We start from the raw sequence: 56,636 nt of genomic DNA, 5'->3' as shown, positions 1-56,636 counted from the left end.
AAGTCAGCGTCCTTGGGCGTGAGATTCAGTCCGGGCTCCACCCAGTGCATGTCCACATCCGGCTCATGGAAGGCCTCGATGCGGCTGCTCAGGGCCTGGTCGCTGAGAATGATGACGGGGCAGGAGTACTTGCGGGCCAGCTTCCCGGCTTCGAGCGCGATGTAGAAGCAGTCCTCCACATCCTGCGGGGCGAGCACGATGCGCGGGCAATCGCCATGGCTGCCGTAGATGGCCTGCATGAGGTCGCTCTGCTCCACGCTGGTGGGCAAACCGGTGGAGGGGCCGCCGCGCTGCACGTTGATCACGATGAGCGGCAGTTCCGCCATGCTCGCATAGCTGAGCGCTTCCATCTTCAGGGAGAGGCCGGGGCCAGAGCTGCCCGTGACGGCAAGGTGTCCCGCGAAGGCGGCGCCGATCGTGAGGCTCACGGCGGCGAGCTCATCTTCCGCCTGCACATAGATGCCGCCATACTTCGGCAGTTCCGTGCGCAGCGTCTCCATGATGGTGGACCATGGTGTGATGGGATAGGCTGCACCATAGCGCACCCCGGCGGCCAGAAGGCCGAGGGTCAGCATCTGGTTGCCGTCCGTGCTGATGCGGTGGCCGGCTTCGGCTTCACCGTGTTCGAAGAAGAACTTGTCGAGGTCGCCCACCTGGTAGGCGTAGCCCGCGTCGAAGGCGAGCATCGCATTGCGCAGCACCTGCTCATCCTTCTTGCCGAACTGGCGGGCGATGATGCCCACGAGCTTCTCGCGGTCCAGATTGAAGACCGCGCAGATGAGGCCCATCACGAACATGTTCTTGCCACGGTCACGCGGGGAGCCGCCCACGGCTTCCACGGTGGCGGAGGTGAAGGGGATGCCGATGTGCTTGATGCCACGCTCGTGCTTCAGGTTCACCACCGCATCACGCTCCATCGAGGTCGGCGTGCTGTCGTACAAGCAGATGCCGCCATCGCGCAGGGAGCTGATGTGGCCGTCATAGCTGTGCTGGTAAAAGGCGACCAGTACATCTGCCTCATCACCCGAGGTCAGCACCTGGCCGGAGCCAATGTGCACCTGGAAGATGGATGGTCCCCCGCTGATGGTGGAGGGGATCGTCATGTAGGTCATCACCTCCTGGGCGGTGCGCCCCGCGAGGCGGGCCAGGAAACCGCCGATGGACTGGATGCCATCTTGCGAGTTACCGGCAAACCGGATGACTGCGTTGCGAAGTGTTCGAGACGGGGTGGAGGAACCGGCGGATTCGATGGTGGTAGAAGACATGGAGGAAGGCGGTGCGACGCGCCATGAAATTCAAGATTAATAGAATCAGCCAGTCCAAGGCAAGGATATATGAAACCCCTCCCCTGTACCCGGCGGACTGCATAACGACGTGTGGCAGAAGGGCATCTTTCGAAAATCTCGCCTTCAGATGAGCCGCTTGAGAGGGTGTCAATCACGGTCAAAAGGGTTGCATTGCCCCCGCCGCTCGGGCTGAATAGGGCCGCCATGAGTACCTTCCCCCAGTCTCAGGTCCATCGCCTCCGGCGCTTGCTTGCATTCTGCCTGCTGGTCCTCCTGTCCACGTTTGGAACGAGTTGCACCGTCACGGAGCAGCGGACCATTGGGAGGCAGGCGGATGCCTGGCGGCAGAATGCCTTCCGCTATGGCCAGCAGAAGGTGCAGGACATGCGGGAGTTCCGCTCCCGACTGGCCAGTGTCTTCCGGGCGGACGGCTCGTTTTGGGAGGCGGATGAGATGCGCGGGAGGCCCTCCATCAAGATCGATTTAGGCGACCAGATGGTCTATTTCTACAAGGGCGGCGAGCTTGCCGGTGCGTCACCCATTTCTTCCGGTAGAGAGGGTTATGATACCCGTCCGGGTCGCTACAGCATCATTGAGAAGGACATCGACCACAAGTCCTCCATCTACGGGGACTATGAGGACATGTATGGCCGGGTGGTGATGAAGAACGTCGACAACCGCAAGCATCGTCGCCCTCCTGGCACACGATTCGAAGGGGCGAAGATGAACTACTTCATGCGCATCTACGGCGGCGTGGGCATGCACGAGGGCTACCTGCCGGGATATGCCGCCTCCCATGGGTGTATCCGTCTGCCTGGGCACATGGCCAGGAAATTCTACAACGCGACACCGATGGGAACGCCGGTGTCGATTGTGCCCTGAGCGAAATTCGGAGCCTAGGGAGCCGGTTCACGCCAGGCTCCACGCATCAGGCTCTCAAGTTCCGCAACTTTGGCTGCGTTGTCTTTGGCCAGGTTGGTCTCTTCGCCGACGTCACTGTCCAGATTGTAGAGTTCCACTTCAAGCGGGCGCGGTTTCCCCTGATTCTTCTTCCCCGGAGCATCGGCATTGGGACGGGTCGCACCGGTGTTGAGATGGATGAGTTTCCAGGGCCACTGCAGCACGGCGCGCTTGCCACCTTGCTCGTCGAAGTTCCAGTACAGAAACGCATGTTGCTTCTGCGCGTCATTCTTGCCGAGCAACGTGGGGGCGAAGGAGATGCCGTCCGTTGGTGCTTCTACATTGGCACCGCTGAGTTCCGCGACGGTCGGCAGCAGGTCCTGGAATCCGCTTACGTGCTCGCTTACGCCTCCGGCTTTCACCTTTCCGGGCCAGCGCACCAGGAGAGGAACACGAATACCGCCATCCGTGAGATCGCGCTTGATGCCCCTGAAGTCACCATTGCTGTTGAAGAAGTCCGACTTGTGGCCGCCTTCCTGATGGGGGCCATTGTCACTGGAGAACATGACGACGGTGTTCTCATCCAGTCCCTGTGCCTTGAGCTTGGCAAGGATTGCGCCGACCTCATTGTCGAGAAACCGGATGAACTGGGCAAAGCCCTTTTCCGCGTCAGGCCAGTCCTTGCCGGCGAATTCACCATAGCCTGGTCCTTCCATGCCATGGCCGAGAGGTGAGTTTTTTCCCGCTTCATTGTTGGTGTGGGGAATGTTGAGCGCATAGAAGAGGAAGAAGGGTTTTTCTTTCTCTTTGGCGCGTTCATCGAGGTAGCGCTGCACATCGTCGGAGAAGAGCTGGGGTGCCCATTCCTTCCTGCCATCTGGAGTGGCGACTCCGGTGCCAACGAGCTGGCTGTCCTTGTAGTCGGCGGCGTTCTTTCCGCTGTCGGGGATGGTTTTGTTCTGTAGCGGGACGAGCTGACCATTCCGCATCAGCGCCTCCGTGTAGAAATTGTGAGCATGGCTGGTGCCCACATAGCCGAAGAAGTAATCGAAGCCCTTCGCCTTGGGGTCATCGAGCGGAAGTGGTTTGCCCAGGCCAAATTTGCCGATGCACGCCGTGTGATAGCCTGCCTGTTGCAGGACCTTGGGTACGGTGACATCCGTGTCCGGAATGAAACCGGGTCCATTGCCCCGCACGCGGCAGTGGCCGGTGTGCAGGCCGGTCATGAGCACGCAGCGCGAAGGCGCACATACGGTGCTGCCGGCGTAATGGCGGGTGAATTTGATCCCCTCGGATGCCAGCCGATCAATGTTCGGTGTGGTCAATGTCTTCTGGCCGTAACAGCCCAAGTCGCCGCGGCCAAGGTCATCTGCGAGGATGTAGATGATGTTGGGAGGGGCTGCTGCAACGCGCGTGGTGAACAGCGGTGAGAGCGCAAAGGCGAAGACGATGAGGAGGATGCGGGCGCACATGACTCATCCTTCACGAAGGAAGAGTGTGCCATGTTTCATCGTTCGCCCGGTGGATGCCCGCAGCAGCGCAAAATTCCTCCTGCACCGGTTTTGCTTGCCTTTGGACCAAATTTTGGGGAGAAACGGCGGCGTATGCTTATCTGGAAAGGTCACGGAATTCTTATCCCGGTCGCGGCAGGCATCGGCCTTCTCGGCGGTTGGCTGGTACTGAGTGTTGTCACCGCCCTTGTCGGCATCAAGAGTCCAACACTGCCCATCATCCTCGGGTTCTGGACTTCGGCCATATGCGTCTGGCTGTATGCGATCACGCTGGGCAAGCCTGTGCAGCAGACCGTGGTGAATCCCAGCACGGGAGAGCAGTATCTCCAGACATTCCACCGTCACACGCTCTTCTTCATACCCGCCAAGTATTGGGTGATTGTGAGCGTGCTGCTGGCCCTCGCGGTATCCGTCCTTCTTCCCTTCGTCAAAGTACCAGACCGGGAAGCGACTGCGGGGCCGGGCAAGAAGGAATTCGACAACGCGAATCTTCTCCTGACTTCCAATCGCAATGGCGCCGCCCATGGGAACACGCCTGCGGCGAAGGAACTGGCTGGAAAATTCTCTGCCAAGCTCAAGGACTATCGCGACGCCGGCGTAGAGCAGCAGAAGAAGCGGTCGTCATTCTCGCTCACCAATGGCGAGTTCCTGACCTACTGCCATCTCCGGGAAGGGGACTGTGTCTTTCTGGTACAGGTGCCTGACTTGAGGAAGTTCGACAGCGAGGCCAAGAAGTTCATTTGCACGGCGGCATGGCACACGGCGAACACTGTGCTCGCGGAATTGCCAAAACTGCCCAAGCAGCTCGCCGTGGGAGTGAGGGGCACCTTGCTGTATGAGGAATTCATCACCGGCACTGCGGTGGGAGCTTCTGATAATCCAGAAAAGGGAATCGAGAAGCGCCATGATGGCATGGACAAGGAAGCCGTATTCGCATTCTTCGCCCCACAGCAGGACGCGAAGAACTCCGGTGCTGTCGCGGCAGAGGAGAAACCCAAGTCCCCGGCGGCCAGTGAGGAGGCGTCAACCAGTCCCAAGGTAGAATCACCTCCGTCAGCTTCGGCCCCAGGCACGGCAGCGACGACTCCGTCTGCTGCTCCCGCGGTTGCGCCGCCCATGGCTTCACCTTCTCCGGCAGCGGTGGCATCAGCACCCACTCCGGCGCCTGCTGCCGCACCGCTTCCCACGGAGGTGCGCGAGTGGAAGAGTGCCGACGGGAGACCGATGAAGGCTGCGCTGCTTCGCTTCACCGACGCCACGGGCGCCACGGCACATTTCCGTCGTGAGGACGGCCAGGAGTTCCAAGTGCCTGTGGATAAATTCTCGGCCGAAGATCAGGCAGAGCTCAAGCGGCTGTATCAGGCAGCGGGTGGTGGGTCCTAGGCGGATGGAGGTCTCACCGCCTGGCAGGTTTCTGCCTGGCCTGGATGGCCGTAGTCTGGGTCTCAATCCATTGGAAGGCGGCGGCGAGTCCTTTTTGAAGATACAAGCGGCCGATTTCTGCTTCCACCCGGGTGGGCTGGCCGATGCTGTTGAGGAAGGAGTTTCTCACCAGACTGATGCGGCGCGCATCATTGCGCGCCGCTTCTTCCTTGAGGATGCGTTCCCGTACGTACAGCTCCAGCACGGCATCACCGATCCAGGCCTCCTGACGGAGGCCTTCCACTTCCCGCTTGCTGAGACCACGCGCGAGGTTTTCGCGACTCATGAAGTCACAAGAGCATAGTTGCGCTCAGCGCGCTCCCAGTTCACGACGCTCCACCACGCAGTGAGATAGTCCTGACGCTTGTTCTGGTACTTCAGGTAGTAGGCGTGCTCCCATACATCCACACCGAAGAGAGGGCGGCCACACTCTGCGTCGGGAACGATGCCCTTCATCATGGGATTGTCCTGATTGGCCGTGGAGGTGACCACCAGCTTCTTGTCGCTGTTGTAAACCAGCCAGGCCCAGCCGGAGCCGAAACGCTTCATCGCGGCTTCGTTCATCGCCTTCTTCAATCCATCCAATCCGCCGAAGGTGCTCTGGATTGCTTCTGCAAATTTGCCCGTGGGCTCTTTGGGTCCCTTGCCCTCGGGGCGCATCCAGCGCCAGAAGAGCGTGTGATTCACGTGACCGCCGCCGTTGTTGCGCACCACGGTCTGAAGTGAGGTGGGCAGGCTTGGAATGTCCTGGATGAGAGAGACAGCGTTGGCTACTTTCAGCTTCGCTTCGTCCAGCGCCTTGGTCAGGTTGGTGATGTAGGCGACGTGATGCTTGCTGTAGTGAATCTCCATGGTCTTCGCATCGATGTGCGGCTCGAGGGCGGCGTACTCAAATGCGAGGGGTTCCTGGGTGAGAGGCACTCCGTTGGGGATGATGTGGGCTTCTTCTTTCCCCTTTTCCTTGTCCGCAGCGAAGACTGTTCCCGCTGCAGCGGCCCCACTGGCTGCGATGAAATGGCGTCGGTTCATGGGTATGTATTTATGATGGAATTCAGGTCAGCATAGGTCGGTTTGCGCAATGGATGCAAGGATCAAAAGGCCCGTGCCAAGCTGCTCATGCACAAGCGTAATTCACGCAGGCAATTCGACTCTTATGGGTGATGCGGATGCAGTTAACGGCGTGCAAAAAGCACTAGTTTGAACTAAGGGATTTCACCTTTGGTTTCTGAAACTTTGAACTGCTGTCCTGCTTGGAAAAACGCCTATAGGCCTCAAAGCCAGTAAGCTCGCGGCCGAGCCAGGTGAAGTTCGCCTCGTCAGCGCCCGCTTCGGTATACCAGATGTTGCCGTTCAGGGTGTTGTCCCTGGCCTCTGCAATGCATTGGAGAAGCATGGCCTCTTCACCGGCCCAGAAGACATTTCCCTTCACCACGTTGTGGCTGGCCCACTGGATCCATAGCTCGCCGTTGCGATCATCATGGGTGTCGTTGTGATAACAGACATTCCCTTCGATGAGACAGTCTTCCACGCGCCCGGCTTTTCCTTCATACCCGCCGAAGACAATGCCTGTCTTTTGGTTTTTCCAAACGCGATTGTTGCGCACCACGATGCGTCGCGCGATCGTGCCCTTGTTCTCTGCGCCGACTTCGATTCCGAGATTGCATTCCGTGATGTCATTCTCTTCCACGATGATGTCGCTGCCGCCATCGACGTAGATGCCTGCCGCATAGCCATCGCCATAACTGGCACGGATACGAGATACCTTGTTGCCCTTGCACAGACCATTGCGAGTGACCTTGGTGCGATCGCTGTTGATCCAATCTTCTCCGCCGATCATGCAGATGCCGATGTTGTTCACATCACGCACCACATTGTTCAGAATCTGAAAGCCATCGATGTTGCCATTCAAAGTCAACGCTTCGCTTTCGGCAGGGTCGCAGCCATAGACTTCGCAGCCTTGAATCAACAGCTGGGAGATGGCGGTGGTGGGATTCGTGCCATACACCGTAATGCCCATGGCATCTTTTCCGCGGATCTCATGGATGCGGCAGTTCTTGATTTCGATCTGGGAGCACGCGCCCTCGACGCGAATGCCGGAACCGTCATCCACCTTGAGGTTGTCGCGAATCTCGAAGCCAATCAACCGCACATGGCTGGCATCTTTGATGTGGAAGATGTTTTGTCCCTTGATGCCTTTGCCGCTGACGATGACAGCGCCCTCCGCCTGCAGGGCAATGGGCCCGTGCTCGGCAGTGCCGCCTTTGCTGATGGTCACCTTTTCGAGGTAGGTGCCGGCGGCGATGAGGGCGGTATCACCTGGTTGAAGAGAATCGGCCGCGTGTTGAATGGTGCGCCAGGGTTCGGCCTTGGAGCCGCCGGCGGTATCTGCACCCTTGGTGGAGACGTGATAGGTTGCGGCTTCACCGGCAGGGGCGAGAGCTACAAACACTGAGCAGAGTGAGAACACCTGCGCCCAACGGTGGAATGCGGAGGTGCGTGGCGTGTTCATGGCGTGATGTGGCTCCTTACTCCACGCAGCAGGGGCATTTCTGCACCCAGTGGCCGGACTGGATTTCTTCCAGTTTCAATTTCATGCCCACGCTTTCCTTCCAGCGTGGATGCTTCATGCGATGGCCGAAGGCGCAACCTTCGGGCGGATTGATGGGCGAGGGGACATCTCCACTCAGCAGGCGGCGCGGGTGGCGCTTGGCGGGATCCGGCTCGGGAATGGCATCGAGGAGGGCCTTGGTGTAGGCGTGGCGCGGATTGTGGTAGAGTGTTTCGGCGGAGGCGAGCTCCACCACCTTGCCGAGATACATCACGGCCACGCGATCACTCATGTGTTTCACCACGCTGAGGCCGTGGGCGATGAACAGGTAGCTGAGTCCAAGATCGCGCTGGAGGTCGAGCATCAGGTTCAGCACCTGGCTCTGCACGCTCACATCGAGAGCCGAGACGGGTTCATCACAAACGACCAGTTTCGGCTTCAATGCGATGGCGCGGGCGATGCCGATGCGCTGGCGTTGGCCGCCGGAGAACTCGAAGGGGAAACGATCGGCGTGCGCGGCCTGCAGGCCTACTTTTTCCAGAAGACCGATGACCCACTCGCGGCGTTCGTCACGTGTGCCGAGTTTCTGCACGATGAAGGGCTCCTCAAGAATATCGCGAACCGTATGACGCGGGTTGAGGGACTCCGCGGGATCCTGGAAGATCATCTGCATGTTCCGCCGCACGGGGCGCAGCTCGCGCATGCTGGAGCGGGTGATATCCTGACCGTCAAAGACGATGCTCCCCTCGGTGGGATGGAGCAGGCGCACGATGGCCTTCCCCAAGGTAGTCTTGCCACAACCGCTTTCACCCACGAGGCCGAGCGTCTCGCCCTTGCCTACTTCAAGACTGACTCCGTCCACGGCCTTGCATTGAGCGACGGCACTCCGGAGTATGCCGCCACGCACCGGGAAATGCATCCGGAGGTTTTCAATCTTGAGCAGACTTTTTTCGAGGTTCAGCGAGCTCATGAGACGCAGACGGGACAATGCTCCACCCAGTGCCCGGGGGAGAGCTCGGTGTAGGAGGGACGCACGGTGAGTTGTTCGGGGGTGTGTTCCTTGCCGGAGCGCTCCGCAAAGCGGCAACCGGGTTTCAGTGTGTTGATGGCAGGGACGCTTCCCGGGATGGCGCGGAGCTTGGTTTTTGGTACGTCATCCAGGCGCGGAATCGATGCCAGCAGTCCGCGCGTGTAGGCGTGGCGTGGATTGGCAAAGAGCTCGTGCACTGGGGCGCGCTCCACGATGCGGCCTGCGTACATCACAACCACTTCATCACACACCTCTGCGATGACTCCCATGTCATGCGTGATGAGCACCACGCTCATGCCCATCTCCTTCTGGAGGTCTGAGATGAGCTCCAGGATCTGCGCCTGCACCGTCACGTCCAGCGCCGTGGTGGGCTCGTCTGCGATGAGCAGCTTCGGTTTATGAATCAGGGCCATGGCGATCATCACGCGCTGACGCATGCCGCCGCTGAGCTGGTGGGGATATTCACCAAGGCGCACGTCCGGCGAAGGGATGCGGACCTTCTTCATCAGCTCCAGCGAACGTTCCAGCACTTCGCGCTTGCTGCATTCCGTGTGCAGCAGAATGGATTCCGCCAGTTGCCGCCCCACGGTCTGCACCGGGTTCAGCGCGGTCATGGGCTCCTGGAAGATCATGCTGATCTCCTTGCCGCGCAGTTTTCGCATTTCTTCCAGAGGCAGCTTGGGGAGGTCCCGCCCTTCGTAGAAGATGTCTCCGTCAAGGATTTTGCCATGGGGCTGTGGCAGCAATCTCGTGATGGAAAATGCGGTCACGCTCTTGCCGCAGCCGGATTCTCCCACGATGCCGAGCGTCTTGCCGCGGGGCACTTCAAAGCGGATACCGTCCACGGCTGTCACTCGCCCTGCATCCGTGTCGAATGCGGTGACCAGATCCCTGACCGTAAGTATTGGGTCCTCGTGTGCCATGGTCAGTTCTTCCGATACTTGTCAAAGGTGCGCATGATCTCGCCATAGCTGTGACCTTCACGCATGGCCTTTTTGGTTTCCTCCTTCATGCCTTCGTCAATCCAGAAGACAAAGGAGTCGAGCGGCATCTGGCTGGCTTTCACGTTGCCATCCTTGGGGAAACGCAGCCAGCGCCAGCATGAGTAGCGGTAGAAGGGGGACTCCCATGCGGGAATGGCACAGGCGCGGTCCTCGATCAGTTTTTCCAAGTGCCAGGAGATGCGCTGCACTTCTTCCTCAGTCTGTGCTTCGCGCTGCTGCATGATCAAGGGATCCAGCGCGGGGTCCGCGGTCATGGTCACATTGTTGGTGTCCGGCACGATCTTCTTCGTGCCGTCAGGCTGCACCTTCCAGGCATTGTCGCTGTGGTAGTATTCCCAGAAGCGGGGGTAGGGAGGTTGCGCAGCCCAGCCGGCAAAGGCCATCTCGTGATTCTTCTGGTCCATTTTCTTGAAGAGCTGGACCATGTCGAGCCCTTCCACCTTGAGTTCCAGACCAGCCTTCAGGGCATTTTCCTTGAGGCGCAGGGCGATGGGGACAAAGGGGCCAGAGTTTGGGCAGGTGAGGGTGAGGGAGAGTCTCTTCCCTTCACCATTCACCAGCACACCATCAGGGCCACGTTTGGAGAATCCGGCTTTGGTGAAATGCTCCTGTGCCTTGCCCACGTCGAAGGGTCTCGCACGAAGCTCCGGGCTCGTGTACTTCCCGAAGCCGGCGAAGGTGCTCTGCATGCGTACGGCATCCCCGCGGAGGTCCACGTCGATGACCTGCTTGAAGTTCAGTGCGTAATTGATGCCGAGCCGGATGTCCTGGTTGTCCAGCAGGGGCATGCGCTGGTTCAGGTAGATGCCGCGCGAGACACGGGGGAACTCGTTGTAGAAGACGTGGCGCTCGATGTAGCCGTTGTAGATCTCCGGGATCTCGGACTTGTCGTACCAGTAGCGCGGGGTGCTGGAGTAGAAGAAGTCGAGCTTGCCTTGGCGGAACATTTCATACCCCTTGTCCATGTTCGCGATGACCTTGAACTCGATGAAGTCAGGGTTGAACCGGTAGCGGAAGTTCTTCTTGTCCTTCGCCCACCAGTCCTTCACACGGTGGAGTGTGACGCTGCGGCTCTGATTGATGCCGTCTGGTCCGATGTCATATGCGCCGGTGCTGGGCGCCTTCCTCCACTGGTAGCGGGCGGGAAAGTCCGGACCGAACTCGATGTAGAACTTCCGCGACATGGGCTGGAAGTCGCCCACGTACCACATGGGATCCGGCTTGGGGCTCGGGATGGTGAAGGAGAAGGTGCGGTCGTCGTATTTCGTGATGGCGGAGAATTCGCGGGAGAAGTAGTCGTTGTACCACGGGTCCTTGATGTACGGACTCAGCATGATGTAGAACGTCATGAAGAAGTCCTCTACCTCGATGGGGGTGCCATCCGAGAAAGTCACCTTGGGATCCAGCTTGAAGTAGATGGTCTTTTTGTCCTCAGAGATGGCCCACTCGTCTGCCATGCCGGGCACCCATGCGTCCTCATTGGGATGGCGCGTGACGATCCACGCGTAGACGTTGTCGTGATGCTCCGAACGGAAGGAGTTGTTCGCATCAGGCCCGATGATGCGAAACGTGGGCGGGTACGAAGACACGTCCAGGTGCAGGGTGCCGCCTTTTCGTGCCTCCGGATCGCCGAACTCGGGCAGGTCGGCATTGTTCACCCATTTGAGATTGGGTGGAAGATCGGCAGGGGTCTTCCACTGGAAGAAGTCGGGCTTCGACTTCCAGAAGGCTTTCACTTCCTCGGTGTTGTCATAGGGAGGGAAGCGGTCGTCCGCCCGAGCGCACGTGGCGCTGCCCACCATGGTGAGCAGCAGAAGCTGCAGAAATCTGGAATGGAGGCGGAGCATCACTCGTAGGTGGTGAACTTTTTGGGATCGAAGGCTTCGCGAATGGCCTCCCCGACAAACGTCACCAACAGCAGTACGATCACCAGGGCGAAGAACGCCGAGCTCACGATCCAGGGGTAGTTGAAATTCTCCGTGCCCTCGCGCAGAAGACGGCCCCAGCTGGGTTCTTCAGGAGGGAGTCCGAATCCGAGGAAGTCCAGGGCGGCCAGTGAGTAGATGACAGCGGACACTTCAAATGGCGCCAGTGTCACGAGGATGGCGATGCTGTTTGGCAGGATGTGCTTGAAGACCACGCGACCGGTGGAGGCTCCTGTGAGGCGTGCGGCGGAGACGTAATCACGAGCCTTCTCCCTGAAGGCAGCGGTGCGGACGTAGGCGGTGGTGCCCATCCAACTGAAAGCGGCAATCACCGCGACGAGGACGACGAGGGAGGGCGTGATCAAGGAGCTCACGATCACCACCACGAACAGGAAGGGCAGGCTCGACCAGATTTCAATGATGCGCTGTCCGAAGAGATCGTACCAGCCGCCGAAGTAACCCATGGTGCCGCCGAAAAGCACGCCGATGCCGAATACGGCGACGAGGAACAGAACAGAGGCAATGACCACCTGCTGCCATCCACCGAACAAGATGGCGAAGACGTCTCCGCCGGCGGTGTTGGTCCCGAGCCAGTGGTTGTGCAGAAGAGACGGAGCGGAGGGCGGGTAGATGACCGTCTGCAGCGTGGGGGTCCCAGCGGAGGAGAGCGCTGCGGCCTTGCCGTCGGAGTAGTCCGTGTACTCGATCTGTTTGCCAGTCTCGAAGCGAGCCTTTTCCACCTGCTCTCCCTGCAGATTCCAGCCGAGCATCTCACCATGACGAAGGCCTTTGCGGAACACCCACTCCTGCCGCTTTTGAGCTGGCTTCTCCGTGAATGACGAGTAGGCCCGGCCATTGAACAAGCCGCCTGTGGTTGGCGAGTATACCTTGCCGTCCTTTTCGGTCAGCTCTTCCACCACCTGGGGCGAGTCGAGCATGGGTGCGTACGGTACGGGTGGCATGACCACCCAATTGCCTTTTCCTTCCTTGCGGAAAAGCTCCTTCAGTTCCCGGTAGTTCGTTTCGGAGTCGTAGGATTGTCCGAAAGTGGTGCCCGGAATCACATCACGCACGAAGGGGAAGTGGAGGCTGCCCTGATAAGAAACGACCAGTGCGCGATTCCCTACGATCAGATTATCCAGCGCGGCCACGCCTGCGAGGAGCATGAGGATCAGGAACGAGACGTAACCACGCTTCACTGAGCGGAAACGCTTGAACTGTTTCACGGTGAGTGGGCTGAACTGCCACTTCTTCCTGCCGCGGGAGATCAGCCAGATGCCGGTGGCGAAGATGGCGACAAGCAGTGCCCATCCCACCCAGGTGACGCTCAGAAAAGGCACCTTCAATATGGGCACCCGGAACGAGAACCAACGGCACACGGCGCTGATGACCGCATACAAACACAGAAGTATACCCAGGCGGCGTGGCGTCATGATTATTCGAAACGGACTCGTGGGTCGGTGAGGGCCACCAGGAAGTCAGAAAGGATGTTTCCAAGGGTGAGCAGAATCACGCTCACAAACAGAATGCCCATCACCAGGGGGTAATCGCGATCCACGATGCTGTTGTAGCCCAGAAGGCCGAAGCCATTGATCTCGAAGATGAGCTCGATGAGCAGGGAGCCCGCGACAAACACGGAGACGATGTGACCCAAGGTGGTGGCGATGGGAATGAGGGAGTTCCTCAAGGCGTGCTTCAGCACGGCCTGCTTGTAGCTGGCTCCCTTGGCAATTGCCGTGCGGACATAGTCGGCCGCGAGGTTGTCCATCAGGTTGTTTTTCATGAGCATGGTCATGAAGGCGAAGGCTCCCACCATGTAACAGATCAAGGGGAGGATGGCGTGATGGATCACGTCCCACACCTTTTGTCCGAAGGTGAGAGAATCAAAGTTCTCGCTGGTAAATCCTCCCGTGGGGAACCATCCCAGGCGTGCGGCAAGGTATACCACCAGAAGGCTTCCCAAGACGAATCCGGGAATCGCGTATCCCACGAAAATCAGGACGGAAGTGACGTTGTCCAGCACGGTGCGGTGCTTGATGGCCTTCAAAATGCCCAGTGGGATGCAGACCACATACATCATGATGAAGGTGGCCAGTCCGTAGAAGAGGGAGACCGGCATGCGCTTCTTGATCATGTCCCACACCGGGTCGTTGTAGGTGGTGGAGTATCCGAGGTTGCCCTGCAGCAGGCCGTTGAAGTGGTTCCGATAGATCTGCACCTGGGAATAGCTGCCGACGACTTTGCCGGCCTCATCCTTCTGTTCCACTGTTTTGACCCGGGTCGACCAGGACTTCAATGGGTCCACCACGGTGCGCCCATATCGGGAGACTTCATACTCTTCCGGCGAGAGATTCGTCAATTTACCCGTTTGAGAAACGCTCACCTGACTAACGCGATAGGCGTTGTTGGGCTTCCACTGGGACTTGGGCAGCAATTCACGCAAGGTAATGGTCTGATCCTTGGCGTCCTTTTCGAATTTCAGATACTGCTTGTCCGCCTCATAGGGCAGTGCGCCCAGCCAGTTCAGGTAGGCGGGGAAGAAGGGCTTGTCGAAGCCATAGTAAGCGGCGAGCTCTGCCTTCTGCTCTTCACTGAGGGAACCGCCGGGATCCTTCTGGCTCTTCTCGCCTGCGGTCATGGCCCGCATCATGGCCTTTTCAAGCGGACCTCCCGGAGTGACGCGGGTGATGAAGAACACCAGCATCGTCGCCCCGATCAAGGTCGGGAAAATCAGGAGGAATCGGCGGATGAAGTAGTCCCTCATGGGCAGGCTGGCAAAGACTGTGGCAGGGGCAAAGCTTGGATCGGCGGGCGCGGACGCACAAGGGTTTTGGCGACTCCGGCCGGGAAGTCAACCGCCGCTGCACGGACCGGAGGCTCAATCCATCTACGCATGAAGTTGAAATTTACGCTCAAAGAAGCGCATTCTGCGAAGAAAAGATGATTGCTCCGGGGTCCGGTACGCTTTTAGCATCATGCCGCCGCGCTTGTGCTGCGCGCGGCAGATCCCTCGTTGCATGATCCTCTGAACGCTGCCTCCCCCGCATGACATCCACCACCACGAAAACCTGGCTCATCCGCCTCGCGGTTCTGGTGTTCCTCGTTGGGGGCGCGTATGCGTTTCACCTGTGGAGGACGAGCCGGCCGCCGCGCATCGAGCAGGCCACTCGGGAGAAGCGGCTGCTGCTGGGGAATGGCAGTGAAGTCAGCACACTCGACCCACAGCTCGCCACCGGCCAGCCGGAGCACATGATTTTCCACGCCATCTTCGAGGGGTTGGTGGCACCCGGCGTGGATGACCCAGATGCCAATGCGCCCGGCGTGGCCTCCCACTGGGAGACGAAAGATTACATCCACTGGACCTTCCACCTGCGTCCTGAGGCGAAGTGGAGTGATGGCACCCCGCTGACGTCGCATGATTTTGTGTGGTCGTACGAGCGCATGCTGAATCCGGGCCTGATCGCGCAATATGCGTCGATGCTTTTTCCCCTCAAGAATGCCGAGGCCTACAACAAGGGGGAGCTCAAGGATTTCTCCCAAGTAGGCGTGAAGGCGAAGGACGACCACACCCTGGAACTCGAACTGGTGGGGCCGATGTCCTATGTGCTGGGGATGATGAAGCACTATGCGTGGTTCCCCGTGCCGCGGCATGTGATTGAGAAATTCGGCAGCAAGACGGATCGCGACTCGCGATGGACGCGCGCGGGCAATATGGTGGGCAATGGTCCTTTCCGTCTCAAGGAATGGCGCTTCACGCACTCCGTCACCGTAGACAGAAATCCTCACTACTGGGATGCGGCCACGGTGAAGCTGAACGAGCTCGTCTTCCTCCCCATCAAGAGCGACACCACCGAGGAGCGTGCCTTCCGAGACCGACAGCTCCACGTGACCATGACGGTACCGCTGCCGAAAATCCCCGACTATAAGAAGATGGGTGGAGACGTCTTCTTTTCCGACCCGGCGCTGATTGTTTACTTCTATCGTATCAATACCACCCTGCCTGCATTAAAGGACAAACGTGTGCGACGAGCCCTGGCGCTCGCAGTGGATCGGGACAGCCTTATCAAAAACGTACTGCGCGGAGACCAGAAGCCCGCCGTGGGACTCACACCCTATCCGAAGTCCATGGGCTACGATGGACCGCAGGCCCTGAAGTATGACGTGGCGGAGGCAAAGCGATTGCTGGCCGAGGCTGGCTATCCTGACGGAAAGGACTTTCCTCGATTCGATATTCTCATCAATACCAGTGAAGGTCATCGCACCATCGCGGAAGCCATCCAGGAAATGTGGAAGAAGAATCTCGGCATTCCGGTGGGCATTCACAATCAAGACTGGCAGGTGTATCTGGAGTCCCAGCGCACGATGAAGTACAGCGTGTGCCGCGCGGGCTGGGTGGCGGATTATCCCGATCCATTCACCTTCCTCAGCATCTGGAAGACGGGTGACGGCAATAACGAGACTGGTTGGAGCAATGCGACGTATGATGAACTCTTACGGAAATCGACGCTGGAAGGTGACCCGGCCACGCGCATGGGCTACCTTAAAGAAGCCGAGACCATCTTGATGGATGAGCTCCCGGTTGTGCCCATCTACTGGTACGTGCACAGCTATTTGAGGGCTCCCGAGGTGAAGAACTGGAAGCCCAGTGTGATTGAGCATCGCTGCTACAAGGCGGTGGACCTCGAATCACGGTGATACAAGGGAAGAACGACACTCTCACGACCTGCCCATGCTTTACTTCCTCGCCAGCCGCACGCTTCAAGGGATTGTCGTGGTCTTTGCCGTGCTGGTCCTGACATTCTTCCTGCAGAAGGCATCGCCGGCGAGTCCGTTCAACAGTGACAAGAATCTGCCGGAAGAGCAGCGCGCCCGGTTCGAAGCATACTACGGATACAATTTGCCCGTGCATGAGCAGCTTTGGAGGGTCATCAAGTCATATGCCACTTTCGATCCACCGGACTGCATGAAGAAGCCCGGTCGTGGTGTGGGGGAGGTCATCATGCAGGCGTTCCCTGTGTCTCTGGCCATTGCGATTCCCTCACTGTTGATTGCGCTGGCGTTGGGAGTGCCCTTGGGCGCGATAGCTGCGCTGAAGCCACATACCCTGGAGGATCGTACCGCCACATTCCTCGCGACTCTTGGCGTGTGTCTGCCCAGCTTCGTGCTGGGTCCGCTTGTCGCGACCTTCGTGGGGCTGAAGTTGGGATGGTTCAATGTTGCGGGCTGGATGGATCCCTCGGACTGGGTGCTCCCGGCGTGCACGCTTGGGTTCATCTACAGCGGCTATGTGGCACGGCTGACCCGCGGCGGATTGCGTGAGACTCTCGTGCAAGACTTCGTCCGCACGGCGAGAGCAAAAGGTGTCAGCGAGCGAGGCGTGGTGTTCCGGCATGCGCTGAAGCTCGCCTGTCTTCCCGTGATTAACTTCCTCGGCCCGGCAATGGCGGGCCTGGTCTCCGGTTCCTTCGTCATCGAGACGGTATTCCAGATTCCCGGACTGGGGCAGCATTTTGTAAGTTCTGCTTTTGAGGGCGATCACAATCTGGCGATGGGCATCACGCTCTTCTTTGCAATTCTGGTCGTGGTCTTCAACGTCTTCGTGGACCTCATCCAGGCTGCCGTCAATCCCCGCATCGGACTCAAGACATGAGCGACGATTCTGTTTCCGTTCCGCAAAAGTACATCAGCGAGTCTCCGTGGCGCGCCGCATGGCGTCGCTTGCGGCAGAATGTGCTCGCGCTGGGAGGGCTCGTTTTTCTCACATTGTTGGGTCTGGTGTGTGTGTTCGGGCCGTTGCTCTCGCAACACAAGCAATCCGATCAGGACTTGGCGAAGCAGGCGAGCGGTCCCAGCATGGAACACTGGATGGGTACGGATGCCCTTGGACGTGATGTGGCGATCCGTGTGCTGTATGGCGGGCGCGTCTCGCTGCTGGTGGGCATCGTGGCCACGGTGGTGGCGGCCTGCATCGGGGTGACCTATGGGCTCATCTCCGGGCTCGCTGGTGGGAGGGTGGATGCGGTGATGATGCGCATCGTGGATATCCTGTATGCGTTTCCCTTCATCGTGTTTGTCATTCTTTTGAATGCGGTGCTCGGAAAGGATCCGACGATTGAAGCCTGGACGAAGAACATCCTTGATACCCTTGGCACAATTCCCGGGCTTCGAGGTGCGCTGGAGGACATTGGGTTCAATGCGAGCTTCATCATCCTCTTCGCTGCGATTGGTGCTGTGGAATGGCTGACGATGGCGCGCGTGGTGCGTGGCCAGACGCTGGCCTTGCGCAAGCAGGAATTCATCACCGCCGCCCGCGCCTATGGGGCGCGCTCCTCGCGTATTTTGCGGCGGCATCTGCTGCCCAATGTGATTGGCCCGGTCATCATCTATGCCAGCCTGACCGTCCCGGGAGTGATGCTGCTGGAAGGAACGCTGAGCTTCCTGGGGCTTGGCATCCAGCCGCCGGCGCCATCATGGGGGACTCTCATCAATGACGGGGCCTCCCAGATCGAGGATGCACCCTGGCTGATTATTTTCCCGGGTGCCTTCTTCGTGACGACGTTGCTTGCTTTGAACTTCCTTGGTGATGGCTTGCGTGATGCGCTGGATCCGCGGAGTGGGAGGTAGGGAGAGGTGTTGCGGGTGACGCGAGGCGTCCTTGGACTGCGTGCAGCCCTGCTGCCGCTTTCCTCAGCGCAGCCTGCTGCGCGTTTCAATGCGACGGAGTCGCCAAACATCTTTGACACTACGGGTGTTTGTCACCATCGCCACAGCAGGCTGTGGACTCTGGAAAGCGGCAGCAGGCTGCACGCAGTCCAAGGCCTTCGGCTTCTGAGTTTGCTGAGACTACCGCGAGCACAATGTGCTCACTCACCCTCGCCAGAATTTCGCCATTCTCCAAACAGACTGGCCCAAACGATGCGCCATCCTTGGGGCGGATGTTGGTAGAGAATCTCCCGAAGTTGCCTCAAGAGTATCTGATTGTGCATTGTTTCATTCCGTTTAGGCACGCCCGGGTAGACTTCGCCAAGAAAGCGTACGGTTGTGGAGTACACGAAGACGGAACCACCTCCCTCCCACTCTTCTGGAGCACACGTCAGGGCAACGTACACAAGTTCCTTGGCACGCTCGACGTCCACATTGGTCAGGGTGTAGCCACCGTCTGGTCCTGCTTCCATGGCGGCGGTGATAATTTCCCACTGCTTCCTGCTGTCAGTAGCTTGGGAAAATTCCAGCGGAACCAGTGAATCGTCCGACCTTACACCTCGCGACAGGATGATGTGGCCAGCGCTCTCGATTGATGAGAATGCCAAGAGTGCAAAAGCGCCGACCCAAACAATAAACCTCTTGGTTGCTTTCATAGCTTGTATTGCCCCCGACTGATCCATCAACTCACTCACTTGCCCGCGCCAGTACCTCGCTCAGTTCCACACTTGAGCCCCCCCATCTCCGGCTCTCATCCGCAGCCTCCATGAAGCAGTAGATCTCCAGGGTTTCGGACATGGTGACAGGTGATTGTTTTGTCTGGAAGAACTTCACGATCTCGCGAAGCATCGGTGTGTAGTCGCCGGCTTCCTTCTGCTCGAAGATGCCGGTGTCGCCGAATTTGGTGACTTTGTATTCGGCGGGCCAACGGTGCATGGCGTGGAGGGTGCCGACTTTGCCGTCTTCCCACATGCCTGTCACGACGGAGGTGTGAGGCGTGGTGACACGTTGGACGCGTTGGCAGCCGGGGCCGAGCACGGTGAAGAGTGCTTCGGTGGGATGGATGCCGTAGAAGAAGAGGTCGGGATGATTTGGCTCCAATGGTGAGGGACCGAAGGAGATGGCGCTGCGGACCTCGCCAACGTTCGCCTGGGCTACTTCGATGATGCCGGGATACCAGCGCATGGCGGAGGCGCTGAAGCAAGGCGTTTCGGATTCCGCGGCGAGCTCGTAGAGGGAAACGACGTCTTTCAGCGTGGCGGCCACAGGCTTGTCCACGAACACGGGTTTTTTCGCGGCGAATATGGGCTCGACTTGGGAGAGATGCTTCCGTCCATCCAGGCTGCAAAGCAGGATGGCATCGGATTCTGCCACGACCTCGGCGATGCTGCCCAGCATGCGCACGCCATGTTGCTCTTCGAGTTCGCGGGTGAATTCCTTCACGCGATCCACGCTCCACGGCATGTCCGGGCTGAACTCCGGGAAGGCATGCATGACGCGTGCGCCGGGAATGTGCTGCAGGCTGGCAGGGTCATTGAGTCGCCGGGTGAATTCGACACTGTGTGAAGTGTCGAGTCCAATCATCCCCAGGCGCAGTTCTTCAGGCATCCTGCCACCTTACATCGTGGGTGAGCATGGTGTCGCCATCGAAAAGGAAGGTGCCGAGGAATTGCTCCGTGCCGGTGAGCATGCGGTGCAGCCAGTGGATGTCATCCGCCCACATCTTCTCAAATGGGATGGCCTCGATGGGTGTCCAGAGTGGCACGGCTTCTTCCGTTTCCGTGGCGTGGCCAGTGTATTGCTGCGCCTGGAACACGGCCACATGCATGGCCATGCCATCCACGAACTGGAACCAAAGCTCGCCACGCTTCACGGCATCAATCGCCGTGACGTGAAGTTCCTCTTCGGTTTCGCGCACGGCACAGGCCAGTTCTTCCTCACCGGGATCCAGCTTGCCTCCAGGCCCATTCACTTTCCCTTGTCCAAACCCACGCTTCTTTTGAATCAACAACACCTTCCCGTCCTCGACGATGAACATCAACGTGGCACGCACGGTTGGCTGCCACGTGGTCCAGTCGGGTGGGAAATGTGTGGGGGAGGGAGGCAAGGAATGTTGGAATAAGGGAACGATGGAATGTTGGAGAACTGACCAATTCACCCGGCTGCGCCATCATGGGTGGGATGGTAAAGCGTGTCGTCCCATGCACCGCTGTCGCGCTTGCGCTCCAGGCTTTCAATCAATTTTAGCAGCCCATTCTCCGTCTTGAAGGACAGCGCATCCAAATCTTCAAAGCAGGAGCCGGTCAGTTGTCCTGCGGCATGGTAGGTGGAAATACCAGACACTGATTCTCCGAGGGAACCGCGAGCAATTCCGAGAAAATTCAGGTATTCCCGGATCGATTTCCGGGCATAGCCTTCGGCAATATTAGGGTGAACGGAATCTACACTGGCGATTTGCTGGCTGGCTACCTTCTTCAATTCAAAGGGCCAGCCTTTCATTGCAGCGCAGGTCTGCACATACAGCTCACGGGCATCCTGCCAAACCCGCAGCTGCATGAAGCCCCGGTTTTTGTTCTTTCGCTGTGGATCCAGGCTCATCCAATATTCCAGCACTCCATGCTTCCAGTATTCCGGCCCCCATTCACGCGTAGTCTGTCACCGCTTCGCAGGTGCACACGAGATTGCGGTCTCCGTAGGCGTTGTCAATGCGGCCTACCGGTGGCCAGTACTTGTCGGCCTTCACCCATGGGAGGGGAAAGGCGGCCTCGCCACGGGTGTAGGGGCGATCCCAGTCGTCAGCGAGCAGCACGTCTGCGGTGTGCGGGGCGCGCTTCATGACGTTGTTGTTGGCGTCGCTGAGGCCGGTTTCGATGGATTCGATCTCGCCGTGGATTTCGATCATGGCTTCGCAGAAGCGATCGAGCTCCTCGCGGCTTTCGCTTTCCGTGGGCTCGATCATGAGGGTGCCTGCGACGGGCCAGCTCATGGTGGGGGCGTGGTAGCCGAAATCCATGAGGCGCTTTGCCACGTCTTCGACGGTGATGCCCTTGAACTGGCGGAAATCGAGGATGCACTCGTGTGCCACGTAGCCGTTGCGTCCGGAGAAGAGCACCGGGAAATACGGGGCGAGCTTCCTGGCGATGTAGTTCGCGTTCAAGATTGCCACCTTGGTGCTGTCGATCACATCACGTCCCATCATCGCCAGATACATCCAGGAGATGGTACAGATGCTGGCACTGCCCCAGGGAGCGGCGCAGACTGCCCCGTCGCGCTGTCCCGCAGGCAGGATGCCGTGGCCGGGGAGGAAGGGGATGAGATGCTTTGCCACGCCGATGGGCCCCACACCAGGTCCGCCGCCGCCGTGGGGGATGCAGAAGGTCTTGTGCAGATTGAGGTGGCAGACGTCCGCGCCAATGAGTCCGGGGGAGGTGAGTCCCACCTGCGCGTTCATGTTCGCGCCGTCCATGTACACCTGGCCACCGTGGCGGTGGATGAGCTCGCAGATCTCCACGATGCCCTCCTCGAACACGCCGTGCGTGCTGGGGTAGGTGATCATCAATGCGGCGAGACGGCCGGAGTACTCCTGCACCTTCTTGCGCAGGTCATCCATCTCGATGTCCCCACCGCCATCGCAGGAGACGGGCACGACCTTGAAGCCAACCATCACCGCGCTCGCGGGATTGGTGCCGTGAGCCGAGACAGGAATCAGGCACACATCGCGGTGGCCTTCACCCTTCTGCTGAAAGTAACGGCGAATCGCCAGCAGGCCCGCGTATTCACCTTGGGAACCGGCATTCGGCTGGAGCGAGACAGCGGCGAAACCGGTGCACTCAGCGAGCCAGCCTTCGAGACTGGTGAACATTTCACGATAGCCTTCGGTCTGGTCCGCAGGTGCGAAGGGATGCAGCCCATGCACCTCCGGCCAGCTGAGCGGCATCATCTCCGCTGCGGCATTCAGCTTCATGGTGCAGGAGCCGAGCGGGATCATGGAGCGATTCAGCGCGATGTCCTTCGCTTCCAGGCGGCGCAGGTAGCGCATCATCTCCGTCTCGCTGTGATGCGTGTTGAAGACGAGATGGGTGAGGTACTTCGAAAGACGGCCGAACTTCTGCGCGAAGCCATTGCCCACTTCCTGCCCTTCAGGTGCCAGCGTGGAGCTCTGGATGCTGAAGGCTTCGAGCACGCTTTGCAGTTCCTCATCCGTCACGCGCTCATCCAGCGCGATGCCCACGTGCGTGGCGTCCACCTTTCGCAGGTTGATGTTCCGCTTGGCGGCGCGCTTGATCACTGCATCGGCATCTGAGACTTCGATGGTGATGGTGTCGAAGTAGTCCTCTCCGACCAATGTCAGGCCGCCTTCCTTCAGCGCGGCGGCGAGTCGCTGCGTAGCACCGTGCACGCGCCTGGCGATGGCATGCAGCCCTTCCGGGCCATGCCACACGGCGTACATGGAGGCCATGACTGCGAGCAGCACCTGAGCGGTGCAGATATTGCTCGTGGCCTTCTCACGGCGGATGTGCTGCTCACGCGTCTGCAGGGAGAGACGGAAGCCGGGATTGCCTTGGGCGTCTTTCGACACGCCTACGAGACGGCCGGGCATGCGACGCTTCATCGCATCTTTCACCGCCATGAAAGCGGCATGGGGGCCTCCGAAGCCAAGGGGCACGCCGAAGCGCTGGCTGTTCCCCACGCAGATGTCTGCGCCGAATTCTCCCGGTGGCTTCAGCAGCGTAAGTGCGAGCAAATCTGCACACACGATCACCTGTGCATCTGCCTCGTGGGCTTTTGAGGTGAAATCCCCGTAGTCATGAATGATGCCGTCCGCGGCGGGATACTGCAGGACCACGGCAAAGACGCCGTCGTCCTTCTTGAGCTCCACGGTCTTCCAGTCGCCCACTTTCACTTTCACGCCCAGCGGCTCCATGCGTGTGCACAGCACGTCGAGAGTCTGGGGGAACACTTGCTCGTCGACGAATACCACCTTCCCCTTGTCGCCGCAGGCACTCAGCGCCATGGCGCATCCTTCCGCGGCAGCGGTGCCTTCATCCAGCAGCGAGGCATTGGAGATATCCAGACCCGTGAGGTCGCAGATCATCGTCTGGTAGTTCAGCAGGGCCTCCAGGCGGCCCTGGGAAATCTCTGGCTGATAGGGCGTGTAGGCCGTGTACCAGCCGGGATTCTCAAAGATGTTCCGCTGGATGACGGGCGGTGTGAACGTGTCGTGATAGCCGAGGCCGATGAAGGAACGCACGACCTTGTTCTTGCCCATGATGCCGCGCAGTTTGCGCAGCGCCTGCTCCTCGGTAAGCGGGGCGGGCAGATCAAGTGCCTTCCCCAGCCGGATGCCCTCCGGCACCACCTTCTTCATCAGTTCGTCGACAGTATCGCAGCCGATGGCGCGGGCCATTTCCTGGGCTTCGGCAGAGCCGGGTCCGAGATGGCGGTGGGAGAAAGCGGTGGTCTGGGGCATGTTGGGAGTGGCGGAGGAGGGGTGCACCGGTCGTGGCAGTGGCTGCCACGCGGCAGGTCACCTGCCAGCAGGACGTCGCCCAATCCTCCCGTTCTTTTAAAGAGAGATTACGCGATGTGCTGCTGATAGGCCGCAGCGTCCAGGAGGGAATCCGTGCTGGCGGCATTGGCGACCTTCAGCTTGAAAATCCAGCCACCGGCGTAGGGGTCGGCATTCAGCAGCGCGGGGTTGTCCGGGAGGCCGGAATTCACCTCGATGACCTCGCCATCGACCGGAGAATAGATGTCACTGGCGGCCTTCACGGATTCCACCACGGCCACCTGATCACCGGCCTTCACCTGTGCGCCAACCTTGGGCAGCTCCACATACACCACGTCGGAGAGTTCTGCCTGTGCGTGGTCCGTGATGCCCACGGTGCCCGTGGCGGGGTCGATCCACTCGTGCGATTCGCGATAACGAAGGTTGGCTGGGACTTGGCTCATGGTTCAGGTGTGAGTGAGAGTGACGGAGAGAAGGAAGAGGTCAAGATTGTTTTTCCGTGCGATAGAAGGGCTTCTTCACCGTTTCGGCAGGGTAGCGCTTGCCACGGATTTCGATTTCGAGCGCGGTACCGGGCTTGCTCAGGTTTGCTGGCAGGTACGCCATGCCGATGCCCTGGCCCAGGGAGGGAGCGAGCCCGCCGCTGCAGACTTCGCCGACCTGGGTGCCTTCATGCCAGACAGAATAGTGTGGGCGTGGCGGGGGACCGGCAGAGGTCATGCGGAAGCCGGTGAGTTTCGTGCCCAGGCCACGCGCCTTTTGCTCCAGCAGGACGTCCTGGCCGGTGAAGGTTTCCTTGGTGAGATCCACGAAGAACCCCAGACCGGCTTCAAGAGGTGTCTTGTCGGGGGCGAGGTCATTGCCATTGAGCGGGTAGCCCATCTCCAGGCGCAGCGAGTCACGGGCGCCGAGGCCGCAGGGTTGGCCACCGACTTCGCGGGCTGCTGCCACGAGCTTCTCGAACCAGCCACCGAAGGTGACCGCCGGGGCAAAGAACTCAAAGCCCTCCTCCCCGGTGTAGCCAGTGCCGCAGAGGTACAGGATGCCTTCTTCGGTGACGCTCAGGGAAATGGTGTTGCGCTCGGGGTAGGGTGCGTCCGGGCCAAAGACCTTCTTGAAAACTTCACGGCTTTTTGGCCCCTGCACCGCCACGCCGCCGGTCACGGCGCTGATGTTGGCAAACTCGACGTCTTCCCCCCAGTTCAATGAGCGGAGGTGGGCTTCGTCCACGGCGATCATGGAGGCATTCACCACCACGAAGTACTCCCGCTGGCTCAGGCGGTAGACAATGAGGTCATCGATCACGCCGCCTTGGGCATTGAGCATGAGCGAGTACTGGCCGTGGCCGGGCTCCAGGCTGCTCACATTGTTCGTAAAGGCACGGTTCAGGAAGGCCTCTGCGCCAGGGCCTTCAAAGAGGAGCTGGCCCATGTGAGAGATGTCAAAGATGCCCACCCGTTCTCGCACGGCCTTATGTTCCTCCACAATTCCGGTGTATTGCACCGGCATTTCCCAGCCCGCAAAGGGCACCATCCGCGCTCCCAGCGCCACATGAGCTTCGTGGAGCGGGCTTCGTTGCAAGGTCGTAGAATCAGACACAGCCGGGCCATTGTGGAGGGCTGGCGGGGGTTGTCAAACCATGCACGTTCGCGAATGCTGTGGCAGGCGTACTCCATCTGCGCTACACACTCCCTCCCGCATGAATTCTTTTCTCAACTCTCTGGAAAATCGCTTCGGACGCTTTGCCATTCCCGGACTGGTGGCGATTCTGGCGATCATCCAGGTGGGGGTGTGGGTGTTGCTGCGTTTGTCCCCGGATTTCAGGACCACGTTGTTTCTGCATCGCGCCCTGGTGGAGCATGGTGAGGTCTGGCGGCTCATCACCTGGGTCTTCGTCCCGCAGTGGGAAAGCCCCATCTGGCTGTTCTTTGGAGTCATGCTGATGCTGATGTTCAGCTCGGTGCTGGATCATGCCTGGGGGGCCTTCCGGGTGAACCTCTACATCTTCAGCGGCATCCTCTTCATGATACTGGGGCACTGGTTTTTCGGTGCGGTACCGGAGGGGTTGACTCTTTACGCAAGCATCTTCCTTGCGTTCTGCGTCATCGTGCCGGATTTCGAGCTGAATCTTTTCTTCATCCTGCCGGTGAAGGTGAAGTATCTGGGCATGATCACCGGCGGCATGGCGCTTCTGGCTTTCATCGGGACTCCAGAGGCTCGCTCCACGATCTTCTTTTCTCATCTGAATTTCCTCCTCGCCTTTGTTCCGGGTTTCATCCGCTGGATGAAGCAGCGCGGTACGGTCGTCCAGCGGCGCGCACGGTTTGATTCGGCCAAGCCACCGGAGGGCACTTTCTTCCACAAGTGCGCAAACTGCGGCAAGACCGATCTGGATGATCCGAAGCTCGATTTTCGGGTCACGACTGATGGTGAGGAATACTGCACCGTGTGCCGTCCGCGGAAGGATCTGGTAGAGAAGAGCTAGCTCACGCGGATACGCCCTCTGAGGGAGTCTGCATTGTTGCACAATGCAGTTTGCGTTGCGGCGTTCATCTCCCGTTGCAGCACGCCCGGATGTACCCTGACTCGCGATACAGGGGTGATGAGTAACCACAGCCTGGCTCCACTTCCCTATGCTTCCGTAGTCTCGCGTGAAGGCAGGCCGGGCACCTTTCCCACGACCATGAATGAGATGGCTCGCCGGCATTTCTGGAAGGTGGTGATTGTTTGCCTCATCGCCTTGGGAGCGCTGTGGATTGCGCCGAAGATTTCCCGGCAGGAGCCCACTTTGCCTGCGCCCTTGCCGACACCGGCTCCCATGCCTGCTCCTTCGCAACCTGCGGTGAAGGAAGCCATGCGACTTCAGCAACATCCGAATCCAACCGCCGAAACGAAGCAGGCTGCCATCAAACTGAAATCGGTGAAGGGAAAAGCCTCGTTCTATGGTGGGAAATTTCACGGTCGTCCCACGGCGAGTGGAGAACGTTATGACCAGAACTCGCTGACGGCAGCTCATCGCACCCTGCCCATGGGCACACGCGTGAAGGTGAAGAATCTGCGCAACGGTCGCGAGGTCGTGGTACGCATCAACAATCGTGGGCCCTATGTGAAGGGCCGGATCATCGATCTCTCGTCGCGTGCGGCAAAGGATCTTCGCATGACGGGCGCCGGTGTGGTGCCTGTGGAGATGACCGTGCTGCCCAAGGAGCCGGTGCGGAAGCCCACTGGACCGCTGCTGGCGAAGAAGTAGCCGGTATCAACTTGGATTGCCTTCAGGCATCTGCATCGCGGTGAGAGGGCCCTTCTTCTGCAGGGAGATGACCAGCACCGTTGTCTTCAGTTTCTGGGAGTCATCGTAACGGGTGCGCTTCAGTCGGGCGTGCACGGTGTAGCCACCGATGGCTTCGTAGCCCGGTTCGCTGGTGACCTCGATGCTGGCGAGTGGATATCCCTTGAGCTTCTCCAAGTCTGCTTTTCCCAAGGACTCCTCGCGACCGAATGCGTGGATGCGGAACGAGGTATAAGCCTGCTCGCTGAGTTCGCCCTCCACCCGGATGTTCCCGGTTTCCGGCGTGCCATCTGCCGTGATGGCGACGGATTTCCAGGGGTGAATGAATTCTTCGGAGCCCATGACTGGCCCACAGGCCAACGTCAGGAGCAGCAGGGCGAGCAAGGGTGCGTGGCGAGATGGCTTCATGGCTGGAAGCGTGAGGCTATTGCTTCGTGCCCGTGAAGGGAAGGATCGACTTCGTGATGTCGATGAAGGGGCCCAGCTCATACACATTCGTGTAGCCGTATCCATACAGCGTGTTGAAGGTGAAAATGTTCAGGGAGAGCCGCCCGCCTTTCGCCGGGAAGGCGACAGGAGCCTTGTCGAAGTTGTTGTTGCAGTAGATGAGCACGCGGGTGTTTTTGGTGGGGATGACCTTGGCCAGGTCTGCCTCAGTCATGTCGGGAAGACTCAGATTCTTCGCGCCCCTGATGTGAAGCCTGGCATACTTCTCCGCACTGCGGGCGTCGAGGATGAGCGTGTCGGGATCCTGCATCATCTCGATGAACTGCTTCTCGGTGATGCGTCGTTTTTCACGGAGCGCACCCACTTTGTCAGCGTCTTTGAGGAATCCGGGGTAGTCGATCTGCGGGTTCGGGATGGCGGAGGCCTCCTGTGCCGGCGACTTCTTTTCCGCTGCCTGGAATGCAGCAGTGAGGATCAGCAGGATGACTGCGATGGAGCCGATGGTCTTCATGGCGCTACGTTGAGCCATGATTGGTGCGGCTTCTGTCAAGGGTGTGTAAAAACGCGGGGAGAAGAAAGCCTTCCGCTGTCGGGCTGGAAAGCCCAACAGCCACTGTCAGGGCAGAAGCCCTAACCTCCGGGCCTGTGGGGCAGCGCCTCGGTAGAGAGATATTCTGTCGGGTCTGGGACGCCGGCATTGATGAAGGCTTCGCGTCGCTCCACGCAGGTGCCGCAGGTGCCGCAGTGGATGTTGCCACCCTTGTAGCAGCTCCATGTCTTTGCGTAGTCGATGCCAAGTTTCACACCACGCCGGACGATCTCGGCTTTGTCGCAGTCAATGAACGGACGTAGCAGGTGGATGCCCACATACGTGCCACTGCGCATGGCGTCCGCCATCGCTTGCATGAAGGGCTCGCGACAGTCGGGATAGATGGCGTGGTCGCCGCTGTGCGCGGCAATCACAAGCGCCTCCGCACCGTGGCTCTCTGCCAGGCCGCAGGCAATGGAGAGCATGATGCCATTGCGGAAAGGCACCACAGTGCGCTTCATGCTCGCCTCTTCGTAGTGCCCATCCGGGATCTCACCGCCGCTTTGCAACAGGTCGGAGGTGAAGTGACGGTTGATGAAGTCGAGGTGAATCACATCGTGCTTCACCCCAAGCTGCGCCGCATGCCACTCCGCCATGGGGATTTCCTTCGCATTGTGCTTCGACCCGTAGTCGAAACTTACGGCCGCGAGTACGCCCTTTTCCTTCGCGGCCCAGTAGAGTGCCGTGACGGAGTCCATGCCGCCGGAGAGGAGAACGAGGGTGCTCATATTCAGTAAGTAGTAGGTCAGTAAACAGTAACTCAGTAGGACGGTGAGTAATGACGTGGAGGCTCTCAAATACTGAGTACTGATCCACTGAATACTGTTCACTGATTACTCTCAGTGATGATGACATCCACCCTCACACATGGCCTCCTCGTCATCCGGCCAGTCGGGGAACTTGGCTTCGCAGGAGAGGGAGATGCCGCCGCGGGCACCGAAGTCACCGCGGATGTGCATCTGCTTGGGCGCGCAGGCTTTCACGAGGTCGTCGAGGATGCGATTCACGATCACTTCATTGAAGGCGGGGAAATTGCGGTAGGATGCCAGGTAGAATTTGAAGGACTTGGTCTCGATGCAGAGCTTGTCCGGCACATAGACAATCTCGAGATGCGCGGAGTCCGGCTGCCCGGTTACGGGGCAGAGGGAGGAAAACTCAGGGGCGCTGAGATTGATGCGGTAGTTGCGACCGGGGGTGCGGTTGGGGAACACTTCCAGCTTTGCCTCATCCGGTGACGTGGGGAGTCGGTTCTCCGAGTGGCCGAGCAGGGTCAGTGTGGCTGCCTTGGCCTCTGTGGGCTTGCTCTTGTCCTTCTTCTTGTCTTTGCCTTTGTCTTTAGCCATGGGGCATGATGCCGCAGGGATGGGCACTTGCCAAGTGTTGGCTGGCTAGTGCCTCATCGCATTCGCGGGAGACATGCGTGAACCGAGCCAGGCGGGATAGAAACCACCGAGGGCGCCCAGAGCGATGGCGACGAGGAGGGAGACCAGCAACAGGCCGGGTGTGATGTCCGCTTCGATCTTGCCGCGCAGCCAGGGGGTGGCTTGGATGAGTTTGGTGCCGATGACCCCAAGTGCGCAGCCGAGGGTGCCGCCGAAGAATCCAAGGGCCACGGACTCGAGAAGAATCATGCGGCGGATGCGTGAACGTTTCCAACCGATGGCAAGCAGCACGCCAATCTCCTCGATGCGCTCGAAGACACTCATGAGGATGGTGTTCATCACGCCCACGGCTCCCACGATGAGGGCGATGAGCGAGGTGCCGATGCTCATGGCCTTGGCGAGTTGCACGCCCACGCTGTTCTGCGCGAGCGAGCCAGCACTGAAGGCGCTGAAACCCGGCATCAGTTCTTTGATGCGAGATTGCAGGTCAACGACCTGCGTCTCCGTGGTGCCGGGCTGTAGAAAGACCTCGAAGAAGTTCACCTTGCCCTCGCGGTCGGTGAGTTCCTGCATGGCGCGAAGAGGCAGCACAATGGAGCTGTTTTCTGCCATGGCAGGGCTGCTGTAGATGCCGCAGATTTTGTATTCCTTCGTTTCTATCTGTACGGTGTCTCCCACCGTCTTGCGCAGGAGGCCAGCGGCGACTTCACCGACATAAGCAGTGTCCTTGGAGTCCGGTGCCGGGATGGCGCCTTTCACCGTACGCACTTTGTCCCAGGGCGGCGAGCCCGGTTCCCATCCTGCCACAATCATCGTGGGAGCGTCCTCGATGCTGTAGATGTCGCACAGCGTGCCTGTGACCGTACGCACATGTGGGAGCGCGCGCAGAGTCGCGATATGTGTGTCATCAAACGCCGCCGGCATGGCGCCGCGAATCTTTGTCTGCGTGACAATGAGGTCCGTGCCGCGTGAGCGATACACATTCGACCAGCTCAGCTCAAAGCCCCACGCCAGACTCGTCAGTGCTACTACCGCAGCGATGCCGATGGCAATGCCCAGCAGCGTGAGCAGGCTGCGTGAAGGGCGCCGGAGCAGATTCTTGAAGATGAGCGTGAGGAAAGCCATGTGCCGGAGCTAGTCGGCGGGTTTGCGATGCAGGACTTCTTCCACGATCTCGCCATCCAGCATGCGCAGGCTGCGTTGCGCGCGAGCAGCCACCATGGGGTCATGCGTGACCATGAGGATGGTCATGTTCCGCTTCTCATGCACTTCGTCGAGCACTTCGAGAATCATCTGCGCACTCTTGCTGTCGAGGTTGCCGGTGGGTTCGTCCGCGAGGAGGAAGCTCGGTTCATTTGCCAGACTGCGCGCAATGGCCACGCGCTGGCGTTCCCCGCCGGAGAGCTTCGATGGAAGGTGATGCATCCGTGATTTCAGGCCCATGGCTTCCAGCAAGGATTCGGCGCGCGCCCTGCGTTGAGGGCCAGAACGCGTGCTCTCGAACATTGGCATCTGTACATTCTCCAGAGCCGTGAGCGTGGGCAGTAGATGAAAGGACTGGAAAACAAAGCCAATTACCTTGGAGCGAAACCCCTCGGGATCTTTCAGCTTTCGAAGGTCCACGCCATCAATGTTCAGCGTGCCTTCGAATTCGTCGTCGAGAGCGCCAATCAGACGGAGCAGGGTGGACTTGCCCGAGCCACTCGGTCCCATGATGGAGACGAACTCGCCACGGGCAATCGAGAAGCTCACGCCGCGCAAGGCCTGCACGGCGTCTTGATCATAGGAGCGCCGGAGACCCCGCGCCTCGACCATGGGTGATTGCATGAGAAGGGTTCTACCAGAGATACGGGACGACTGAAAGCGACGAAACCGGGAGGCGGGAGTGCCCCCGATCCTTGGGAGACGCGAGCGTCTCCGGATTCGTCAAAAATTTCTGGGCAATCTTCCCGGCGGCTCCCAGCGATGTATCGGATTGCGCTGGTTCAAAGCTCTTTAGAACCTCCCTGCCAGCAGCTCGCGCTGGTAGATGAGTTCCTTGGGCAGGTGATCGTAGAGGTCGAGGTAGAGCTCTTCGCTGGAGAGCAGCTCGGCGCGCAGCTCCTTGTGATCCACACGCATGAGGTGCTCAAAGGTCTCGCGGGAGATGTGTTCGAGGCCTTTCAGATTCAGTTCTGAGTACCGGGGCATCCAGCCGAGTTGCGTCTCATGACCAGCACCACGGCCGCGGCAGCGGTTCACGATCCACTCCAGCACGCGCATGTTTTCGCCAAAGCCGGGCCAGAGGAAATTGCCGTCCTTGTCCTTGCGGAACCAGTTCACGTGAAACACGCGTGGCAGCTCAGGAATGTTCTTCCGCATGTAGAGCCAGTGCTTGAAGTAGTCGCCCATGTTGTACCCACAGAAGGGGAGCATGGCCATGGGATCGCGACGCACCTTGCCAATCGTGCCTGCGGCGGCGGCAGTCATTTCGCTCCCCATGTTCGCGCCGATGAAGACGCCGTGCACCCAGTTGAAGGACTGGAATACGAGGGGCATGGTGGTGGCACGGCGGCCACCAAAGATGAGTGCGTGAATGGGCACGCCTTCCGGCTTCTCCCAATCGGGGTCGATGGTGGGGCACTGGCTGGCCGGAGCGGTGAAGCGTGAATTTGGGTGCGCTGCCTTGCGACCGCAATCCGGCGTCCATTCCTGGCCGGTCCAGTCGATGAGATGCGCCGGCGGATCGCTGAGGCCCTCCCACCACACGTCGTTGTCATCAGTGAGGGCTACATTGGTGAAGATGGCGTTGGCCCGCATGGAGGACATCGCATTTGGATTGCTCTGCCAGGAGGTGCCGGGAGCCACGCCGAAGTAGCCGTACTCGGGATTGATGGCATGAAGGCGTCCCGTAGGACCGGGGCGCAGCCAGGCGATGTCATCACCCACGGTGGTCACCTTCCAGCCTTCGTAGCCTTTCGGGGGCACGAGCATGGCGAAGTTTGTCTTGCCGCAGGCGGAGGGAAAGGCGGCCGCGACATAGGTCTTCTGCCCATCGGGAGATTCCACGGCGCTGATGAGCATGTGCTCCGCCATCCAGCCTTCGTCACGGCCCATCACGCTGGCGATGCGCAGGGCGAGGCACTTCTTGCCCAGCAGCGCATTGCCGCCGTAGCCGCTCCCGTAGCTCATGATGCTGCGCTCTTCCGGGAAATGGACGATGTACTTCTCCGGGTTGCACGGCCACGGGACATCCTTCTCGCCCTGAGCGAGGGGCTTGCCCACGCTGTGCAGGCATGGGACGAAGTCGCTATCCTCCCCCAGAGCCTCCAGCACGGCGGTACCCATGCGCGTCATGATGCGCATGCTGACGGCCGCGTAGGCGGAGTCCGTGAGTTGCACGCCGATGACGCTGAACTTTGACCCGATGGGGCCCATGCAGAAGGGCACGACATACATGGTGCGGCCCTTCATGCTGCCGCGGAAGCGCTCCTTGAGAAGGGCTTTCATTCCAAGGGGGGCCATCCAGTTGTTCGTGGGGCCGGCATCCTTTTGTCGTTGGGAGCAGATGAATGTGCGGTCTTCCACGCGGGCCACGTCACTCTGGTCACTCCAGGCGAGGTAGCTGTTGGGCCGTTTCTCGGGATTGAGGCGTTTGAACGTGCCCGCCTGCACCAGTTCCTCACACAGCGTGTCCCATTCCTCCTGCGTGCCGGTGCACCAGTGGATGCGATCCGGCTGGGTGAGCGCGGCGGTTTCTTCAATCCATTGCTGCAGGCGTGAATGGGAGGTCATGCGGGATGAAAGGGAGGAAGTGAAAAAAAGGGGTGGAGAGTGGCTTTGGGAAGCACACCTTTGGCTATCACAGTGCGTGCCACGTGGCGCCGCGTTTATGGATAAAGTCCGCGCAATTCTTTGGTCTCTGCCACGCGCTGCACGCCAAGGGCCATGGCGGCCACTCGCTGGGGCAGGTTCTTTTGCTTCGCGAGGGTCTGGACTTCACGGAAGCTGGCGGCGAGCATGGACTCGAGCTTTTGCAGGACCTCCTTCTCCGTCCAGGACATGTGCTGCAGCGCCTGCACCCACTCGAAGTAGGAGACAATCACGCCGCCGCTGTTGCACATGATGTCCGGGATCACGAAGATGTCATCGCGTGCCTCAAGGATGGCGTCTGCCTCGGTGGTGGTGGGGCCGTTGGCACCCTCCGCCAGAACCTTGCAGCGGAGCTTGCTGGCGTTTTCTTCCGTGATCACGCGCTCCAGGGCAGCGGGAATGAGGATGTCGCACTCCAAGGTCAGCAGCTCCTCGGCAGGGATCGCCTCCCCTCCGGGAAAGCCTGCCACGCCGCGGTGCTCGATCGCGTACGGCATGAGCTGGCGGGTATCGAGTCCCCTGGCGTTGTACACCGCACCGGTGGCGTCACCCACAGCGATGATTTTCGCCCCGTTCATGGAGAGATTCCGGGCGGCGTAGCTGCCTACATTGCCAAAGCCCTGCAACACCACGGTGGCATCTTTCACCTGCATGCCGAGCTTTTCGATGGCCAGCATGGCGAGGAAGGCCACGCCGTGGCCGGTGGCCTCACGCCGCGCCTTGGACCCATAGAGTCCCAGGGGCTTGCCAGTCACAATTCCTGGCTCGAGTGAGCCCACATGCACGGAGTAGGTGTCCACCATCCAGGCCATCACCTGCTCATTGGTGCCCACGTCGGGCGCCATCACGTCGATTTGAGGGCCGATGAAGGGGATCATCTCCTGGGTGAAGCGGCGGGTGAGTCGCTCCAGCTCCGGCGGACTCATGGCCTGCGGATTGCACGCAATGCCTCCCTTCCCGCCGCCGAAGGGCAATCCCGCGAGGGCGCATTTCCACGTCATCCACGAAGCCAGCGCGGCTACCTCTCCGATGTCGACCGAGGGGTGGTACCTCAGACCACCCTTCACCGGGCCACGGGAAAGGTGGTGCTGTACCCGGTGGGCGAAGAACATCTGGAGAGAGCCATCGTCCATGCGAACGGGCACGGACACGGAGATGAGCCGCTTGGGCCATTTGCAGCGTTCCCGGGTGTCCGGCTTGAGGTTCAGGAATTCGGCGGCGCGGTCGTACTGCGCGGCGGCCTGTTTGAAGACCGGACTGGCCAGGAGCATTTCTTGCATGGCGCGAATGGGGCTGACTTTGGGCGGATTATCCATGCCACTCACCTTCGGGCAAGCGAACGTTGGCAAATCGCACGCCCGGAGTCGTCCCGGCCTGAAATCATGCAAAAAAGCGGGCGTCCCGGTTTCCCAGGACGCCCACCGAAACAATTCCCTCCCCAATACCAAAAAGTCGGGAATTAATTTCTATGCGCATATTATGTCTTCCATCTCACCAGTGATGGAGCCGCATCAGCGGTTACCCTCTGATACGGCAGGAGGTAAGACGATGGAGTTAGAACTTTCTTATATAAGCAACTTTGCTTAGGACGTGAATCGTTCCGGCTTGCCTTTGCCTAGTCCGCGCCGCATCATGGCCCAGCACGTGCTTTTTCGTGCAAATTATGGTCAGTCTCCCCGCAGATACTTGGAAGCGAGTGACAGAAGCCTCACGTTTGATGCACGCGCACGGACAGGGAGAGCTGTCCGGCAGACTTTTTGAGGCGGCAGGCATGCTTTTTGAGGACATCTGCTGCGCCTTCGAAATTTATGGGCGGGATGGATCCCATTTGATCTGGGAGAACATCCCGTTTCCCGAGGCCAAGCGTGTCGCCATCCAGCAGCGTGTGGGGGAGCTGGTGCCGTTTGAGCATCCGGCGTTTCCATACCTGATAGAAGGGAGTCGCGACTGCATGCGCATCAGCGACCTGATCAGCCAGCAGGATCTGCGCAAGACGCATCTGTACAATGAGGTCTTCTGCGAGGCGGAGGTGAAGCACCAAATCGTGATTCCCATCCACGCGAGCAACGGCATTGGTGGAATGACACTGAACCGGGGCGGGCGCGACTATTCGGATGAGGATTTGTTCGTGGCATCGCTGCTGGCGCCGCATGTCGTCACCGCCTACGAGTCGCACTTGTTGCTCAGCGAAGTGGCGCCCAAGAAGGCGAAGAAAGCGACGCTCGACTACGCCAAGCTGCGCGATCTGGGCCTGACGCGCCGTGAGAGCGAAGTCATGTCGTGGATGGTGGAAGGCAAGCGCGACAGCGAGATCGGCACCATTCTCAACATCAGCGTGCGCACGGCGAACGTGCATGTCCGCAACATCCTCACGAAGCTGGGCGTGGAGACACGGACCACGGCAGTGACGCGGGTGATCAATGAGGGACTGCTCTGACCTGCAACCTCAGCAGGGTGCAGGGAACACGTGAGCTTGCACATGGCGGCGTAGCGTGGATGGGTATCCTCCCCTCACGTGTCCTCACCTCGCCGCACCCAGTTCCTTCTCATCTTCGCAACCATCCTGCTGAGCACCATCGGCTTTGGTGTGTGCATTCCGGTGCTGCCGCTGTATGCCCAGGAGTTTCAGGCGAGCAATCTCGAGAATGGGCTGCTCACGGGCATCTTCTCACTGATGGTGGTGATTGGTTCGCCGCTGTGGGGGCGATTGTCTGATCGCATTGGAAGAAGGCCGGTGCTGCTCATCAGCATCCTGGGCTCGGCGGTTGGTTATTTCATCATGGGACAGGGGCATTCGCTGGCCATGCTCTTTGTGGGGCGGATCATCGACGGCGCCTCGGGGGGGAATGTCTCCTGTGCCCAGGCATATATCGCGGACATCACCAGGCCCGAGGAACGTTCGCGAGCCATGGGGATGATTGGCGCAGCCTTTGGTCTCGGGTTTGTGATTGGGCCGGCGCTGGGTGGTTATCTGGCGGCCATTGATTCCAGTGCCCCATTCTATGCGGTGGGGGTGCTTTGCCTGCTCAATGCCTTGTTCGTTTACACGTCCCTGCCGGAAAGTCTGGGGCCGGAGAAGCGTGGCCTGCATCGTGAGAAGCAACCCCTCTCCACGGTGCTGGCGCATGCGGATGCTCCACTCTATCTCACCACGGCCTCGTGCTACCTCGTGAATCTCATTGCATTTGCGATCATGACACAGGTCTTTTCGCTCTTCGCCAACCACCGCTTTGGCATGAATGAGCGGGACGTGGGCCATGTGATGGCGGTGATCGGCCTGGTGGGAGTGCTCATGCAGGGCGTGGTCGTGAGACGATTGCTCCCTCTACTGGGCGAAGTGACGATGGCACGCACGGGCTTTGCGTGCCTGTTAATTGCCTTCGCGTTGTTCCCTCTGGTGGGAAATGACTGGAGGCTCTATGCGCTCAGCTGCGTTGTGGCGATGGGCAATGCGCTCGTGCAACCCACGCTCAATGGCATTGCCTCGCAGAGTGTCTCCGCGGGCTGGCAGGGAAGCGCGATGGGTTTCATGCAATCTGCGGGCAGCATGGGACGCTTTCTCGGCGCCACTATCGGTGGCTGGTTGCTGACCTTTGATGAAGGTATGCCGCACTATGGTCGCACGCCTTTTTGGGTGGCTGCAGCGCTTATGGTGCTTACGCTGGCGATTGGGTTAAGACTGCGTCAGCCGGTATCGAGGGAAGTGCCGGTGACAACAGCCGCGCCGCCCATGGCGTGATCGGCACTGGATGCCGCACCGAAACAAAGAGCCCGACCGGCGGTGCGCTCATGATGCGCTGCCACGGGTCGGGCCTGTTCGGGGGAGAAATGTCCTATCGAAGGGGGAAGCGTGGCACGTTGTGCGCCATTGTTGATTGTTAATTTTTGCCGATCATTTCCAGCACCCGGGAGACCTTCACTCCGAGGCGGATGGCAATGATGTCAGGCGACTTCCCATTGGCATGAAGGCGACGCACTTCCTTGACCAACGGGGACACGGTGGCTGATGAGGGGCTTTTGGTTTTCATGTGTGGTCCTGTTCAACAGGGTACGTCTGTGCACTGGAGAACATCATGTAAATACAGACCGTTGGCGAAACGTAGCGTTCAGCCGAAACGTTGTGTTTACGTGGAAGGCAATGTTCCCTCCTAATGATTGTGATAAGAAATAACGATAAGGGTCTCCCAACGGGAGGGGAGGAGCCCATCTTTGACGATCGAGCTTGAATGAACAACGCGGATCGGGGATTGGTGTCTATGCAGACTTCGACAACGTCTGGAAGAACACTTCGCTTTTGTCTGATGCCGGTCGTGTTTGTGATCGTTTTTCTCACTGTGGCTGGGACGATCAAGGTGGTGGCCGGCATGAAGGGAGTTTCGGCTCAACAAATCTTAAAAACAGATACCCTTTGGCCTCTTTGGATCATGTTCCCGTCATTTGTAATGGGAGTCTTCCTCGGCTTGATTGGGATGAATCTGCTCGCACGGTTGACTCCCCTTGGTCGAGTATTTGATCGGGAGTGTGCGCAGACTGGTCGGCACGGCTTTGCGCAAGCCACCTTGCAACTCACGTGGGGCGCGCTGGGCGCATTGCTGCTGACTGCCTTAAGCTGCGCAATCTATCTATGTTTGGCGCCGCTCTGACCGTGCGATCGCTGCTACTCCCCCTTCCCCATGTCTGGATCCGCTTCGTTCTCCTCGGCAGGACGTTCGACATCTTTCTCCAGTTCCTCATCCTCGTCGGGGCGGCCGTCTGGTTCGATCTGGTGATGGTGGGCATGCATGCTCATGCTGCCTGAATCGCACGCCACGCCTGAAATGCCGGACGTGCCCGCTTGTATGCGAGCAGGAGCTGTGAATACTCCGGCTTATGATGTGCGCCCGATTCTTCCCTGTTTTTGCCTGTGCCCTGCTGAGTGCCTCTCCCGTCGTCACTTTCGCTGCGGATGCCGCGAGGCCTGCGGGCACAGAGCCCACCAATGCGAAGGAAGCTGCTGATAAGAAGGCAGAACAGGATGCCAAACGGGACGCAGACTACGCGGCGGTGGTGGCGAAGCTGCCGCCGGAGGAGCAGGCCTGGGAGAAGACGCTGCAGGAGAACCTGGGGAATTTCTACCTCCCGATTCACAAGACCGAACGCATCCAGAATCGACGCAACGCATGGGAGTTTGTGAAGGACGATCCGGCTCTGCCGCGTGTGCTGCTTATTGGGGATTCTGTATCACGTGGTTATACCATTGCGGCCCGCGATGCGCTGAAGGGCAAGGCAAACGTGCACCGTGCTCCGGAAAACTGCGGCCCCGCCGCGAATGGTTTGAAAAAACTCGATATCTGGCTGGGCAGCGGGAAGTGGGATGTGATTCACTTCAACTTTGGCATCCATGACCGTGCCACGCCGCCAGCGGACTATGAGAAGCGCCTGGAGGAAATCGTACTCCGTCTGAAGAAGACCGGGGCAAAGCTCATCTGGGCCAGCACGACTCCCATTCCTGTAGATGCGGCCAAGAAGCAGGACCCGGCTTCCATCGTGGAGCGCAACGCCATTGCTGTTCGGGTGATGGAAAAGCATGGGGTGGCGGTGGATGACCTGTTCGGTTATGTCACGCCGCATCTCGCCACTGCGCAGAATCCGAACGATGTGCATTTCAATGCCAAGGGGTACGAGATGCTCGGGAATCAGGTGGCAGCCTCCATCGTGCAGACGCTGCAGGCGAAGCCCTAGCTGGGGAATCCACTCGCAGAGGCCGCGGTCGTCCGCTAGACTACGGGTGCGCCATGATTCTGGATATTCTGACCTCCCCGCAAGAAGACCTGCGCGTGGTCATCGATACCATCCCGGCGCTGGTATGGAGTGCGTTGCCGGACGGGCACATCGACTACCTGAACCGGCAATGGCTGGAGTATACCGGCCTCTCGTTGAAAGAGGCGAGTGGCTGGGGCTGGCAGCAAGCCATCCATCCAGAGGATCTTGCGGGCCTCGTGGCCTACTGGCAGTCCATCCTCACCGCGGGGGTGGCGGGGGAGCATGAGGCGCGCTTGCGCAGGCACGATGGCGTTTACCGGTGGTTCCTCTTCCGCGGGGTGCCCCTGCACCATGCGTCAGGCGCGCTCATCAAGTGGTATGGAACCAACACGGATGTGGAGGAGCTGCGCTACTCCAAGCACCTGGCGCGAGGACAAACGGAGGCCCTGACCCAGACACTGGCCGCGCTGGCGCGGGAGTCGAATCCCGATTGCCTACTGGAACATGTGCTGCGCACGATTGGAGAGCGCCTGGGTGCACACAGCATTGGCGTGTGGGAAATGAATCCGGCCACCGGCAGGGTGGAACTGGTGGGCAATTGCGAGGATGGCCGGCTGGAGATGAATCCCGCGCCGGAAGGGGCGAGCATCATGCAACCGCCTGCGGGAAGCGAATCGCATCCGGTTTGGACGGAGTTCTTCTCTCATGGCTGGCATTGTGTGGCTGGCAAGTTCGAGAATGGCGGAGCCCAAGTCCGCACGCTCGATGGCACCAACACACCCTGGTATGACTGGCGCTCGCAGGTGGTGGCAGACCAGAAGGTGCCGCTGCTCATGGAGCGATTGAAGAGCAAGGGCGTCAAGTCCACGCTCTCTGTTCCCATGTTCGTGGCAGGAGCCGTGAAGGGATTCCTAAGCATCCGCTTCAGCAAGGAGCCCGACTTTCATTGCGATGAAATCGAGCTGGCAACAGCGTTGGCGAACCAGGCGATGCTGGCCATGCAGATCATGAGGCTGAGTCAGGAGAGTCGCAGGCTCGCCGTGGTAGCGGAACGAAACCGCATGGCGCGTGAGCTGCATGACACGCTTTCCCAAGGCATCACCGGGGTGCTGGTGCAATTGGAGGCCGCGGAAGATGCCTCCGCGCGTCAACTTCCTGAGGCGGTGCAGCAGCATCTCAAGAGGGCGCGGGAACTGGCGCGCGAAAGTTTGCGTGAGGCCAGGCGATCCGTCCACGGCATGCGGTCCCAGGCGCTGGAGCAGCAGTCTCTCTGCGATGCACTGGTACGCCTCTTCAAGAGCATGACGGAAGGCTCGCCACTCCACGCGAGATTCGAACTGCGCGGCACGCCCTGGGAGATGCGTCCGCGCTGGGAGGACAACCTGCTGCGCATGGTGCAGGAGGTGCTGACCAATACGCTGCGCCATGCTCAGGCCACGAATTTTCACGCGAGACTCAGCTACACACCGGAGCGTCTGCGTTTGCAACTGCATGACAACGGCCGGGGCTTCAACACGGCCGAAGGCCACGATGGTTTTGGCCTCATAGGCATTCGTGAACGGGTGGAGACCATGGGAGGCAGAATTCATATCCGCAGCAAGGCGCGTCGTGGCACGTCCATCGGTATCTGTATTCCCATGGAGAAGTCAGAAAGCGAAATGCAATCGTAGTGAAGGGTGACACTGCCATGCATGCATCCAAACCCTCAGCTTCCAGGCGCGAAAAACTTCGCGTGCTCGTGGTGGATGATCATGTGACGGTGCTGGAAGGACTCACGGCCATCCTTGGCAGGCAGGAGGACATGAGCGTGGTGGCGGAGGCGTCCACGGGGCATCATGCGGTGGACCTGTGGAAGATTCACCGCCCGGACGTGGTCTTGGTGGACATCCGCATGCCACAGATGGATGGGGTGGAGGTCATTGAGGCCATCCGCAGGCTGGACGGCAATGCGCGCATCGTCGTGCTGACCACGGTGGATACAGACAATGAAGTCTACCGCGCGGTACGTGCCGGTGCGAAAGCGTATTTGCTCAAGGACTGTCCACGTGAGGAACTGGTGGACACCATCCGCCGTGTGCATCGGGGCGAGACGTGTCTCGCGCCCTCGGTAGTGGCGAAGCTGGCGGCAGGCGTGAGCAGTGATCCGCTGACTCCACGTGAGCTGGAGGTGCTGCAACTCCTGGCGCAGGGTTACAGCAACAAGGAGATTGCCACCAAACTCTTCATCAGTGAGCCCACGGTGAAGACACACCTGCGCAGTGTGTTCTCCAAGCTGGATGTGCTGAGCCGCACGGAGGCTATTGCCACGGCCAGTCAGCGGGGATTGGTGAAGTTGTAGTGGTGGTCCGCACACTCCGTTGTGCGGTCAGGAGGGTGTTGCCCGCTGAAGGGTGAGGGTTCCTGGCAGAACAAGGGCCGTGCAGGCGTGACCGCACACAGAGTGGACGGACCACCATCGACTCATCCAAAAGGATGAGAGCCTCCTCATCCCTTTGGGCAAAGGGAATACCATTCCCACGCAGCGTGGCGGTGGCTCTAGAAACGTGACACCCTTGAGCACGATGCTGGACGAAGTTTCCGGGATCTCACTCACTGAGTCATTCATTCACCCACCCATCTCTTCACCCCCGAAGTCATTGCCATGAGTCCCTACCACAAACTTTATACCCCTGAAGACAGTGCGGTTGTGTTCATCGATCACCAGCCGCAGATGACCTTCGGTGTCGCGAACATTGATCGCGCCACACTCATCAACAACGTCACGCTGCTGGCGAAGGTGGCCAAGGAGTTCAATGTGCCCGCCGTGCTCACTGCGGTGGAGACGGAATCCTTCAGTGGCTATGTCTGGCCACAGCTACTGGACGTCTTCCCTGGTCAAGCCGTGGTGGAACGCACTTCGATGAACTCGTGGGATGATGAGGGTTTCCGCAAAGCCATCGAGGCGACCGGGCGGAAGAACATCCTCATGACCGGTCTGTGGACGGAGGTGTGTGTGACCTGGCCCACGATTGAGATGCTGGGCGCTGGCTACAACATCTACGTGGTGGAGGACTGCTGCGGCGCCACTTCGCAGGCGGCGCATGACGCGGCGCTTTCCCGCATGGTGCAGGCCGGAGCGGTGCGAGTGACCACCATTCCTGCCCTGCTGGAGTGGCAGCGTGACTGGGCGAAGCGCGAGCACTACAACAATCTCATGGGCCTCATCAAAGGCCAGGGCGGCGCGTATGGTGTGGGCGTGGAGTATGCCTACACCATGGTGCACAAGGCCCCGCAGTCAGCGATCAAACCCCAGGTGGTGCCGAAGAAGGCAGGCCACTAAACCACCACCTTCATCCCCCAAGACCAGGAAGCCGTACGAGCATGGACGAAGTTGTACATGTCGCCATCACGCGACGAGTCCGGAAGGAGCACGTCAGTGCGTTTGAAAAGGCGCTGGCGGAATTCGCCCGCGACTCGCTCGAGGCTCCGGGGACCAGAGGGGTGCAATTCCTCTATCCGGCGCCGGGTTCCGGGTCACTGGAGTACGGCATCCTGCGCACCTTCTCGAATCGCGAGGCGCGCGAAGCCTTCTATCAATCACCCCTCTACCAGAAATGGCAGGACCAGGTGCGTCACATGGTGGAAGGCGAACCGACCTGCCGTGACCTGCATGGACTCGAGGCTTGGTTTCGCGACCCGGGGAGCGGTCAGCATCCACCTCGGTGGAAAATGGCCCTGCTTACCTGGAGCGCCGTGTGGCCGGTGAGCATGATCATTCCAGCCCTTTTCCTCCCGTTCATCGGCTCCCTGCCGCATCTCCTGCGCGCGGGGGTCATCTCCGCGGGCATCACCGCCACGCTCACGTGGGTCGCCATGCCCCAGCTCGTGAAGCTCGCACGCCGCTGGCTTCACCCCTGAAGGGGCGGTGCAAGCCGGGCCAGTTCATAGAATACAGTGTACCTTGATACATCATCACATGAGTGCTTCCATCATTCCGGATCTGATTCTCACCAATGGACGTATCACCACGCTGGATGCGGCCAAGCCCGAGGCGCGTGAGGTGGTCATCAAGGACGGTCGCGTCATCGGGCTCGACAATGCCGGCGACTTCGCGACCAATCATCAGACGAAAGTCATCGATCTGAAGGGCAGGCGAGTCATCCCTGGCTTGAATGACTCCCACCTGCATGTCATTCGAGGTGGGTTGAACTACAACATGGAGTTGCGCTGGGACGGCGTGCCCTCGCTGGCGGATGGATTGCGCATGCTGAAGGCCCAGGCTCAGCGCACACCACCGGGGCAGTGGGTGCGCGTTGTGGGAGGGTGGAGTGAGTTTCAGTTTGCCGAGCGGCGCATGCCGACCCTGGACGAGATCAACGAAGCCGCACCGGACACTCCCGTTTTTATTCTGCATCTCTACTGCCGCGCCCTGCTGAACAAGGCGGCACTGAAAGCGTGTGGATACACGCGCGATACGCCGAATCCGCCTGGAGGTGAGATCCAGCGCGACTCGGCCGGCAATCCTACGGGCCTGCTCATCGCGCGGCCCAATGCGACCATCCTGTATTCCACTCTTGCGAAGGGTCCGAAACTCCCGCCGGAGCATCAGGTCAACTCCACGCGTCACTTCATGCGCGAGCTCAACCGGCTCGGGCTCACCAGCATCATCGATGCAGGCGGGGGCTATCAGAATTATCCGGAAGACTACGGGGTCATCGACGAACTGCACAAACGCGGTGAGTTGACCTTGCGGATCGCCTACAACCTCTTCACGCAAAAGCCCAAGGAAGAGAAGGCGGACTTTGCCCGGTGGATCAAGATGACCGGTCCCGGAGTGGGGGATGACTATTTCCGCTGCAATGGTGCGGGTGAAATGCTGGTGTTCTCTGCGGCGGATTTTGAGGACTTTCTGGAGCCGAGGCCCGACCTGGCGCCCACACTGGAGAGCGAGCTCAAAGAGGTGGTCTCACTACTGGCGGCAAACAAGTGGCCCTTCCGCCTGCATGCAACTTATGACGAGAGCATCACGCGTTTCCTGAATGTCTTTGAGGAGGTGAACCGCGAAACGCCTTTCGATGGCGTGCATTGGTTCTTCGACCATTGTGAAACGATCTCGGACAGAAACCTGGAACGCGTGAAGGCACTGAGTGGAGGGGTGGCCGTCCAGCATCGTATGGCGTTTCAGGGTGAGTATTTCATCGAGCGCTATGGGAAGCAGGCAGCAGAGCGCACGCCTCCCGTGAGGCGGATGCTGGAAATGGGTCTGCCCGTGGGTGCGGGCACGGATGCCACCCGCGTGGCCAGCTACAATCCGTGGGTCTCTCTCTACTGGCTTACTACGGGCAAGACGGTGGGGGGTGTCTCCATGTACCCGGAAAAGAACTGTCTCTCACGTGAGGAAGCTTTGCGGCTGTACACGCAGGGCAGCAGTTGGTTCTCCACGGAGAACGGCAAGAAAGGCAGTCTCGCCGTGGGACAGCTCGCGGATCTCGCGGTGCTGACGGACGACTACTTCAGTGTGCCTGAGGAAGTCATCAAGGGGATCGAGTCCGTGATGACTGTGCTCGGTGGCAAAGTGGTGCATGCCAATGGCGACTTCTCCGGTCATGCGCCGACGGCGCTGCCCGTGCTGCCAGAGTGGTCACCGATTTCGGTATTCGGTGGATATGGTGCACCACTCGATTTGAAGAAGGCGGTGCGTGCGGGTGTGCCGTTGCCGGAGGGACATGTGGCGAAGACGAGTCTGCGTGGCGTACGGAGGGTGGAGACACATCAGAATGCGTCGAGCACGTTTGGATCCTTCTGGGGCTCGGGATGCGATTGTTTTGCATTCTAGTGACAAGGCTCGTGAACTGGAAGCGAATGCACTCTCTGAAGGAGGTTGAGGCAGAAGCCCTAACCTCCTTGTTTCCATGAATGGAGCGCTGTCATATGCGGGTCTGATCCTGCTGGTGATGGCGTTTGGGCTGACTCGCGCTTCCGCACAAATGCGTGATGATCGCGCAGACATCCCGAGTGGTGGCTCAATGCCGTTGTTGAACGACTGGAAGTTCAGTGTGGAAGGTCATGCGCGCACGATGCAGGAAACCTACCGGGGCGTGGACTTTGGCTTGGGTGACATCGACAACGATGCGTGGGTGCATCAGCGTGTCCAAGTGATGTTGCGTGCGGAATATGAGTCCACTTTTGCACTCGTCACGGAGCTCACCTGGGGGCGCATGTGGGGGAAGCGCAATCCACTGGCACCGCCGGATGAAGACAAGCCGGACTTTCTGCAGCTCTTCGCGGAATGGAAGGACACCTTGGCGGATGCAGGTGACGACACGCTGCTGATTCGTGGTGGAAGGCAGACATTGTACTATGGTTCCGGGCGTCTGCTATCCATCCGTGAGGGAGCGAATCAGCGGCTCGCTCATGATGCGTTGCTGGTTTCACTGAGTGGTAGTCCGGGCATCCGGGTGGATGCTTTCATCGCGTCTCCGGTGCAGATCGAGGACGGTGCGTTCGACAACCGTTCGCATCCCGATGAGGTGCTTTTCTGGAGTGTGTATGCCGTCCTGCCATCTCCCCTGGGAAAGGAGCATTATGTGGATCTCTACTACATAGGCTTGCGTGATGAGGACTCCATCTTTGCGGAGATGGGAGGAGGTGAGTTGCGTCACACCATTGGCACTCGCTGGTGGAGTGAGGTGGAACCGCTGGTCTATAACACGGAATTCATCCTCCAGTTCGGCGAGACAGGAGATCGCGACATCCTCGCAGGCGCCGCGAGCTTGGGTGTGGGTTATGTATTTCGCGACGTGCCCTGGCGGCCCACCTTGATGTTGCGCGGGGACCTCATTTCCGGCGGCGATGCCTCCGGGGACTTGCACACGTTTCATCCGCTCTTCCAGGCGAACAACTACTTCAATGAAGGCGGCTTCGTCTCGCCATCGAACCTTTGGAACATCAACCCACTGGTGAAGCTCAAACCACATCCGAAGGTGGAAGTGACGATGGGGGTGAACTTCCTCTGGCGGTTCAGTGCGGAGGACGACGTGTACGGGCCGCCATTGCAACGTCTGGCAGGTCCCGCACCTGGAGGTGAACGCTATCTTGGCACGGCATACAATGCGGCCATATCGTGGCAGGCCACTTCATCGACGGAACTATCCGTGGGCTTCACGCATCATGAGGCGGGTTCTTCTCTTACGAGTGTGGGAGGTGGTGATGAGGACTACTTCCAGGCGAGTGTAAAGGTGGAGTTTTGAGAAGGAGCTGAATGGCTGATGCGGCTCTGGGTGCCGTGGGTCTGTTCCGCGTGTGAGCAAAAAAATGGCGGGTTGGAACACCCGCCACACGCTGCACGGTTTGAAGGCCCAGGCTTCGGCTTACTTGCCCGCCTTCGCCGCGCCGCCATTTTGGAACCAGAGATCGCGCTGACGGCGGAGCTCCTGAATGCGATCGATTTCAGATTGGCTCACAGGCCGTGCGTCGTTGGCAGCTGCGACACCGGCTGTTGGAAGTTTGCCGAGTTCCTTTCTCTGGTAGGCCATCGAGAAGGGATTGTTCGTGCCCCAAGTTTTCCACGGACCATCAGGCACGTCATCTTCCTCGACGAACTTCCAGTCGACACTCTGTCCACTCCTGAAGTCCAGGTAGTCGCGCACTGCGGGGGAGATATCGAGGCCTGCGCCGTTGTTCTTGGGGTTCTTTGGACGGGCATTGCCAAAGACATAGTCCGCATCATCGGTGACGAAGGGGCCGCAATCCCCCCACTGGGCATAACACACACGGCTCCCAAAGCGGATGGCGATCCAGCGATCTTCCAGCACGGACCTGCCTTCGCGTTTGAAGGTTCCCTTGAACCAGGGAATGACTTTTTTCGCTTCTTCCTTGTGCGTGTCGTGATCGATCACGTCGTTGTAGGGCAGCGCGAAATAGAACGGGTTCTGCATGGGGGTGAACTTCGCAGGCTTGAAGTTCGTGACGGACTTGTCTTCATCAGGACAGTCATAACCGCCGAAGGTCTTCATCCACTTCGGATCCCAGGAACTCGCCGTATTCGGCACCGGATTTTTCTCCGTGGCGAGTTCACCCACCCAAAAGATGGTGGTCACGATGCCGGTCTTCCACGGATATTGCGGACAGGAACCGGGCTTTTGATTGACGCCATACACATCCGGCTTGGACAAGCCGGTGCCGGGCGTGGTCAGTGAGGATATGCCTCCGGGTGTATTGAAGTTTCCGTTGCGATTGGAGATGCTCACACCCGCAGGGGTGAGTTGAGCGGCAAGGGAACCTGCGAGGAGGAGTGGGGCGGCGAGAAGCGCGGTGCGTGACAGCAGGGATTTCATCATCATTCGTCGGGCGGCAGAATGGAGGAATTTTTTGGCAGCCGGGGTTAGGCATCGATTTTCACGGGATGTTCAAATTTTTGATCCACGTCACCTTCAGGCCGTCCAATTCATGCAAGTTGCACCTTGGTTGTATGGATTTTCGCTGGTCACATGCGAAGAGGGACATGTAGCATGGCAAATCGCATGCTGTTTTCAGTGTCTGGAGTCCTCCCACCATGAAGCCCCATTTCTCCTTCTGGCCTGCCATCGCCCTCCTCGCGTGCCTTTCCCTCAGCAGCTGTGCGAGGTACGCCACCATTGCGGAGCGGCGTCCGCAGTTCCGGCCCATACGCACGGCGGTGGGCGCGCTGGTTTCTGTGGAGAGGGACCTGATCGATGTGACCGCGCGCAGCCATCGCCAGCCCATGGAGACGTTGGGGAGATGCCTCGCGGCTGCGCAGACTGCACAGGCCGAGCTGGAACGCGACCCCAAGAATGATGAGGCTCGCAACGCCTATAACTATGCCTTGTCCCGAGTCTTCATGATCATTCGGGATGCGAAGCTGGATCCATGGACAAAGCCGCTCGCGGTGCCCACCGAGAAGGGCACGTTCGAACTCACGCATCGCCGTGTCGCGAACAAGAAGTGGGACCCGGCGTTGTATGATTTCACGCCTTCCGATCAGTTCGATGTGGGTGGCGTGTTTGTGAAGGAACACATCACCAAGGATGGCCTGGGCGCGCCACTTGTGGCCATTGGAAAGAAAGAGAACGAAGACGAACGTGAGAACTTCTATCTGCCACGCACCTACTACGGCGTGACGGCGGTGGTGCGTTTCCAGGGCTCACGCGCGGAAGTGGCATTCTCTGATCCATTGGCCACGGAGACTGTGGAGGTGGGCAGGCATACGTATCCTCTTGCGGCAGACTTCTCCACTCCGGTGGCAGTCTTGCTCGCCAGCACCAAGCCGGAGAAGATGGGGCTCGCCCGCCTCATCAATCCCGAAAAGTATGCGCACACGGCGCGCATTGCGCGTCTGCAGCCCTATGATCCGAACAAGACGGTGGTGCTTGTGATTCACGGATTGAACTCCGCACCGCCGACCTACACTCCGATGATCAATGCGCTGCGCGGTGATGAGAACATCCGCAAGAACTACCAGTTCTGGTTCTACAGCTATCCCAGCGGCTATCCGTATCCTCACTCCGCGGCCATTCTGAGAAAGGAGCTGGATGCCATTGAGAAACGGTATCCGCTAAAGAAGAAGATGGTCGTGATCGGCCACAGCATGGGGGGATGCATCAGCCGCCTGCTCATCACGGATGTGGGCGACAAGCTCTGGCTTCAGATGTTTGGCAAGCCGCCGGAGCAAGTGGAGATCTCACCCGATACGAAGAAACTCTTCACGGATGCACTCATCTTTGAGCATCGTCCGGAAGTGGGGCGTGTGATCTTCATCTGCGCGCCGCTGAAGGGCGCGGACATGGCCAGCGGTACGGTGGGGCGCATCGGAGCCAGCTTGGTCAAGGCTCCTCGCACGCTTTTGAAGGCTGGCAAGGAAGCTGTGAAGCTGGTGGTACTCCCAGGAGACGCCATGCAACTGAAGCGCATTCCCAACAGCGTGGACACACTTGCGCCAACCAACGGATTCGTGATGGCCATCAACAAATTTCCCCTCACGCCGGGCATTCCGTACAACACCATCATGGGTGACCGTGGCAAAGGCGGGAACAAGGACAAGACCAAGCCAGCACAGTCCGATGGCATTGTGCCCTACTGGAGCAGCCATATGGACGGTGCCGAGAGCGAACTGGTTGTGCCCACACACCATGGCGCGCACCAGAATCCCGCCGCCATCAAGGAAGTGCGCCGTATTCTGCTGGAGCATGCAGGGGTGCAGTAAGGAATGCGCCCCTCACTGCACGAGGTGCTTTGGGAAATCCGTCACTCGCTCGCAGGCGATCTGTTCCATCACCTGCTGAAGCTGGCGCTTCAACATGGTGATGGTGTGCGCACCACCGTATTTTCCAAGTGCACCTACGCCGTACATGAAGGTGCGGCCCATGAAGGCAAACTTCGCGCCGCAGGCGAGTGCACAGGCTACATCCGGGCCGGAGCGGAGGCCGCTATCAATCATCAGTGTGGTGCGATGGCCAAACTTCTCTGCGAGTTCTTGCAGCGGCTTGATGGTGGACTGCCCGGCATCGAGCTGGCGGCCACCGTGATTGGAAACGATGAGGCCATCCACACCAAGGCTCAACGCCTTCTCAGCATCTTCCTCGTTCACGATGCCCTTCACCACGAGCTTGCCCTTCCATTTCTCGCGGATGGCTGCGATGCGTGAGGGACTGAGTCTGCCGGAGAAGGTCTTGTTCATGAAGAGGCCCAGGTGCTTCATGTTCGTGCCCTTGGGGATGTACCGTTCCAGAGTCCTGAATTTGGGTGCACCTGCGCGGAGCTGGCTGAAGGACCACGTGGGATGAAACATCATCTGCAGGATGTTCCGAAAGGTCATCTTCGGCGGGATGGAGAGGCCGTTGCGAATCTCCTTGGGTCGATAGGCGAAGGTGGGGGTATCCGCCAGGATGACGAGCACGGGAAAGCCTGCCTTCTCGGCACGTTCCAGCAGTTTGTCACGCAGGTCGTCCTCCGTGGGGTGGTAGAGTTGGTACCAAGCCTGTCCCTTGGTGAGTTTCCCCACGGTCTCAATGCTGGCGGTGGCCACTGTGCTGAGGATGAAAGGCACATTCGCCCGGTAGGCCGCGCTGGAGAGAATCTCCGTGGCTTCCGGCCAGATGAGACCCTGCAGCCCAATGGGCGCGATGCCGAAGGGTGCGTCGTAGGTCTTGCCAAAAAGTTCGGTCTTCAGGTCGCTGCCGGCGTAGTCACGCAGGTAGTACGGTCGTAGCTGCACCTCGCGGATCTCGTCAGTATTTCGCCGCAGGTTAATCTCAGAGAAGCAGCCGCCTTCCAGATACTCCAGAACGAATCGAGGCAGCCGCTGGCGGGTACGGTTGCGCAGATGCTCGACGGAGGGATAGAGGAAGCTGAAGTAATTGGGGTCCATGAAAAAGGGGCGGCAAGGGGCGAGAGAATAAGGTCTCTGTTAGGCAATCCTTTCGCGTCCGCCACTGCGGAGTTGGCGCGCGGGATGTCGAGATTGCGGATTTTTGGGCCAAGCCGGAACGGTGAGGCGCTTATTTCCCGCTCGACTCCCGGGGTATTGGGAGTAGGATTTTCTCCATGCGCGTTCTTTTTCTCCTCACAGAATCCGGCGGAGAGGCCAGTACCGTGGCGGACATGGAGCTCCCGATGGTGCCCCGCACGGGAGACATGGTCCAGGTGCGACTGCCTGATGGCCACTCGCTGCAGCTCACGGTGAACAATGTCCTCTGGGACCTGCGGACCGAAGAGGCTCCCGTGATCTACGTGTGGGGGCTGGAGGACAGGCCGGAGAACGGTGCCACCGGAGAGTCTTGAGGAAGCAAACTCGCTCAGGACTCCGTGCTGCATTCGTGGCTATTGCGGAGGTGCCCCAAGAGCTGGTCGCAGCAGGCTGCTGGAAGTGATCTTGTGTCGAGGGCTTCCCGCGGCCGCATCGCGACAGGCGGCAATGGCGTGTTCGATTCGGGACCAGAGTGCAAAGGCATTCACGGAAGCGGACGTGTCGGCAGTTACGAAGTCCTGCACGGTGCGTTCCAATTCCTTCATGGGAGCCTGCAGCCATGCCAGGCCTTCGCTGGCAGATTGCAAACTGCGAAGCAATGCCGTGGCGAACGATTGCCCAAATCCAGGACGGCATCCTCTCAAGAAGCGTTCCAAAGCATGCAAGTCTTCAAGCAACTGGTGAGACAATGTCCTGTTCATGGAGAAGCGTGGTATCGTGGCACATCGTATCTCGTCGTGCCTTTGCGTGACCCAACGTGATTGGATTGGGAACTGTATCCGTCCCGATGTCTTGATCGTGGCAACACCTGACCATGATCCTTCTGGCAGGATGCACGAACAGGCACGCGCCGTTGGTTCAGCCATCAGTGAAGGCCCTCCGCCTTCCAGGCGCACTCACACCTCGTCATCCCCCTGCCTTCACCACTTTCCGGTGCGAGCCCATTTGCGGTAGTGTATGAAGCTCTCTTTGGAGGGCCAGACGGAGCTCTTTTCCAGATAGCGGTCGCCGAGTTCCTCGAAGTATGCTTTCGCAGATTTATTGTCGAAGGCACAGGTGGCCAGGAGCGCAGCGTAGCTAAGGATTTCCAGAGATTCAGGGTATTTTTTGCGCAGGATGTCGAGACCTTCCTTGGTTTTTGGCCAAGAGGCTTTGGATTCCCTGAAGACATTTTCGTGGAAGTCCACCATGCGCATCATAATGCGGGCGTAAACCTCCATGCCGGGGCCGTCCGGGCGTTCAGCGGCGGTGACGGCAAAGGCTTCCCAGTCCCCTTTGTTCCCATACCAACGGGGGAGCAGGGAGTAGGCTCGGGCAGTGTCATAGCCCCAAAAGGTGGGCTCTGAAGCATGGGCTTCCTCCAGAAGTTTGTCATAGTCAGGTTTATCGAGGCCCTTGCCCAAAGCGACGTAGAGGGCAACGAGATGGAGCATGGGGTCTTTCTCTGGCAGTTTGAGGGCGTCGTTGAGGACTTTGCCTGCTTTGGTGAGACGTTCATGCATCAGCCTCCCGCCCTCACTGGTAACTGTGTCGGCATAGCCAGTGCCTCTGGCGTGCCAGGCGTAGTTGGTAAGGAAATCGGCATAGGCGATGCGGGCAGTCACGGAATTTGGAAAGGCCTTCAGCCAGGCATTGTGCGTGTCCTCCGCGACGTTCCAGATGCCTAGCGCATCCTCACTTTTGCGCTCGAAGGCCTGATAGAATTGGACGATCTTCCACGACCCATTTCCAAAGACTTCCTTGCTGGCACGGGCGGCAGATGCCTCCTTCTCCAGTGCCTCGAACTTCTGAGCGTAGAAGAGCTCAGCCATCTGCTTGCGATAGGCTTCGATTTTGTCCGCTACCGGATCGGTGACGGACTGCAGACGAATGGCTTCAAGTGCCTCTTCCTTATCGATGTTTTCCGCAATTTCTTTGGATCTTGAGCTGCTCTGGGGAGCGGCGCTGCTTTGTTCGGAATCGCAGGCCGTGAAACACAGGAGCGGGATGAGGGCGATTGAGAAGGGGCTCAGGTTCAATCGAAGCATGTTCGGGGATTTGGTTGAGCGCACCGTATAAGGTCACGAACGTCGACACAAGCCCCGGTGCGGCAAGGATTCTTCAAACTTCGACGCGTCGCTTTCGGTAAAGAATCGACCAATTTTAAAGGTGGCATTACTTGATTCTTACGAGACGTGATCCTGACAAGCTGCTTGGGGCCTCAAGCCCTTGACCCGTTTGGTGGGATCGGCGAGGAGAGCGGTGGATGCCGCTGCTCCTGCTCACCCTGGCATTGATTGCGCTTCTCGCCCTCGTCGCGCTTGCGTTGCCTCTTTCTATTATCAGTCGTTACCGCGCAGGCACCGCCCGCCGACGTGCCCGGCCGTGGGTGGCCTTGTTGAATGTCATCAGCATCGGTATCTCCACCTTGCTCTTTCTCGGGACTGCGGTGTTCAGCAGCCTTTGGGTTTCGGGTGCATTCAAGTACAGCGCCGTAGGGGTTGTGTGCGGCATGGTCCTTGGCCTCGTGGGACTTCGACTCACCCGGTGGGAAGCCACTTCACAGGCGCTCCACTTCATTCCCAACCGATGGCTGGTGCTTGCAATCACCGTGGGCGTCTTTCTGCGGCTCTCTTTCGGCTTGTGGCGTGTGTGGAAATCGTGGCATGCCTCCTCAGGTGACCATTCGTGGCTGGCTGAGTCCGGCCTGGCTGGCTCGATGGCTACTGGAGCGATCGTGCTTGGGTACTATCTCACCTTCTGGTTCGGCATCTGGGCACGCGCGCGAGCCGTGGTAGGCCCATCGAAACAACAGGGATGAACTCGGCTCAGGAATCTTCTTCATTCCAAACCAAACAAGTACCTGAGACAGGACTCGAACCTGCACTAGTTTCCCAACCAGATCCTAAGTCTGGCGCGTCTACCAATTCCGCCACTCAGGCATGAGTGAGTATGTGACGGGGAAAGTGGCGGTGGGGTGGCGAGGTGGCAACGAAATTCTGCGGGCTGTCCGCGGTTGTTCAGCGGGCTTGGGACGGTTTCCCGTCTTTGCGCCAGCGCACGATCAGCAGCACCACGGCACCGGTGAGCAGCACAGCGATGAGTGGGACGATGCCTACAATGGGGCTGACAATGGCGCGGCAGGTGTTCTGCGTCATCCAGGGCGTGAAATCCCCATCGCGCAGGGCTTTGGAGGTGAAGACCACCCCGCCAAAGTACTTCATGCCGGAGACCCATCCGGCATGCAAGCCGATGGAAAGCCACAGACCTCCCGTCGATTGCCGCGCGCGACCGAGCACCCAGCCCACGGCAGCGAGCAGGAGGAACTCGCCCACAAAATTCTCCCAGCGTCCGAATCCACGGAAGAGCTGGCTGATGACCCAGAAGCCGCTGGTCCACGTGACGGATGCATCAGGAATGGCGCCATCGAGGGGGGGCTTCAGAAAATGCACGAAGGCGAAGATGCCGGTGGTCCACCAGAGTCCGGCGCGTGTTCCCAGAGAGCGGCAGAGGATTCCGAGCACCGCCCCGCGAAACAGGAACTCTTCAATGATGCTCACCGTAAACCCTGACAGGAGAGGCTTGTGAAAATTGTACCACTTCGCGTTGGGATGGATGCGGCAGGCCTCAGCCCACCAGCAGAAGTATCCCATGATGGCGATGAAAGCCAGGGCCGTGAGGAATCCCAGGGCCGTCTCACCTGCACCACGGGACAGGCGTGTTTCGCCCACAACCTCATGCCACTTCATGCGCATCGCTTTCAGCAGCGGCCACAGGCCCAGTACGGCGGCGAGCAGCACCGCGCGGTTGAAGTAGCCGGGGAATTCCTTTCCCTCCAGTACCCCGGCCAAGGCGCTGTCCGGCGAGTTTTGAATGACGCTCTTCGCGGCGAAGAAAAGAGGCGGGGCCAGCAATGCTCCCAGCAGCAGCACTCCCAGGACATAGCCGAGGATGAGCAGCAGTGTGCTGGAGGACTTGGAAGCGGTGGGCATCTTTTGCGGTAGCGTCGCAGCAGGGGAAAGACAAGCGGGATACGCGGGGCGGGGAAAGGTTGGAAGAGTGGTCAGCGAGTGTTTCAACTTTTCATCATTCCGGGGTTCCAATATTCCATCATTCCGTCTTTATAGAGCCATGCCTCGCGTCACAGACCTTCACGTTGTCACCAATACCGCCCTGCCTGCACCCCAGGAGATGGTGCGGGAGATTCCGCGTACTGAGGTGCATGCGGAGTTTGTGGCGAAGGCGCGCGGTGAAATCGAGAACATCCTCAGTGGGAACGATGAGCGCCTCCTGGTCATCGTGGGACCGTGCTCGATCCATGACCTGAAGGCCGGGCGTGAGTATGCGGAGCGGCTGGCCACGCTGGCCCATGAGGTGAGGGAGCGTATGCTTCTGGTGATGCGTGTGTATTTCGAGAAGCCGCGCACCTCCCTTGGGTGGAAGGGGCTCATCATGGACCCGCATCTGGATGGTACGAATGACATTCCCGGTGGCCTGCGCATGGCCCGCACGTTCCTGCGGGATGTGCTGGACTGCGGTGTGGCCACCGCCACCGAGATGTTGGATCCCATCACACCACAATACATCGCGGACCTCACGTGCTGGAGCGCCATCGGTGCACGGACGGTGGAGTCCCAGACACACCGGCAGATGGCCAGCGGTCTTTCCATGCCTGTGGGGTTCAAGAACGCCACCTCCGGCGCCGTGCTTCCTGCCATCAATGCCATCAAGGCGGCGACCCAGCCGCAGACTTTTCTGGGCATCAGCGAGGACGGACGTGCGAGTGTGGTGAATACCACCGGAAATGCTGCAAGCCACCTCATCCTGCGTGGTGGTGAAGATGGGCCGAACTTTGACGCGGCCTCTGTCTCTTCCGCACTCGCTGATTTGGAAAAGCACAAGTTGCCTCCCGTAGTGATGATCGATGCCAGCCATGCGAACTGTGGCAAGGACTGCACGCGCATGCCGGATAGCTTCCGCCAGATTGTGCGTCAGCGCGTGACGGGCACACGCGGCATCATCGGCGCGATGCTGGAGAGCAATCTCGTCGCCGGCGCACAAACGCTCGGCACCTCACGCGAGGGCCTGGTCTATGGGCAATCCATCACGGACCAGTGCATGGATTGGGAGACGACGCAGGAGCTCCTTTGGGAGGCCGCGGGCTGCCTGCCCTGCTCCACCATCCGCCAGACGGTGTTTGCTTGAGTCGCGAGGCAGACGCGCTACCTCTGCGCCATGGACTGCCGCCCCTCACGCACCCAGGATCCGGATGAGTGGATAGCCACGTGCCCAACCTTCTCCAAGCCGCTGTGTGAGGAGGTGCGCGAGTGGATGTTTCGCTGGGAGCCTGACCTCACGGAATCCATCAACAGCAACATGCTCTGCTACTCGCTGAAGAAGCGTGTGGTCTCGCTGGGTGCCTTCAATGATCATGCCGAGATCTGCTTCTATCGCGGTGGAGAGCTGAACGATGCCGCGAAGCTTTTCAACCACGGCGAGGGCAACATGGGCATCCGCGGCATCAAGCTCAAGTCACTCGATGAATTGGACAAAGCGGCGCTGCGTGCCCTCGTGCATGCCGCCGTGGCGTTGGATGCGCAACCTGCACTGCCACCACCGCCCAAGGTGAAGCGCGAAGCCTGGCCCATGCCACCACTGCTGGCGGAGGGACTGAAGAAAAACAAAAAAGCCGCGGCCTTTTTCGCCAGTCTCAAGCCCACGTATCAGCGCGAGTACATGGTGTGGGTGGGCACTGCCAAGCGTGAAGAGACGCAACAAGCGCGGCTCAAGGAAACGCTGAAGGCATTGGCCGCCGGGAAGAAGTGGGCGCAGCGGAAGGAAGTGTAGGAAAGTAGATTCGGCTTTAGCCGAATGGAAACGTCCCCTGAGTTCGGCTTCAGCCCAATGCCATGAAGGGAAGTTGGCGAGGAATGGCGTAAAGGATGTTGCGTTTGAGATGGTTAAGTCTAGTTAGATAAATGGAGTCGCGGAAGTGGTTGTCTGTTTTTTTCTGAGTTGAGCGCGCAGCGTTTGCGCCGGGTGCGTGAGCGTTGTG

54 protein-coding genes and 1 tRNA gene (1 of these 55 running past the window's edge) are annotated in these 56,636 nt (G+C 59.5%); 22 read left to right on the top strand and 33 right to left on the bottom strand.

The genetic code is table 11. The features are described 5' to 3' along the window. Positions 1–1,265: the 5' portion of a 2-oxoacid:acceptor oxidoreductase subunit alpha gene (locus DES53_RS16980; protein WP_113959488.1), read on the bottom strand. It extends 553 nt beyond the left edge of the window; 1,265 of the gene's 1,818 nt are visible here — the first part of the coding sequence; it begins with the start codon at positions 1,263–1,265; its stop codon lies beyond the left edge, outside the window. A gap of 225 nt (positions 1,266–1,490) precedes the next feature. Between DES53_RS16980 and DES53_RS33545 the strand changes: the two genes are divergently transcribed. After that, the gene (locus DES53_RS33545; protein WP_211325587.1) at positions 1,491–2,168 is read left to right on the top strand and encodes a L,D-transpeptidase family protein; all 678 of its coding nucleotides are present in this window, start codon (positions 1,491–1,493) and stop codon (positions 2,166–2,168) included. A 14-nt stretch (positions 2,169–2,182) separates the two neighbouring features. Here the strand turns inward: DES53_RS33545 and DES53_RS16970 are convergent, their stop codons facing one another. Beyond that, positions 2,183–3,658 (bottom strand): arylsulfatase, encoded by a 1,476-nt coding sequence (locus DES53_RS16970; protein ID WP_113959487.1) that lies wholly within the window; start codon positions 3,656–3,658, stop codon positions 2,183–2,185. Between the two features lie 132 nt (positions 3,659–3,790). On the opposite strand from DES53_RS16970, the gene DES53_RS16965 reads away from it, so the two are divergent. Beyond that, complete coding sequence (locus DES53_RS16965; RefSeq protein ID WP_113959486.1) at positions 3,791–5,080, top strand: hypothetical protein; 1,290 nt, start codon at positions 3,791–3,793, stop codon at positions 5,078–5,080. 13 nt (positions 5,081–5,093) lie between these two features. Here the strand turns inward: DES53_RS16965 and DES53_RS16960 are convergent, their stop codons facing one another. The 8 genes from DES53_RS16960 to DES53_RS33540 form a co-directional block, all read right to left on the bottom strand. Continuing rightward, the gene (locus DES53_RS16960; protein WP_113959485.1) at positions 5,094–5,405 is read right to left on the bottom strand and encodes a ribonuclease III domain-containing protein; all 312 of its coding nucleotides are present in this window, start codon (positions 5,403–5,405) and stop codon (positions 5,094–5,096) included. Further along, positions 5,402–6,148 (bottom strand): superoxide dismutase, encoded by a 747-nt coding sequence (locus DES53_RS16955; RefSeq protein WP_113959484.1) that lies wholly within the window; start codon positions 6,146–6,148, stop codon positions 5,402–5,404. Before DES53_RS16955 ends, DES53_RS16960 begins: the two co-directional genes overlap by 4 nt. A gap of 163 nt (positions 6,149–6,311) precedes the next feature. Continuing rightward, positions 6,312–7,628: a right-handed parallel beta-helix repeat-containing protein gene (locus DES53_RS16950; RefSeq protein WP_113959483.1), complete on the bottom strand. Its 1,317-nt coding sequence runs from the start codon at positions 7,626–7,628 to the stop codon at positions 6,312–6,314. Between the two features lie 16 nt (positions 7,629–7,644). Then, positions 7,645–8,637 (bottom strand): ABC transporter ATP-binding protein, encoded by a 993-nt coding sequence (locus DES53_RS16945; protein WP_113959482.1) that lies wholly within the window; start codon positions 8,635–8,637, stop codon positions 7,645–7,647. Continuing rightward, complete coding sequence (locus DES53_RS16940) at positions 8,634–9,620, bottom strand: ABC transporter ATP-binding protein (RefSeq protein WP_113959481.1); 987 nt, start codon at positions 9,618–9,620, stop codon at positions 8,634–8,636. Before DES53_RS16940 ends, DES53_RS16945 begins: the two co-directional genes overlap by 4 nt. A gap of 2 nt (positions 9,621–9,622) precedes the next feature. Continuing rightward, complete coding sequence (locus DES53_RS16935; RefSeq protein ID WP_113959480.1) at positions 9,623–11,548, bottom strand: extracellular solute-binding protein; 1,926 nt, start codon at positions 11,546–11,548, stop codon at positions 9,623–9,625. After that, positions 11,548–13,059, bottom strand: a complete 1,512-nt coding sequence (locus tag DES53_RS16930) for an ABC transporter permease subunit (protein ID WP_113959479.1) — start codon at positions 13,057–13,059, stop codon at positions 11,548–11,550. Before DES53_RS16930 ends, DES53_RS16935 begins: the two co-directional genes overlap by 1 nt. A gap of 2 nt (positions 13,060–13,061) precedes the next feature. After that, entirely contained in the window at positions 13,062–14,390 is a 1,329-nt protein-coding gene (locus DES53_RS33540) for an ABC transporter permease (RefSeq protein WP_211325586.1), read from the bottom strand. Between the two features lie 281 nt (positions 14,391–14,671). Here DES53_RS33540 and DES53_RS16920 point away from each other — a divergent pair, with 281 nt between their 5' ends. From DES53_RS16920 to DES53_RS16910, 3 genes are read left to right on the top strand one after another with little or no spacing between them, the layout of a single operon-like run. After that, the gene (locus tag DES53_RS16920) at positions 14,672–16,321 is read left to right on the top strand and encodes a peptide ABC transporter substrate-binding protein (protein ID WP_113959478.1); all 1,650 of its coding nucleotides are present in this window, start codon (positions 14,672–14,674) and stop codon (positions 16,319–16,321) included. A 34-nt stretch (positions 16,322–16,355) separates the two neighbouring features. After that, on the top strand, positions 16,356–17,276 hold the full coding sequence (locus DES53_RS16915; RefSeq protein WP_113959477.1) for an ABC transporter permease: 921 nt from the start codon (positions 16,356–16,358) through the stop codon (positions 17,274–17,276). Then, positions 17,273–18,250 (top strand): ABC transporter permease, encoded by a 978-nt coding sequence (locus DES53_RS16910; RefSeq protein WP_113959476.1) that lies wholly within the window; start codon positions 17,273–17,275, stop codon positions 18,248–18,250. Before DES53_RS16915 ends, DES53_RS16910 begins: the two co-directional genes overlap by 4 nt. A gap of 239 nt (positions 18,251–18,489) precedes the next feature. Here DES53_RS16910 and DES53_RS16905 read toward each other — a convergent pair whose 3' ends face one another. From DES53_RS16905 to gcvT, 7 genes are all read right to left on the bottom strand, one after another. Next, positions 18,490–18,984 carry a hypothetical protein gene (locus tag DES53_RS16905; RefSeq protein ID WP_113959475.1) on the bottom strand — a complete coding sequence of 165 codons (495 nt, stop codon included), beginning with the start codon at positions 18,982–18,984 and terminating at the stop codon, positions 18,490–18,492. 31 nt (positions 18,985–19,015) lie between these two features. After that, the gene (locus tag DES53_RS16900; protein ID WP_113959474.1) at positions 19,016–19,936 is read right to left on the bottom strand and encodes a Gfo/Idh/MocA family protein; all 921 of its coding nucleotides are present in this window, start codon (positions 19,934–19,936) and stop codon (positions 19,016–19,018) included. Next, the gene (locus tag DES53_RS16895; protein WP_245958195.1) at positions 19,929–20,435 is read right to left on the bottom strand and encodes an 8-oxo-dGTP diphosphatase; all 507 of its coding nucleotides are present in this window, start codon (positions 20,433–20,435) and stop codon (positions 19,929–19,931) included. Before DES53_RS16895 ends, DES53_RS16900 begins: the two co-directional genes overlap by 8 nt. Positions 20,436–20,482: 47 nt before the next feature. Then, positions 20,483–20,926: a four helix bundle protein gene (locus DES53_RS16890; protein ID WP_245958194.1), complete on the bottom strand. Its 444-nt coding sequence runs from the start codon at positions 20,924–20,926 to the stop codon at positions 20,483–20,485. Positions 20,927–20,969: 43 nt separating this feature from the next. Next, the gene (gcvP, locus tag DES53_RS16885; protein ID WP_113959473.1) at positions 20,970–23,798 is read right to left on the bottom strand and encodes an aminomethyl-transferring glycine dehydrogenase; all 2,829 of its coding nucleotides are present in this window, start codon (positions 23,796–23,798) and stop codon (positions 20,970–20,972) included. A gap of 107 nt (positions 23,799–23,905) precedes the next feature. Then, positions 23,906–24,280: a glycine cleavage system protein GcvH gene (gene gcvH / locus DES53_RS16880; protein WP_113959472.1), complete on the bottom strand. Its 375-nt coding sequence runs from the start codon at positions 24,278–24,280 to the stop codon at positions 23,906–23,908. A gap of 40 nt (positions 24,281–24,320) precedes the next feature. Further along, positions 24,321–25,418: a glycine cleavage system aminomethyltransferase GcvT gene (gene gcvT / locus DES53_RS16875; protein WP_245958193.1), complete on the bottom strand. Its 1,098-nt coding sequence runs from the start codon at positions 25,416–25,418 to the stop codon at positions 24,321–24,323. A 118-nt stretch (positions 25,419–25,536) separates the two neighbouring features. Between gcvT and DES53_RS16870 the strand changes: the two genes are divergently transcribed. Both DES53_RS16870 and DES53_RS33880 read left to right on the top strand, forming a co-directional pair. Then, the gene (locus DES53_RS16870) at positions 25,537–26,322 is read left to right on the top strand and encodes a hypothetical protein (protein ID WP_113959470.1); all 786 of its coding nucleotides are present in this window, start codon (positions 25,537–25,539) and stop codon (positions 26,320–26,322) included. Positions 26,323–26,520: 198 nt separating this feature from the next. After that, positions 26,521–27,087: a septal ring lytic transglycosylase RlpA family protein gene (locus DES53_RS33880; protein WP_113959469.1), complete on the top strand. Its 567-nt coding sequence runs from the start codon at positions 26,521–26,523 to the stop codon at positions 27,085–27,087. A 6-nt stretch (positions 27,088–27,093) separates the two neighbouring features. Here DES53_RS33880 and DES53_RS16860 read toward each other — a convergent pair whose 3' ends face one another. The 8 genes from DES53_RS16860 to DES53_RS16825 all read right to left on the bottom strand — a co-directional run bounded on the left by DES53_RS16860 (position 27,094) and on the right by DES53_RS16825 (position 34,676). Continuing rightward, positions 27,094–27,534 (bottom strand): hypothetical protein, encoded by a 441-nt coding sequence (locus tag DES53_RS16860; protein ID WP_113959468.1) that lies wholly within the window; start codon positions 27,532–27,534, stop codon positions 27,094–27,096. 16 nt (positions 27,535–27,550) lie between these two features. Next, positions 27,551–28,102: a rhodanese-like domain-containing protein gene (locus DES53_RS16855; protein WP_211325585.1), complete on the bottom strand. Its 552-nt coding sequence runs from the start codon at positions 28,100–28,102 to the stop codon at positions 27,551–27,553. 101 nt (positions 28,103–28,203) lie between these two features. Next, complete coding sequence (gene queC, locus DES53_RS16850) at positions 28,204–28,890, bottom strand: 7-cyano-7-deazaguanine synthase QueC (protein ID WP_113959466.1); 687 nt, start codon at positions 28,888–28,890, stop codon at positions 28,204–28,206. A gap of 111 nt (positions 28,891–29,001) precedes the next feature. After that, positions 29,002–29,505, bottom strand: coding sequence for a preQ(1) synthase (gene queF / locus DES53_RS16845; protein ID WP_113959465.1), 504 nt, complete (start codon positions 29,503–29,505; stop codon positions 29,002–29,004). A gap of 45 nt (positions 29,506–29,550) precedes the next feature. Further along, a complete protein-coding gene (locus DES53_RS16840; RefSeq protein WP_113959464.1) occupies positions 29,551–30,669 on the bottom strand; it encodes an ABC transporter permease in 1,119 nt (372 codons plus the stop codon). A 9-nt stretch (positions 30,670–30,678) separates the two neighbouring features. Further along, a complete protein-coding gene (locus tag DES53_RS16835; protein ID WP_113959463.1) occupies positions 30,679–31,371 on the bottom strand; it encodes an ABC transporter ATP-binding protein in 693 nt (230 codons plus the stop codon). A gap of 168 nt (positions 31,372–31,539) precedes the next feature. Next, on the bottom strand, positions 31,540–33,318 hold the full coding sequence (locus DES53_RS16830) for a phosphoenolpyruvate carboxykinase (GTP) (RefSeq protein ID WP_113959462.1): 1,779 nt from the start codon (positions 33,316–33,318) through the stop codon (positions 31,540–31,542). Positions 33,319–33,413: 95 nt separating this feature from the next. After that, positions 33,414–34,676, bottom strand: a complete 1,263-nt coding sequence (locus tag DES53_RS16825) for a Glu/Leu/Phe/Val family dehydrogenase (RefSeq protein ID WP_113959804.1) — start codon at positions 34,674–34,676, stop codon at positions 33,414–33,416. A 491-nt stretch (positions 34,677–35,167) separates the two neighbouring features. Here DES53_RS16825 and DES53_RS16820 point away from each other — a divergent pair, with 491 nt between their 5' ends. Further along, entirely contained in the window at positions 35,168–35,833 is a 666-nt protein-coding gene (locus DES53_RS16820; protein WP_170157180.1) for a helix-turn-helix transcriptional regulator, read from the top strand. Positions 35,834–35,911: 78 nt separating this feature from the next. Next, positions 35,912–37,135 (top strand): MFS transporter, encoded by a 1,224-nt coding sequence (locus DES53_RS16815; RefSeq protein ID WP_113959460.1) that lies wholly within the window; start codon positions 35,912–35,914, stop codon positions 37,133–37,135. A 139-nt stretch (positions 37,136–37,274) separates the two neighbouring features. On the opposite strand, the gene DES53_RS33535 is transcribed toward DES53_RS16815, so the two are convergent. Continuing rightward, positions 37,275–37,424: a hypothetical protein gene (locus DES53_RS33535; RefSeq protein WP_211325584.1), complete on the bottom strand. Its 150-nt coding sequence runs from the start codon at positions 37,422–37,424 to the stop codon at positions 37,275–37,277. Between the two features lie 198 nt (positions 37,425–37,622). Between DES53_RS33535 and DES53_RS16810 the strand changes: the two genes are divergently transcribed. Then, a complete protein-coding gene (locus DES53_RS16810; RefSeq protein WP_147263449.1) occupies positions 37,623–38,039 on the top strand; it encodes a hypothetical protein in 417 nt (138 codons plus the stop codon). A gap of 14 nt (positions 38,040–38,053) precedes the next feature. Here DES53_RS16810 and DES53_RS33875 read toward each other — a convergent pair whose 3' ends face one another. Further along, complete coding sequence (locus tag DES53_RS33875) at positions 38,054–38,185, bottom strand: hypothetical protein (protein WP_281270171.1); 132 nt, start codon at positions 38,183–38,185, stop codon at positions 38,054–38,056. 80 nt (positions 38,186–38,265) lie between these two features. Here DES53_RS33875 and DES53_RS16805 point away from each other — a divergent pair, with 80 nt between their 5' ends. The 7 genes from DES53_RS16805 to DES53_RS16775 all read left to right on the top strand — a co-directional run bounded on the left by DES53_RS16805 (position 38,266) and on the right by DES53_RS16775 (position 46,367). Then, entirely contained in the window at positions 38,266–39,117 is an 852-nt protein-coding gene (locus tag DES53_RS16805) for an SGNH/GDSL hydrolase family protein (protein ID WP_211325583.1), read from the top strand. A 53-nt stretch (positions 39,118–39,170) separates the two neighbouring features. Further along, a complete protein-coding gene (locus DES53_RS16800) occupies positions 39,171–40,808 on the top strand; it encodes a sensor histidine kinase (RefSeq protein ID WP_113959458.1) in 1,638 nt (545 codons plus the stop codon). Between the two features lie 17 nt (positions 40,809–40,825). After that, complete coding sequence (locus DES53_RS16795; protein WP_113959802.1) at positions 40,826–41,476, top strand: response regulator; 651 nt, start codon at positions 40,826–40,828, stop codon at positions 41,474–41,476. Positions 41,477–41,779: 303 nt separating this feature from the next. After that, positions 41,780–42,457, top strand: a complete 678-nt coding sequence (locus DES53_RS16790) for a hydrolase (RefSeq protein WP_113959457.1) — start codon at positions 41,780–41,782, stop codon at positions 42,455–42,457. A 41-nt stretch (positions 42,458–42,498) separates the two neighbouring features. After that, positions 42,499–43,035 (top strand): antibiotic biosynthesis monooxygenase, encoded by a 537-nt coding sequence (locus DES53_RS16785; protein WP_113959456.1) that lies wholly within the window; start codon positions 42,499–42,501, stop codon positions 43,033–43,035. 58 nt (positions 43,036–43,093) lie between these two features. Beyond that, a complete protein-coding gene (locus DES53_RS16780) occupies positions 43,094–44,953 on the top strand; it encodes an amidohydrolase (protein WP_113959455.1) in 1,860 nt (619 codons plus the stop codon). Positions 44,954–45,029: 76 nt separating this feature from the next. Further along, positions 45,030–46,367 (top strand): alginate export family protein, encoded by a 1,338-nt coding sequence (locus tag DES53_RS16775; protein ID WP_113959454.1) that lies wholly within the window; start codon positions 45,030–45,032, stop codon positions 46,365–46,367. A 120-nt stretch (positions 46,368–46,487) separates the two neighbouring features. Here the strand turns inward: DES53_RS16775 and DES53_RS16770 are convergent, their stop codons facing one another. After that, positions 46,488–47,459: a hypothetical protein gene (locus tag DES53_RS16770; protein ID WP_245958192.1), complete on the bottom strand. Its 972-nt coding sequence runs from the start codon at positions 47,457–47,459 to the stop codon at positions 46,488–46,490. A gap of 212 nt (positions 47,460–47,671) precedes the next feature. On the opposite strand from DES53_RS16770, the gene DES53_RS16765 reads away from it, so the two are divergent. Then, entirely contained in the window at positions 47,672–49,339 is a 1,668-nt protein-coding gene (locus DES53_RS16765; protein WP_113959453.1) for an esterase/lipase family protein, read from the top strand. Between the two features lie 12 nt (positions 49,340–49,351). Here DES53_RS16765 and DES53_RS16760 read toward each other — a convergent pair whose 3' ends face one another. Next, positions 49,352–50,503: an alpha-hydroxy acid oxidase gene (locus DES53_RS16760; protein WP_113959452.1), complete on the bottom strand. Its 1,152-nt coding sequence runs from the start codon at positions 50,501–50,503 to the stop codon at positions 49,352–49,354. A gap of 176 nt (positions 50,504–50,679) precedes the next feature. Between DES53_RS16760 and DES53_RS16755 the strand changes: the two genes are divergently transcribed. Next, positions 50,680–50,916 carry a hypothetical protein gene (locus tag DES53_RS16755; protein ID WP_113959451.1) on the top strand — a complete coding sequence of 79 codons (237 nt, stop codon included), beginning with the start codon at positions 50,680–50,682 and terminating at the stop codon, positions 50,914–50,916. A gap of 39 nt (positions 50,917–50,955) precedes the next feature. Here the strand turns inward: DES53_RS16755 and DES53_RS33530 are convergent, their stop codons facing one another. Beyond that, entirely contained in the window at positions 50,956–51,147 is a 192-nt protein-coding gene (locus DES53_RS33530; protein WP_211325582.1) for a hypothetical protein, read from the bottom strand. 375 nt (positions 51,148–51,522) lie between these two features. Then, entirely contained in the window at positions 51,523–52,629 is a 1,107-nt protein-coding gene (locus DES53_RS16745; protein ID WP_113959449.1) for a hypothetical protein, read from the bottom strand. 218 nt (positions 52,630–52,847) lie between these two features. Between DES53_RS16745 and DES53_RS16740 the strand changes: the two genes are divergently transcribed. Continuing rightward, the gene (locus DES53_RS16740; protein ID WP_113959448.1) at positions 52,848–53,402 is read left to right on the top strand and encodes a DUF1453 domain-containing protein; all 555 of its coding nucleotides are present in this window, start codon (positions 52,848–52,850) and stop codon (positions 53,400–53,402) included. A gap of 39 nt (positions 53,403–53,441) precedes the next feature. On the opposite strand, the gene DES53_RS16735 is transcribed toward DES53_RS16740, so the two are convergent. Further along, positions 53,442–53,523 (bottom strand) — tRNA-Leu (locus DES53_RS16735). 78 nt (positions 53,524–53,601) lie between these two features. After that, the gene (locus DES53_RS16730; RefSeq protein WP_113959447.1) at positions 53,602–54,573 is read right to left on the bottom strand and encodes a CPBP family intramembrane glutamic endopeptidase; all 972 of its coding nucleotides are present in this window, start codon (positions 54,571–54,573) and stop codon (positions 53,602–53,604) included. Between the two features lie 139 nt (positions 54,574–54,712). Between DES53_RS16730 and DES53_RS16725 the strand changes: the two genes are divergently transcribed. Next, positions 54,713–55,786, top strand: coding sequence for a 3-deoxy-7-phosphoheptulonate synthase (locus DES53_RS16725; protein ID WP_113959446.1), 1,074 nt, complete (start codon positions 54,713–54,715; stop codon positions 55,784–55,786). Positions 55,787–55,816: 30 nt separating this feature from the next. Then, positions 55,817–56,428, top strand: coding sequence for a YdeI/OmpD-associated family protein (locus DES53_RS16720; protein ID WP_113959445.1), 612 nt, complete (start codon positions 55,817–55,819; stop codon positions 56,426–56,428). Positions 56,429–56,636 lie beyond the last annotated feature (208 nt).

Source organism: Roseimicrobium gellanilyticum (assembly GCF_003315205.1).
Classification (GTDB): domain Bacteria; phylum Verrucomicrobiota; class Verrucomicrobiia; order Verrucomicrobiales; family Verrucomicrobiaceae; genus Roseimicrobium; species Roseimicrobium gellanilyticum.
The sequence above is the reverse complement of the archived record's forward strand: the minus strand, read 5'-3'. Positions and strand labels throughout refer to the sequence as shown.

Bases quoted from the DNA above. Each gene is read 5' to 3' on its own strand.
- DES53_RS33545 (WP_211325587.1), top strand. From the start codon at position 1,491: ATGAGTACCTTCCCCCAGTCTCAGGTCCATCGCCTCCGGCGCTTGCTT.
- DES53_RS16970 (WP_113959487.1), bottom strand. From the start codon at position 3,658: ATGTGCGCCCGCATCCTCCTCATCGTCTTCGCCTTTGCGCTCTCACCG.
- DES53_RS16965 (WP_113959486.1), top strand. From the start codon at position 3,791: ATGCTTATCTGGAAAGGTCACGGAATTCTTATCCCGGTCGCGGCAGGC.
- DES53_RS16960 (WP_113959485.1), bottom strand. From the start codon at position 5,405: ATGAGTCGCGAAAACCTCGCGCGTGGTCTCAGCAAGCGGGAAGTGGAA.
- DES53_RS16955 (WP_113959484.1), bottom strand. From the start codon at position 6,148: ATGAACCGACGCCATTTCATCGCAGCCAGTGGGGCCGCTGCAGCGGGA.
- DES53_RS16950 (WP_113959483.1), bottom strand. From the start codon at position 7,628: ATGAACACGCCACGCACCTCCGCATTCCACCGTTGGGCGCAGGTGTTC.
- DES53_RS16945 (WP_113959482.1), bottom strand. From the start codon at position 8,637: ATGAGCTCGCTGAACCTCGAAAAAAGTCTGCTCAAGATTGAAAACCTC.
- DES53_RS16940 (WP_113959481.1), bottom strand. From the start codon at position 9,620: ATGGCACACGAGGACCCAATACTTACGGTCAGGGATCTGGTCACCGCA.
- DES53_RS16935 (WP_113959480.1), bottom strand. From the start codon at position 11,548: ATGCTCCGCCTCCATTCCAGATTTCTGCAGCTTCTGCTGCTCACCATG.
- DES53_RS16930 (WP_113959479.1), bottom strand. From the start codon at position 13,059: ATGACGCCACGCCGCCTGGGTATACTTCTGTGTTTGTATGCGGTCATC.
- DES53_RS33540 (WP_211325586.1), bottom strand. From the start codon at position 14,390: ATGAGGGACTACTTCATCCGCCGATTCCTCCTGATTTTCCCGACCTTG.
- DES53_RS16920 (WP_113959478.1), top strand. From the start codon at position 14,672: ATGACATCCACCACCACGAAAACCTGGCTCATCCGCCTCGCGGTTCTG.
- DES53_RS16915 (WP_113959477.1), top strand. From the start codon at position 16,356: ATGCTTTACTTCCTCGCCAGCCGCACGCTTCAAGGGATTGTCGTGGTC.
- DES53_RS16910 (WP_113959476.1), top strand. From the start codon at position 17,273: ATGAGCGACGATTCTGTTTCCGTTCCGCAAAAGTACATCAGCGAGTCT.
- DES53_RS16905 (WP_113959475.1), bottom strand. From the start codon at position 18,984: ATGAAAGCAACCAAGAGGTTTATTGTTTGGGTCGGCGCTTTTGCACTC.
- DES53_RS16900 (WP_113959474.1), bottom strand. From the start codon at position 19,936: ATGCCTGAAGAACTGCGCCTGGGGATGATTGGACTCGACACTTCACAC.
- DES53_RS16890 (WP_245958194.1), bottom strand. From the start codon at position 20,926: ATGAGCCTGGATCCACAGCGAAAGAACAAAAACCGGGGCTTCATGCAG.
- gcvP (WP_113959473.1), bottom strand. From the start codon at position 23,798: ATGCCCCAGACCACCGCTTTCTCCCACCGCCATCTCGGACCCGGCTCT.
- gcvH (WP_113959472.1), bottom strand. From the start codon at position 24,280: ATGAGCCAAGTCCCAGCCAACCTTCGTTATCGCGAATCGCACGAGTGG.
- DES53_RS16870 (WP_113959470.1), top strand. From the start codon at position 25,537: ATGAATTCTTTTCTCAACTCTCTGGAAAATCGCTTCGGACGCTTTGCC.
- DES53_RS33880 (WP_113959469.1), top strand. From the start codon at position 26,521: ATGAATGAGATGGCTCGCCGGCATTTCTGGAAGGTGGTGATTGTTTGC.
- DES53_RS16860 (WP_113959468.1), bottom strand. From the start codon at position 27,534: ATGAAGCCATCTCGCCACGCACCCTTGCTCGCCCTGCTGCTCCTGACG.
- DES53_RS16855 (WP_211325585.1), bottom strand. From the start codon at position 28,102: ATGGCTCAACGTAGCGCCATGAAGACCATCGGCTCCATCGCAGTCATC.
- queC (WP_113959466.1), bottom strand. From the start codon at position 28,890: ATGAGCACCCTCGTTCTCCTCTCCGGCGGCATGGACTCCGTCACGGCA.
- queF (WP_113959465.1), bottom strand. From the start codon at position 29,505: ATGGCTAAAGACAAAGGCAAAGACAAGAAGAAGGACAAGAGCAAGCCC.
- DES53_RS16840 (WP_113959464.1), bottom strand. From the start codon at position 30,669: ATGGCTTTCCTCACGCTCATCTTCAAGAATCTGCTCCGGCGCCCTTCA.
- DES53_RS16835 (WP_113959463.1), bottom strand. From the start codon at position 31,371: ATGCAATCACCCATGGTCGAGGCGCGGGGTCTCCGGCGCTCCTATGAT.
- DES53_RS16830 (WP_113959462.1), bottom strand. From the start codon at position 33,318: ATGACCTCCCATTCACGCCTGCAGCAATGGATTGAAGAAACCGCCGCG.
- DES53_RS16825 (WP_113959804.1), bottom strand. From the start codon at position 34,676: ATGCAAGAAATGCTCCTGGCCAGTCCGGTCTTCAAACAGGCCGCCGCG.
- DES53_RS16820 (WP_170157180.1), top strand. From the start codon at position 35,168: ATGCTTTTTGAGGACATCTGCTGCGCCTTCGAAATTTATGGGCGGGAT.
- DES53_RS33535 (WP_211325584.1), bottom strand. From the start codon at position 37,424: ATGAAAACCAAAAGCCCCTCATCAGCCACCGTGTCCCCGTTGGTCAAG.
- DES53_RS16810 (WP_147263449.1), top strand. From the start codon at position 37,623: ATGAACAACGCGGATCGGGGATTGGTGTCTATGCAGACTTCGACAACG.
- DES53_RS33875 (WP_281270171.1), bottom strand. From the start codon at position 38,185: ATGAGCATGCATGCCCACCATCACCAGATCGAACCAGACGGCCGCCCC.
- DES53_RS16805 (WP_211325583.1), top strand. From the start codon at position 38,266: ATGATGTGCGCCCGATTCTTCCCTGTTTTTGCCTGTGCCCTGCTGAGT.
- DES53_RS16800 (WP_113959458.1), top strand. From the start codon at position 39,171: ATGATTCTGGATATTCTGACCTCCCCGCAAGAAGACCTGCGCGTGGTC.
- DES53_RS16795 (WP_113959802.1), top strand. From the start codon at position 40,826: ATGCATGCATCCAAACCCTCAGCTTCCAGGCGCGAAAAACTTCGCGTG.
- DES53_RS16790 (WP_113959457.1), top strand. From the start codon at position 41,780: ATGAGTCCCTACCACAAACTTTATACCCCTGAAGACAGTGCGGTTGTG.
- DES53_RS16785 (WP_113959456.1), top strand. From the start codon at position 42,499: ATGGACGAAGTTGTACATGTCGCCATCACGCGACGAGTCCGGAAGGAG.
- DES53_RS16780 (WP_113959455.1), top strand. From the start codon at position 43,094: ATGAGTGCTTCCATCATTCCGGATCTGATTCTCACCAATGGACGTATC.
- DES53_RS16775 (WP_113959454.1), top strand. From the start codon at position 45,030: ATGAATGGAGCGCTGTCATATGCGGGTCTGATCCTGCTGGTGATGGCG.
- DES53_RS16770 (WP_245958192.1), bottom strand. From the start codon at position 47,459: ATGATGATGAAATCCCTGCTGTCACGCACCGCGCTTCTCGCCGCCCCA.
- DES53_RS16765 (WP_113959453.1), top strand. From the start codon at position 47,672: ATGAAGCCCCATTTCTCCTTCTGGCCTGCCATCGCCCTCCTCGCGTGC.
- DES53_RS16760 (WP_113959452.1), bottom strand. From the start codon at position 50,503: ATGGACCCCAATTACTTCAGCTTCCTCTATCCCTCCGTCGAGCATCTG.
- DES53_RS16755 (WP_113959451.1), top strand. From the start codon at position 50,680: ATGCGCGTTCTTTTTCTCCTCACAGAATCCGGCGGAGAGGCCAGTACC.
- DES53_RS33530 (WP_211325582.1), bottom strand. From the start codon at position 51,147: ATGAAGGAATTGGAACGCACCGTGCAGGACTTCGTAACTGCCGACACG.
- DES53_RS16745 (WP_113959449.1), bottom strand. From the start codon at position 52,629: ATGCTTCGATTGAACCTGAGCCCCTTCTCAATCGCCCTCATCCCGCTC.
- DES53_RS16740 (WP_113959448.1), top strand. From the start codon at position 52,848: ATGCCGCTGCTCCTGCTCACCCTGGCATTGATTGCGCTTCTCGCCCTC.
- DES53_RS16730 (WP_113959447.1), bottom strand. From the start codon at position 54,573: ATGCCCACCGCTTCCAAGTCCTCCAGCACACTGCTGCTCATCCTCGGC.
- DES53_RS16725 (WP_113959446.1), top strand. From the start codon at position 54,713: ATGCCTCGCGTCACAGACCTTCACGTTGTCACCAATACCGCCCTGCCT.
- DES53_RS16720 (WP_113959445.1), top strand. From the start codon at position 55,817: ATGGACTGCCGCCCCTCACGCACCCAGGATCCGGATGAGTGGATAGCC.